The 56,716-nt window shown below is 68.0% G+C and carries 50 protein-coding genes (2 of these 50 running past the window's edge); 32 read left to right on the forward strand and 18 right to left on the reverse strand.

Features of this window, described 5'->3' with window-relative positions; translation table 11 throughout:
• From ACT54L_RS11225 to radC, 17 genes are all read left to right on the forward strand, one after another.
• A protein-coding gene (locus tag ACT54L_RS11225) for an IclR family transcriptional regulator (protein ID WP_476085653.1) crosses the window boundary here: on the forward strand, positions 1-534 show its 3' portion. 366 nt of this gene lie to the left of the window's left edge; 534 of the gene's 900 nt are visible here — the last part of the coding sequence; the start codon falls outside the window, past its left edge; the stop codon is at positions 532-534.
• Positions 535-999: 465 nt separating this feature from the next.
• Entirely contained in the window at positions 1,000-2,013 is a 1,014-nt protein-coding gene (locus tag ACT54L_RS11230) for a Bug family tripartite tricarboxylate transporter substrate binding protein (RefSeq protein WP_476085654.1), read from the forward strand.
• Positions 2,014-2,083: 70 nt separating this feature from the next.
• Positions 2,084-2,590, forward strand: coding sequence for a tripartite tricarboxylate transporter TctB family protein (locus ACT54L_RS11235; RefSeq protein ID WP_476085655.1), 507 nt, complete (start codon positions 2,084-2,086; stop codon positions 2,588-2,590).
• A 290-nt stretch (positions 2,591-2,880) separates the two neighbouring features.
• Positions 2,881-4,395 (forward strand): tripartite tricarboxylate transporter permease, encoded by a 1,515-nt coding sequence (locus ACT54L_RS11240; RefSeq protein WP_476085656.1) that lies wholly within the window; start codon positions 2,881-2,883, stop codon positions 4,393-4,395.
• 388 nt (positions 4,396-4,783) lie between these two features.
• Positions 4,784-5,419, forward strand: a complete 636-nt coding sequence (locus ACT54L_RS11245; RefSeq protein ID WP_476085780.1) for a GntR family transcriptional regulator — start codon at positions 4,784-4,786, stop codon at positions 5,417-5,419.
• Between the two features lie 147 nt (positions 5,420-5,566).
• Positions 5,567-7,300 (forward strand): oxalyl-CoA decarboxylase, encoded by a 1,734-nt coding sequence (gene oxc, locus ACT54L_RS11250; protein WP_476085657.1) that lies wholly within the window; start codon positions 5,567-5,569, stop codon positions 7,298-7,300.
• Between the two features lie 162 nt (positions 7,301-7,462).
• The gene (gene frc, locus ACT54L_RS11255) at positions 7,463-8,740 is read left to right on the forward strand and encodes a formyl-CoA transferase (protein ID WP_476085658.1); all 1,278 of its coding nucleotides are present in this window, start codon (positions 7,463-7,465) and stop codon (positions 8,738-8,740) included.
• A gap of 136 nt (positions 8,741-8,876) precedes the next feature.
• Positions 8,877-9,332: a PAS domain-containing protein gene (locus ACT54L_RS11260; protein ID WP_476085659.1), complete on the forward strand. Its 456-nt coding sequence runs from the start codon at positions 8,877-8,879 to the stop codon at positions 9,330-9,332.
• Between the two features lie 135 nt (positions 9,333-9,467).
• Positions 9,468-10,718 carry a formyl-CoA transferase gene (gene frc / locus ACT54L_RS11265; protein WP_209103987.1) on the forward strand — a complete coding sequence of 417 codons (1,251 nt, stop codon included), beginning with the start codon at positions 9,468-9,470 and terminating at the stop codon, positions 10,716-10,718.
• Between the two features lie 412 nt (positions 10,719-11,130).
• A complete protein-coding gene (sucC, locus tag ACT54L_RS11270) occupies positions 11,131-12,333 on the forward strand; it encodes an ADP-forming succinate--CoA ligase subunit beta (RefSeq protein ID WP_476085660.1) in 1,203 nt (400 codons plus the stop codon).
• Positions 12,333-13,217: a succinate--CoA ligase subunit alpha gene (sucD, locus tag ACT54L_RS11275; RefSeq protein WP_476085661.1), complete on the forward strand. Its 885-nt coding sequence runs from the start codon at positions 12,333-12,335 to the stop codon at positions 13,215-13,217. The genes sucC and sucD overlap by 1 nt, the downstream gene beginning before the upstream one ends.
• Before the next feature lie 80 nt (positions 13,218-13,297).
• A complete protein-coding gene (locus ACT54L_RS11280) occupies positions 13,298-13,507 on the forward strand; it encodes a YqaE/Pmp3 family membrane protein (protein WP_209102454.1) in 210 nt (69 codons plus the stop codon).
• Positions 13,508-13,543: 36 nt separating this feature from the next.
• Positions 13,544-14,317 (forward strand): fumarylacetoacetate hydrolase family protein, encoded by a 774-nt coding sequence (locus tag ACT54L_RS11285; protein WP_476085662.1) that lies wholly within the window; start codon positions 13,544-13,546, stop codon positions 14,315-14,317.
• A gap of 116 nt (positions 14,318-14,433) precedes the next feature.
• Entirely contained in the window at positions 14,434-14,916 is a 483-nt protein-coding gene (locus ACT54L_RS11290) for a PaaI family thioesterase (RefSeq protein ID WP_476085663.1), read from the forward strand.
• Positions 14,916-15,629: a DNA/RNA nuclease SfsA gene (sfsA, locus tag ACT54L_RS11295; protein WP_476085664.1), complete on the forward strand. Its 714-nt coding sequence runs from the start codon at positions 14,916-14,918 to the stop codon at positions 15,627-15,629. Before ACT54L_RS11290 ends, sfsA begins: the two co-directional genes overlap by 1 nt.
• Positions 15,630-15,768: 139 nt before the next feature.
• Positions 15,769-16,596: a type I methionyl aminopeptidase gene (gene map / locus ACT54L_RS11300; RefSeq protein ID WP_476085665.1), complete on the forward strand. Its 828-nt coding sequence runs from the start codon at positions 15,769-15,771 to the stop codon at positions 16,594-16,596.
• Positions 16,597-16,601: 5 nt separating this feature from the next.
• Complete coding sequence (gene radC / locus ACT54L_RS11305) at positions 16,602-17,321, forward strand: RadC family protein (RefSeq protein WP_209102445.1); 720 nt, start codon at positions 16,602-16,604, stop codon at positions 17,319-17,321.
• 8 nt (positions 17,322-17,329) lie between these two features.
• Here the strand turns inward: radC and ACT54L_RS11310 are convergent, their stop codons facing one another.
• A complete protein-coding gene (locus ACT54L_RS11310; RefSeq protein WP_476085666.1) occupies positions 17,330-17,680 on the reverse strand; it encodes an ethanolamine utilization protein in 351 nt (116 codons plus the stop codon).
• A 197-nt stretch (positions 17,681-17,877) separates the two neighbouring features.
• Between ACT54L_RS11310 and ACT54L_RS11315 the strand changes: the two genes are divergently transcribed.
• Positions 17,878-18,516, forward strand: a complete 639-nt coding sequence (locus ACT54L_RS11315; RefSeq protein ID WP_476085667.1) for a MarC family protein — start codon at positions 17,878-17,880, stop codon at positions 18,514-18,516.
• Between the two features lie 36 nt (positions 18,517-18,552).
• Complete coding sequence (locus ACT54L_RS11320; RefSeq protein WP_476085668.1) at positions 18,553-19,089, forward strand: hypothetical protein; 537 nt, start codon at positions 18,553-18,555, stop codon at positions 19,087-19,089.
• Between the two features lie 50 nt (positions 19,090-19,139).
• Here ACT54L_RS11320 and ACT54L_RS11325 read toward each other — a convergent pair whose 3' ends face one another.
• From ACT54L_RS11325 to ACT54L_RS11345, 5 genes are all read right to left on the reverse strand, one after another.
• Positions 19,140-20,540, reverse strand: a complete 1,401-nt coding sequence (locus ACT54L_RS11325) for an MATE family efflux transporter (RefSeq protein WP_476085669.1) — start codon at positions 20,538-20,540, stop codon at positions 19,140-19,142.
• Positions 20,541-20,552: 12 nt separating this feature from the next.
• Positions 20,553-21,734 (reverse strand): thiolase family protein, encoded by a 1,182-nt coding sequence (locus ACT54L_RS11330; protein WP_476085670.1) that lies wholly within the window; start codon positions 21,732-21,734, stop codon positions 20,553-20,555.
• A gap of 33 nt (positions 21,735-21,767) precedes the next feature.
• Positions 21,768-23,090 carry an MFS transporter gene (locus ACT54L_RS11335; protein WP_476085671.1) on the reverse strand — a complete coding sequence of 441 codons (1,323 nt, stop codon included), beginning with the start codon at positions 23,088-23,090 and terminating at the stop codon, positions 21,768-21,770.
• Positions 23,091-23,154: 64 nt separating this feature from the next.
• Positions 23,155-23,556 (reverse strand): MarR family winged helix-turn-helix transcriptional regulator, encoded by a 402-nt coding sequence (locus ACT54L_RS11340; protein ID WP_476085672.1) that lies wholly within the window; start codon positions 23,554-23,556, stop codon positions 23,155-23,157.
• Positions 23,557-23,610: 54 nt separating this feature from the next.
• Positions 23,611-24,495 (reverse strand): LysR family transcriptional regulator, encoded by an 885-nt coding sequence (locus tag ACT54L_RS11345; RefSeq protein WP_476085673.1) that lies wholly within the window; start codon positions 24,493-24,495, stop codon positions 23,611-23,613.
• Positions 24,496-25,018: 523 nt separating this feature from the next.
• On the opposite strand from ACT54L_RS11345, the gene ACT54L_RS11350 reads away from it, so the two are divergent.
• The 5 genes from ACT54L_RS11350 (at position 25,019) to ACT54L_RS11370 (ending at position 32,202) form a co-directional block, all read left to right on the forward strand.
• Entirely contained in the window at positions 25,019-26,383 is a 1,365-nt protein-coding gene (locus tag ACT54L_RS11350; RefSeq protein WP_476085674.1) for an MFS transporter, read from the forward strand.
• A gap of 90 nt (positions 26,384-26,473) precedes the next feature.
• A complete protein-coding gene (locus ACT54L_RS11355) occupies positions 26,474-27,646 on the forward strand; it encodes a muconate/chloromuconate family cycloisomerase (RefSeq protein WP_476085675.1) in 1,173 nt (390 codons plus the stop codon).
• 83 nt (positions 27,647-27,729) lie between these two features.
• Entirely contained in the window at positions 27,730-28,659 is a 930-nt protein-coding gene (locus ACT54L_RS11360) for a dioxygenase family protein (protein ID WP_476085676.1), read from the forward strand.
• Positions 28,660-28,736: 77 nt separating this feature from the next.
• Positions 28,737-29,537, forward strand: a complete 801-nt coding sequence (locus ACT54L_RS11365) for a 1,6-dihydroxycyclohexa-2,4-diene-1-carboxylate dehydrogenase (protein ID WP_476085677.1) — start codon at positions 28,737-28,739, stop codon at positions 29,535-29,537.
• Positions 29,538-29,694: 157 nt separating this feature from the next.
• The gene (locus ACT54L_RS11370) at positions 29,695-32,202 is read left to right on the forward strand and encodes a PAS domain-containing protein (RefSeq protein WP_476085678.1); all 2,508 of its coding nucleotides are present in this window, start codon (positions 29,695-29,697) and stop codon (positions 32,200-32,202) included.
• A 493-nt stretch (positions 32,203-32,695) separates the two neighbouring features.
• Here ACT54L_RS11370 and ACT54L_RS11375 read toward each other — a convergent pair whose 3' ends face one another.
• The 3 genes from ACT54L_RS11375 to ACT54L_RS11385 form a co-directional block, all read right to left on the reverse strand.
• On the reverse strand, positions 32,696-33,613 hold the full coding sequence (locus ACT54L_RS11375) for a TorF family putative porin (protein ID WP_476085679.1): 918 nt from the start codon (positions 33,611-33,613) through the stop codon (positions 32,696-32,698).
• Positions 33,614-33,847: 234 nt separating this feature from the next.
• Entirely contained in the window at positions 33,848-34,654 is an 807-nt protein-coding gene (locus ACT54L_RS11380) for a protease inhibitor Inh/omp19 family protein (protein ID WP_476085680.1), read from the reverse strand.
• Positions 34,655-34,757: 103 nt separating this feature from the next.
• The gene (locus tag ACT54L_RS11385; protein ID WP_476085681.1) at positions 34,758-35,723 is read right to left on the reverse strand and encodes a 2-hydroxyacid dehydrogenase; all 966 of its coding nucleotides are present in this window, start codon (positions 35,721-35,723) and stop codon (positions 34,758-34,760) included.
• A 300-nt stretch (positions 35,724-36,023) separates the two neighbouring features.
• Between ACT54L_RS11385 and ACT54L_RS11390 the strand changes: the two genes are divergently transcribed.
• From ACT54L_RS11390 to ACT54L_RS11410, 5 genes are all read left to right on the forward strand, one after another.
• Positions 36,024-37,103 carry an ABC transporter ATP-binding protein gene (locus tag ACT54L_RS11390; RefSeq protein ID WP_476085682.1) on the forward strand — a complete coding sequence of 360 codons (1,080 nt, stop codon included), beginning with the start codon at positions 36,024-36,026 and terminating at the stop codon, positions 37,101-37,103.
• An 81-nt stretch (positions 37,104-37,184) separates the two neighbouring features.
• On the forward strand, positions 37,185-38,498 hold the full coding sequence (locus ACT54L_RS11395; RefSeq protein ID WP_476085683.1) for an ABC transporter substrate-binding protein: 1,314 nt from the start codon (positions 37,185-37,187) through the stop codon (positions 38,496-38,498).
• A gap of 160 nt (positions 38,499-38,658) precedes the next feature.
• Entirely contained in the window at positions 38,659-39,606 is a 948-nt protein-coding gene (locus ACT54L_RS11400; protein WP_476085684.1) for a carbohydrate ABC transporter permease, read from the forward strand.
• Between the two features lie 64 nt (positions 39,607-39,670).
• Complete coding sequence (locus ACT54L_RS11405) at positions 39,671-40,552, forward strand: carbohydrate ABC transporter permease (RefSeq protein WP_476085685.1); 882 nt, start codon at positions 39,671-39,673, stop codon at positions 40,550-40,552.
• A gap of 116 nt (positions 40,553-40,668) precedes the next feature.
• Positions 40,669-41,172, forward strand: a complete 504-nt coding sequence (locus ACT54L_RS11410; RefSeq protein ID WP_476085686.1) for a TIGR00645 family protein — start codon at positions 40,669-40,671, stop codon at positions 41,170-41,172.
• Positions 41,173-41,244: 72 nt separating this feature from the next.
• Here ACT54L_RS11410 and rimM read toward each other — a convergent pair whose 3' ends face one another.
• The 5 genes from rimM to ACT54L_RS11435 all read right to left on the reverse strand — a co-directional run bounded on the left by rimM (position 41,245) and on the right by ACT54L_RS11435 (position 45,674).
• The gene (gene rimM, locus ACT54L_RS11415; protein WP_476085687.1) at positions 41,245-41,805 is read right to left on the reverse strand and encodes a ribosome maturation factor RimM; all 561 of its coding nucleotides are present in this window, start codon (positions 41,803-41,805) and stop codon (positions 41,245-41,247) included.
• A gap of 250 nt (positions 41,806-42,055) precedes the next feature.
• Positions 42,056-42,421 carry a 30S ribosomal protein S16 gene (gene rpsP, locus ACT54L_RS11420; RefSeq protein ID WP_476085688.1) on the reverse strand — a complete coding sequence of 122 codons (366 nt, stop codon included), beginning with the start codon at positions 42,419-42,421 and terminating at the stop codon, positions 42,056-42,058.
• A 142-nt stretch (positions 42,422-42,563) separates the two neighbouring features.
• Positions 42,564-44,105 carry a signal recognition particle protein gene (gene ffh, locus ACT54L_RS11425; protein ID WP_476085689.1) on the reverse strand — a complete coding sequence of 514 codons (1,542 nt, stop codon included), beginning with the start codon at positions 44,103-44,105 and terminating at the stop codon, positions 42,564-42,566.
• A 235-nt stretch (positions 44,106-44,340) separates the two neighbouring features.
• Positions 44,341-45,117 carry an anti-sigma factor gene (locus ACT54L_RS11430; RefSeq protein ID WP_476085690.1) on the reverse strand — a complete coding sequence of 259 codons (777 nt, stop codon included), beginning with the start codon at positions 45,115-45,117 and terminating at the stop codon, positions 44,341-44,343.
• A complete protein-coding gene (locus tag ACT54L_RS11435; protein WP_476085691.1) occupies positions 45,114-45,674 on the reverse strand; it encodes a sigma-70 family RNA polymerase sigma factor in 561 nt (186 codons plus the stop codon). Before ACT54L_RS11435 ends, ACT54L_RS11430 begins: the two co-directional genes overlap by 4 nt.
• Positions 45,675-45,835: 161 nt before the next feature.
• Between ACT54L_RS11435 and ACT54L_RS11440 the strand changes: the two genes are divergently transcribed.
• Entirely contained in the window at positions 45,836-46,642 is an 807-nt protein-coding gene (locus ACT54L_RS11440) for a DUF4394 domain-containing protein (protein ID WP_476085692.1), read from the forward strand.
• A gap of 12 nt (positions 46,643-46,654) precedes the next feature.
• Here ACT54L_RS11440 and ACT54L_RS11445 read toward each other — a convergent pair whose 3' ends face one another.
• From ACT54L_RS11445 to ACT54L_RS11460, 4 genes are all read right to left on the reverse strand, one after another.
• Positions 46,655-47,632 carry a hypothetical protein gene (locus ACT54L_RS11445; protein WP_476085693.1) on the reverse strand — a complete coding sequence of 326 codons (978 nt, stop codon included), beginning with the start codon at positions 47,630-47,632 and terminating at the stop codon, positions 46,655-46,657.
• Between the two features lie 312 nt (positions 47,633-47,944).
• Positions 47,945-49,426, reverse strand: a complete 1,482-nt coding sequence (locus ACT54L_RS11450) for an NAD-dependent succinate-semialdehyde dehydrogenase (RefSeq protein ID WP_476085694.1) — start codon at positions 49,424-49,426, stop codon at positions 47,945-47,947.
• Between the two features lie 140 nt (positions 49,427-49,566).
• Positions 49,567-49,788, reverse strand: a complete 222-nt coding sequence (locus ACT54L_RS11455) for a hypothetical protein (RefSeq protein ID WP_476085695.1) — start codon at positions 49,786-49,788, stop codon at positions 49,567-49,569.
• A gap of 425 nt (positions 49,789-50,213) precedes the next feature.
• A complete protein-coding gene (locus ACT54L_RS11460; RefSeq protein ID WP_476085696.1) occupies positions 50,214-53,525 on the reverse strand; it encodes an Rne/Rng family ribonuclease in 3,312 nt (1,103 codons plus the stop codon).
• Positions 53,526-54,519: 994 nt separating this feature from the next.
• On the opposite strand from ACT54L_RS11460, the gene ACT54L_RS11465 reads away from it, so the two are divergent.
• Both ACT54L_RS11465 and ACT54L_RS11470 read left to right on the forward strand, forming a co-directional pair.
• On the forward strand, positions 54,520-56,037 hold the full coding sequence (locus ACT54L_RS11465; protein WP_476085697.1) for an N-acetylmuramoyl-L-alanine amidase: 1,518 nt from the start codon (positions 54,520-54,522) through the stop codon (positions 56,035-56,037).
• Positions 56,038-56,418: 381 nt separating this feature from the next.
• Positions 56,419-56,716: the 5' end (the start) of a penicillin-binding protein 1A gene (locus ACT54L_RS11470; protein ID WP_476085698.1), read on the forward strand. Its footprint extends 2,153 nt past the window's final position; only the first 298 of its 2,451 coding nucleotides appear in the window; the start codon lies at positions 56,419-56,421; the stop codon falls past the right edge of the window.

Consider the following 56,716-nt stretch of genomic DNA (forward strand, 5'->3'; position numbering starts at 1 on the left):
CCCGTCGTGCGGCGGCTGCTGCACGAGACCGAGGAGACGGTGAATCTGTCCATGTTCGACGGCAGCGAACTGGTGGTGGTCGCCCAGGCGGAAGGCCACGCGCCGGTGCGTGCCTTCTTCCGCCTCGGCGCCCGCTTGCCGCTGCACGCTTCCGCCGCCGGAAAGTGCATCCTGGCTGTGGCGAGCCCCGCCTTTCGTGGCGCGTGCCTCGCCCAGATTCGCTACGAGGCCTTCACCGTGCGCACCCATCGGTCCGAGCGGGAATTGATGGACGATGTGGAGGGCGTCGTGCCCCGGGGCTTTGCCCTCGACGATGAGGAACACACGCTCGGCATGCGCGCGGTGGCGGCGGCCATCTTCAATGAATGGAACGAGCCCATCGGCGCGGTCTCCATTTCCGCACCGGCGGTGCGCATGAGCGATGATCGCGTGCTGCGCCTGGGGCGGCGCGTGGAGGCGGCGGCGCAGGAGATGACGCGGCTTTATTCCGGCGGCACCGAAGCCCGGCCTCAGCGCGTCCAGACCGACGATTGAGGGCAGCCGGCCGCGGGTGCAGTGCAAGGAGCGGGGCCGCTCGAAAGGGGGGGCGTTTCATGCGCTGCGTCGACGTCTTCGCCGCCTTCCCCTGTGCGCCGCATCTTCCCCTGGGGCAGTATGTGACGGAAAAGGCAGGTGTTTTCTCTCGGGTGTTCACTTGGGGGCGCAGGCTGTCGGGCCGTTCCGGGTGCCGGGATCTGACGTAGCGGTCGATTTCGCGACCGCGAATACTCGCTGTGCACCTGCTCAATGCTTGTTCTGAAATAATGTATTTCAGATTATTGATGCGAGTATTCGGGATTTGGAATTATGCATAGACAATTTCCGTTGCGGGAAGCTGACATACAGAATACTCTTTTGACGTCGCCCTCAGCCAGGGGTGGCTAAATAGCAGTTACGTCAAGACGTTACGTCAGAGCGATCCGCACACAAAAATGGCGGACGATCCGGGAGGAAAGACGAATGCGTTTGGCTCTTGCAAAAACGGTGAAGCGCCTTGCTGTGGCCTGTACGGCCCTGGCCGCGCTCTCGCCTTTGTCAGCCTTTGCCTGGGAGCCCACCAAGACGGTGGAATTCATCGTGCCTGCGGGCACGGGCGGCGGCGCCGACCAGATGGCGCGCATGATCCAGGGCATCATTCAGAAGAACAATCTGATGAAGCAGTCCCTGGTGGTCATCAACAAGTCCGGCGGTGCCGGGGCCGAGGGCTTCCTGGATGTGAAGGGAAGCGCGGGCAATCCCAACAAGATCATCATATCCCTGTCGAACATCTTTACCACGCCGCTGGCCACCGGCGTTCCCTTCAAGTGGGAAGATCTGACCCCCGTGGCCATGCTGGCGCTCGATGAGTTCATCCTGTGGGTGAATGCCAAGGCGCCCTATAATGATGTCGCCGGTTATCTTGCGGCGCTCAAAGCCGCTTCTGCCGGCTCCGAATTCAAGATGGGCGGCACCGGGTCCAAGCAGGAGGACCAGATCATCACCGCCGCCATCGAGCAGAAGACCGGCGCCAAGTTCATCTATGTGCCCTACAAGGGCGGCGGCGACGTCGCGGCGCAACTGGTGGGCGGGCACATCACCTCGTCCGTCAACAATCCCATCGAGGCCGTCTCCCAGTGGCGGGCGGGCGAAGTCAAGCCGCTTTGCGTCTTTGATTATCAGCGCCTCGCCTACAAGGAGCCGGTGGCGGACGGAAAGTCCTGGGGGGACATCCCCACGTGCAAGGAAGCGGGCCTCGACATCGAATACTTGATGTTGCGCGGCATCTTCATGCCGCCGCGCGTCACCAAGGACCAGGTCGAATATTATGTGGACCTGTTCAAGAAGGTGCGCGAAACCCCCGAGTGGAAGGATTTCATGCAGAAGGGTGCGTTCAACACCACCATGCTGACGGGTGACGAATACAAGGCCTGGCTCGGCAAGGCCGCCCAGACCCACCTGACGCTGATGGAAAACGCAGGCTTCGTCGCGAAGTGACAGGTCGCGTGGAGGGCCTTGCCCTCCGCGCCTCCGTCCCGCGCCGCTCTCCCGCTCGGAGGATTGAGGCATGAGTTCCGATACTGAAAAAAGCGAACACACGGTCACCACGCGCACCATGGATGTGGTGGTGGCGATCCTCTTCATGGGCGTGGCCGCCCTGGTGATGGTCGACAGCTGGCGGGTGGGCGCGCGCTGGGCGTCCGATGGCCCGCAGGCGGGGTATTTCCCCTTCTATGTGGGGCTCATCATGTTCGTGGCGAGCCTCGGCACGCTGGTCCAGAACCTCGTCACCAAGACGCCGAACCTGACCAATTTCGTCGATCGCGAGCAATTGGGGTCGGTGCTGAAGGTCCTGGTGCCCACCACGGTCTATGTGGTGCTGATCGAGTTCATCGGCATCTATGTGGCGTCGATGATCTTCATCGCCTTCTTCATGGCCTGGCTCGGCAAGTATAAGTGGCAGGTGATCCTGCCGGTGGCGGTGGGTGTTCCGCTCGTCCTGTTCGTCATGTTCGAGATCTGGTTCCTGGTGCCGCTGCCCAAGGGGCCCATCGAGACCGCGCTCGGCTATTGAGCGATCCCGGCCCGCCCGCGCGGGGCCGGTGCCCGGGCCACATGGCGGCCCCATCTCTGTCCGCCGCCGGCCGTGTGCCGTCGGCCCACCTTCTGCTCGCCGTCCAGGGTCCGCGAGGACCCCGCGCTCCGAGCCGCCGGCCCGTCGCCGGCCCCACGTCACTTGATGTTCGCACATGGGAAAACGCCCGCGCGCCGCCGGCTCAGCCGCGGACCGCCGCCGGCGCGGCCCCTTTCACCATCACCCGTTCACCCCGCGCCACAGACGCCGGGGAGCTGGGGAGGACATACGTGGAAGCGCTCTCATCCCTCATCGGAGGTTTCTCCGTTCTCGCCGACCCCATGAACATCATCTACATGTTCGTGGGCATCGCGCTCGGCGTGCTCATCGGCGTGCTGCCGGGCCTGGGCGGCGCCAATGGCGTGGCCATTCTGCTGCCGCTCACCTTCTCCATGTCGCCGGTTTCGGCGATCATCATGCTCTCCTCCATCTATTGGGGAGCGCTGTTCGGCGGCGCCATCACCTCGGTGCTGTTCAACATTCCCGGTGAGCCGTGGTCGGTGGCCACCACCTTCGATGGCCATCCCATGGCGCAGAGGGGCAAGGCCGGCGAGGCGCTCACCGGCGCCTTCACGGGCTCCTTCATCGGCGCCTTCTTCGCCGTGCTGCTCATCACCTTCCTGGCGCCGGTCATCGCCAAGTTTGCGCTGCAGTTCGGGCCTGCTGAGTTCTTCGCGGTCTATCTGCTGACCTTCTGCTCCTTCGTGGGCATGGGGCGCGAATCGCCCTTCAAGGTGCTGGCGGCCATGACGCTGGGCTTCGCGCTCGCCGCCGTGGGTATCGACACCGTGACCGGTCAGCTGCGCATGACCTTCGGCTCGGTGGAGCTCCTGCGGGGCTTCGACTTCCTGGTGGCGGTCATCGGCCTGTTTGGCGTGGGCGAGATCCTTTTGACCATGGAGGAGGGCCTCGCCTTCAAGGGCAAGAGCGCCAAGATCAATCCAAAGGTGGTGTTCCAGACCTGGGCCAAGCTGCCGGCCATGTGGGTGGGCGCGCTGCGCTCGGCCATTGTGGGCTGCTGGATGGGTATCACCCCCGGCGGCGCCACCCCGGCCTCCTTCATGAGCTATGGCCTTGCCAAGAAATTCTCCAAGAACGGCAAGAATTTCGGCAAGGGTGAGCTGGAGGGCGTGGTGATGCCGGAAGTGGCGGCCCATGCGGCCGGCACCTCGGCCCTCCTGCCCATGCTCACCCTCGGCATCCCCGGCTCGCCCACGGCGGCGGTGCTGCTGGGCGGCCTGCTGATCTGGGGCCTCCAGCCTGGTCCCCTCCTGTTCGTGGAGCAGAAGGACTTCGTGTGGGGCCTCATCGCCTCCATCTATCTCGGCAATATTGCCGGCCTCCTGGTGGTGCTCACCACGGTGCCGCTGTTTGCCGCGATCCTGCGCATCCCCTTCTCGGTGATCGCGCCCATCATCCTCGTGATCTGCGCGGTGGGCGCCTACACGGTCCACAATGCCGGGCTCGACATTGCCGTCATGCTGATCTTCGGCGTCATCGGCTATGTCTTCAAGAAGCTGAACTATCCGCTGGCGCCGCTGGTCCTGGCCCTGGTGCTGGGCGACATGGCGGAGAGTTCCTTCCGCCAGGCCATGCTGGTCTCCCAGGGCAATCTGGGGATCTTCTGGTCCAACCCGCTGGTGGGCTCCATCGTCACGCTGGCCCTGGTGATGCTGTTCTGGCCGCTCATCTCCAAGGTGCGCGAGCGCCTCGGCAGCGGTCCCAAGCCCGCCGCGGCCGAATGAAAAAGTCGGGAGGGTCCGCCGCGGTGCGGCAATCCTCCCGCACCCACCCGCCGGCGGCGAGCCGCACCAAAAAGCCCGTCCACAAAGCTTGGGCGCCGCTGCGTCGGATGGGATGCAAGACCGCAGGAGGGGGCGCGGACGCTGCGCCCCCCGGGGTTGCCGGGTGCGCAGGGCCCTGGAAAATCGCCGCAAATCCGCTGCAGCGCAGCATTTGTGCCCCCGGAGAGGGGATTGTGTCCCTCCGAAAAATACCGTACACAGTATTTCACCGACGGCATGCGCCCGACAGAAGGCGTCCGCCACAGGGAAGGGAACACCGGCCGTGCATCAGGTCGCCGACACACCGAAGCTGAATGTGGAACCGCTCGGGGCCAGTTCGAGCTTGCGCATGCTGGCTTACGACGCCCTGAAGCGCGCCATCACGGAGATGGACATTTACGGTTCGACCGCCGAGTTCCGGCTCGACGAGCGCCAGCTCTCGGAGGACCTGGGGGTCAGCCGCACGCCGATCCGCGAGGCCATGACGGTGCTGGAACAGGAGGGCTTCGTGCGCTCCGTGCCCCGGCGCGGCATCTTCGTGGTGCGCAAGACCAAGCGGGAGATCATCGAGATGATCACCGTGTGGGCGGCGCTGGAGGGCATGGCGGCGCGCCTGGCTGCGGAGCGCGCCGACGCGGCGGACCTGAAGGGCTTGCGGGAGCTGTTCGACGCGTTCGAGCGCGAGCCGCTCAGCGCCCACATGCATGAGTATTCGCAGGCCAATATCGCTTTTCACCAGGCCATCATCCGCATGGGCGGGTGCCACCTGATCGCCGACATGACCGAGAACCTGTTCCTGCACATGCGCGCCATCCGCGCCGTGTCCATCCGGCAGGAGAACCGGTCCGAGACCTCCATGCGCGAGCATATGGCCATCATCGATGCGCTGGAGGCCCACGACCCGGACCGCGCCGAGCGCCTGGTGCGCGAGCACACGCTGGGTCTGGGCGACCATGTGGAACGGCACGGCGTGTTTCCCGAATAGGTGGGGATCGCGCCAGGAATGACTCGGGCCTTCCACCCGTCGCTGACGGGGAGGGGCGCGGCAGCAAAGTCATCGCTCCGGCCCTCCGGGCCAGGGCGTGAGGTAAATCAAAGGCTTAAAGTCAAAAGTTTTCCGGGAGGAAGCGGGATGTCCGCAGTCGCACAGATCATCGAAGCCAACGCCCCCGAGCAGGAGCTCACGGACGGGTTCCACCTCGTCATCGATGCGCTGAAGCTCAACGGCATCGAGACCATTTACAACGTGCCGGGCATTCCGATCACGGATCTTGGCCGTATGGCGCAGGCCGAGGGCATTCGCGTGGTCTCCTTCCGCCACGAGCAGAATGCGGGCAATGCCGCTGCCATCGCCGGCTTCCTCACCAAGAAGCCGGGCATCTGCCTGACCGTGTCGGCGCCGGGCTTCCTCAACGGCCTGACCGCGCTCGCCAACGCCACCACCAATTGCTTCCCCATGATCCTCATTTCGGGCTCGTCCGAGCGCGAGATCGTCGACCTCCAGCAGGGCGACTATGAGGAGATGGACCAGCTCGCCATCGCCAAGCCGCTCTGCAAGGCCGCCTTCCGCGTGCTGCATGCGGCCGATATCGGCATCGGCGTCGCCCGCGCCATCCGCGCCGCCTGCTCGGGCCGTCCCGGCGGCGTCTATCTGGACCTGCCCGCCAAGCTCTTCTCCCAGGTGATGGACGCCGAGGCCGGCGCCAAGTCGCTGGTGAAGGTGATCGACCCGGCGCCCGCCCAGATCCCCGGCCCCGATGCGGTGGCCCGCGCGCTTGAGGTTTTGAAGGGCGCCAAGCGTCCCCTCATCATCCTCGGCAAGGGCGCGGCCTATGCCCAGGCGGACGAGGCGATCAAGGCGCTGGTGGAGACCTCCGGCATTCCCTTCCTGCCCATGAGCATGGCCAAGGGCCTCCTGCCGGACACCCATCCCCAGTCCGCCGGCGCGGCCCGCTCCACCGCGCTGAAGGACAGCGACGTGGTGCTGCTCATCGGCGCCCGGCTCAACTGGCTGCTCTCTCACGGCAAGGGCAAGACCTGGGGCGATGCGCCCAAGAAGTTCATCCAGGTGGACATCGAGCCCAAGGAAATGGACTCCAATGTGGAGATCGCCGCCCCGCTGGTGGGCGACATCGGCTCCGTGGTGTCCGCGCTCCTTGACGGCATGGGCGCGAACTGGCCGGCGCCCCCCGCCGACTGGGTGAAGACCATCGTCACCAAGCGCGACGAGAACATCGCCAAGATGGCGCCGCGCCTGATGAAGAATTCCGCGCCCATGGACTTCCATGGCGCGCTCGGCGCCCTGCGCACCGTCATCAAGGAGCGTCCCGACGCCATCCTGGTGAACGAGGGCGCCAACACCCTCGACCTCGCCCGCGGCATCATCGACATGTACCAGCCGCGCAAGCGCCTGGACGTGGGCACCTGGGGCGTCATGGGCATCGGCATGGGCTTTGCCATCGCCGCGGCGGTGGAGACTGGCAAGCCGGTGCTGGCGGTGGAAGGCGACAGCGCCTTCGGCTTCTCCGGCATGGAGGTGGAGACCATCTGCCGCTACAACCTGCCGGTCTGCATCGTCATCTTCAACAATAACGGCATCTATCGTGGCACGGACACCGACCCCACCGGCCGCGACCCGGGCACCACGGTGTTCGTGAAGGACAGCCGCTACGACAAGATGATGGAAGCCTTCGGCGGCGTGGGCGTGAACGTGACCACCCCGGACGAGCTCAAGCGCGCCGTGGACGCGGCCATGGACAGCGGCAAGCCCACCCTCATCAATGCGGTGATCGACCCGCAGGCCGGAACCGAGAGCGGCCGCATCGGCAATCTGAACCCGCAGAGCGTGGTGAAGAAAAAGAAGTGACGGCGCAAAGCCCTGCGGGCGGGGCGCTGTCCCGTCCGCCTCTCATCTGACAGTTGCCGGGCGCGGCGCGCGGGAGATCCCGCCGCCGCAAGCCGCGGGGGCAACGGACAAAAAGAACAAGCGTCGCTTCAAGCGCGCGTCCAGAGGAACAACGAGGCTCTCATGGGCAAGGCTCTAGACGGCGTTCGCATCCTGGATTTCACCCACGTCCAGTCGGGTCCCACCTGCACGCAGCTGCTGGCCTGGTTCGGCGCGGATGTCATCAAGGTGGAGCGCCCCGGCGAAGGCGACGTGACGCGCACCCAACTGCGGGATGTCCCCAATGCGGACAGCCTGTACTTCACCATGCTCAATTCCAACAAGCGCTCCATCACGCTGGACACCAAGAACCCCGCCGGCAAGGCCGTGCTGGAGGATCTGGTGAAGGTGTGCGACGTGCTGGTGGAGAATTTCGCCCCCGGCGCCCTCGACCGCATGGGATTTACCTGGGAGCGCCTGCAGGAGCTCAATCCGCGCCTCATCCTCGCCTCGGTGAAGGGCTTTGGCGCCGGTCCCTTCGAGCATTGCAAGGTCTATGAGAATGTCGCCCAGTGCGCCGGCGGCGCGGCGTCCACCACCGGCTTCCGCGATGGCCTGCCGCTGGTGACGGGCGCCCAGATCGGCGACAGCGGCACCGGCCTGCACCTGGCGCTGGGCATCGTCACCGCGTTGTTCCAGCGCGAGCATACGGGCCGTGGCCAGAAGGTGCTGGCCGCCATGCAGGACAGCGTCCTGAACCTGTGCCGGGTGAAGATGCGCGACCAGCAGCGTCTCGCGCGCGGCCCGCTCTCCGAATACAGCCAGTTCGGCGAGGGCGTGCCCTTCGGCGACACCGTGCCCCGCGCCGGCAATGATTCCGGCGGCGGCCAGCCCGGCCGCATTCTGCGCTGCAAGGGCTGGGAGAATGATCCCAACGCCTACATCTATTTCATCACCCAGGCTCCGGTCTGGGGGAAGATCTGCGACGTGATCGGCGAGCCCACCTGGAAGACCGATCCCAATTATGCGACCGCCCCCGCCCGGCTGCCGCACCTCAACGAGATCTTCACCCGCATCGAGGCGTGGACCATGGCCCACACCAAGTATGAGGCCATGGAGATCCTCAACCGCTACGACATTCCCTGCGGCCCGATACTGTCCATGAAGGAGATCGCCGAGGACCGCTCACTCTATGCCACCGGTACGCTGGTGGAAGTGGAGCACCCCGAGCGCGGCACTTACGTGACCGTCGGCAATCCCATCAAGCTCTCGGATAATGACGTGCCGGTGGAGCGCTCGCCGCTGCTTGGCGAGCACACCGAGGAAATCCTGGCCGACGTGCTCGGCTTCGACGCTGCCCGCATCGAGGAGGTGCGGCGCGCCGGGGCGGTGGGGGCCCCGCTGCCCATTGCGGCGGAATGAGGTTCGGCGTCGCCGGTGGATCATCTGCCGGGGCGCCCTGAAGATCATCGGCCATGTTGCGCTCCGCGGGCATGGCCGGAAGCGACGTGAAGTCTTCGCGTCACCGTGGCTAACCTTGCTAAGCTAGAGCGAGCCCATGTCTGATGAAATGTCCGCATCGCCTTCCCCGGCGATCGACTTCGAGGAACTGGCGGCCCGCGCCGGAGACGCCATCGTCGTCTCCGATGGAACCGGCGCCATCACCTTCTGGAACGGGGCGGCCGAGCGCATGTTCGGCTTCACCCCCCAGGAGGCGCTGGGCCAGTCCCTCGACATCATCATTCCCGAGCGCCAGCGCCAGCGGCACTGGGACGGCTACCACGTGACCATGCGCACCGGTGTGACGCGCTACGGCACCGAGCTTCTGCGCGTGCCGGCGCTCCACAAGGACGGTCACGCTTTGTCCATTTCCTTCACCGTGGCCCTGCTCACGTCCGGCGGGTCGACGCCCACCGGCATCGTGGCTGTCATCCGCGACGAGACCGCCCGGTGGAAGGAGGAGAAGGCCCTGCGCAAGCGGGTGGCCGAACTGGAGGCCCAGGCCGTGACCTGAGCCGGCAGAAGAACAGCCAGGCGCACTGGCGATACCGGCGGCGGGCACCTCCGTGCCGCCGGGCCTCGGGAATTCTGATGCAGGGCGACAGGCCCGGCGTCAGGGGAAGTCTAACGCTCAAAAGGGAAGTGGAACATGACCAAGCCGTTGGAAGGGATCAAGATCATCGACTTCACCCACGTGCAGGCCGGCCCCGCTTGCACCCAGCTCCTCGCCTGGTTCGGCGCGGATGTCATCAAGGTGGAGCGCCCCGGCTCGGGCGACGTGACGCGCAACCAGCTCCGCGACATTTCCAATGCGGACGCGCTCTATTTCACCATGCTCAACTCCAACAAGCGCTCGCTGACCCTGGACACCAAGACCAAGGCCGGCAAGGAAGTGCTGGAGAAGCTCATCAAGGAGAGCGACGTCCTCGTCGAGAACTTCGCCCCCGGCGCGCTCGACCGCATGGGCTTTACCTGGGAGCGCATCAACGAGCTCAATCCCGGCATGATCGTCGCCTCGGTGAAGGGCTTCTCCGACGGTCATCATTATGAAGACCTGAAGGTGTACGAGAACGTCGCCCAGTGCGCGGGCGGCGCCGCCTCCACCACCGGCTTCTGGGACGGCCCCCCCACCGTATCGGCGGCTGCGCTCGGTGACAGCAACACCGGCATGCACCTCGCCATCGGCATCCTCACCGCGCTGCATTCGCGCAACAAGACCGGCAAGGGCCAGAAGGTGGCGGTGTCCATGCAGGACGCGGTCATCAACCTTTGCCGCGTCAAGCTGCGCGACCAGCAGCGCCTCGACCGCGTGGGCTACCTGGAGGAATATCCCCAGTACCCGCACGGCACCTTCTCGGACGTGGTTCCGCGCGGCGGCAATGCCGGCGGCGGCGGCCAGCCCGGCTGGGTGCTGAAGTGCAAGGGCTGGGAGACCGATCCCAACGCCTACATCTACTTCACCGTGCAGGAGCAGGCCTGGGGCAAGGTGGCGGAGGCCATCGGCAAGCCCGAGTGGATCAATGATCCCGCCTATGCCACCGCCCGCGCCCGCCAGGACAAGATCTTCGACATCTTCGCCACCATCGAAGGCTGGCTCGCCGACAAGACCAAGTTCGAGGCGGTGGACATCCTGCGCAAGTTCGACATCCCCTGCGCGCCGGTGCTGACCATGAAGGAGATCGCCGAGGATCCGTCCCTGCGCGCCTCCGGCACCATCGTGGAAGTGGATCACAAGCAGCGCGGCAAGTATCTGACCGTGGGCAGCCCGATCAAGTTCTCGGACATGTCGGTGGAGATCACCGGCTCTCCGCTGCTGGGCGAGCACACCGACGAAGTGCTCTCCGAGCTCGGCTATTCCGCCGACCAGATCAAGGAGATGCATTCCGAGCGCGTGGTCTGATCCGCGCGGTCTGAAGGTTTCCGCCGGGGTCTCCCGGCCCGTCATGCGGGGCGCATTCGCGCTCCGCATGGTCCCCTCCGCCGCTCTTGTCGGCATATCGGGTGTATCCGCAAGGCCATCGGCGCGTCCCTGGCCGTACCGCCCGCAATGGGCGGGCGCGTTCTTACGGCACCCCACTTTGTGTTCACCGAGGCTGAGGCAAAGCCCCCTCGGTTTGATGTCTTGCCGCTCTTGCGGCTTGGAGGCTCCGGGACCTCCCCTTTCAACCCGGATCGAATTGTCGGCTCCCGCGTCACGCCGGAAGCGGTCACGCCCGGCGCGCGTTTGCGTCCGGGCACCGGCCCACGAGCGCGCGGCACGACGAGAACAGGCCTCGCGCTCCAACGCCCCAATGAAGTGCGGGAGAGCGCCCATGAACATTCACGAATATCAGGCCAAGGCCCTGCTGCGGGACTATGGCGTTCCGGTCTCGCGCGGCCTGCCGGCCTTCACCGCCGAGGAGGCGGAAGCCGCCGCCCGTTCCATCAATGCGCCGGTGACCGTGGTGAAGGCCCAGATCCATGCGGGCGGGCGCGGCAAGGGCCGCTTCAAGGAACTGCCCGTGGGCGCCAAGGGTGGCGTGCGGGTGGTGACCACGCCCGAGGAGGTGCGCACGGCCGCCGCCGAGATGTTGGGCAACACCCTCGTCACCCAGCAGACCGGCCCCTATGGCAAGCAGGTGAACCGCCTCTATGTGGAGGAGGGCGCGCCCATCGCCTCGGAATTTTACCTCTCCCTGCTGGTGGACCGGGAGACGTCCCGCGTGGCCTTCGTGGTGTCCACCGAGGGCGGCATGGACATCGAGGAGGTCGCGCACAATACCCCTGAGAAGATCGTCACCTTCTCCGTTGACCCGGCAAGCGGCATCCAGCCCTTGCACGGCCGCAAGGTGGCCCGGGCGCTGGGCCTGACCGGCGACCTGGCCAAGCAGGCCGGGGAACTGGCGCGCAGCCTCTTCACCGCCTTCGTGGAAACCGACATGGCGCTGTTGGAGATCAACCCGCTGGTGGTGACCAAGGGCGGCAAGCTGAAGGTGCTGGACGCGAAGATCGGATTTGATTCCAACGCCTTGTTCCGCCATCCGGAGATCGCCCGGCTGCGCGACGAGACGGAAGAAGACGCCAAGGAGATCGAGGCGTCCAAGTATGACCTCGCCTACATCGCCCTCGACGGCACCATCGGCTGCATGGTGAACGGCGCGGGCCTGGCCATGGCGACGCTGGACATCATCAAGCTCTATGGCGAGAGCCCGGCCAACTTCCTGGACGTGGGCGGCGGCGCCAGCGAAGAGAAGGTGACGGCGGCGTTCAAGATCATCACGTCCGACCCGTCGGTGAAGGGCATCCTGGTCAACATCTTCGGCGGCATCATGAAGTGCGACGTGATCGCGCGCGGCGTGCTGGCGGCGGTGAAGGCGGTGGGGCTGAAGGTGCCCCTGGTGGTGCGCCTGGAAGGCACCAATGTGGAGCAGGGCAAGCAGATCATCCGCGAGAGCGGCCTGAACGTGATCCCCGCCGATGACCTGGACGATGCGGCGCAGAAGATCGTCGCGGCCGTGAAGAAGGAAGCTGCGTGATGTCTGTTCTGATCGACGCCAATACCAAGGTCATCACCCAGGGCTTCACCGGCAAGAACGGGACCTTCCATTCCGAGCAGGCCATTGCCTATGGCACCAAGGTCGTGGGCGGCACCTCCCCCGGCAAGGGCGGCACCACTCATCTGGGCCTGCCGGTGTTCGACACGGTGGCGGAGGCCCGCGAGGCCACCGGCGCTGACGCCAGCGTCATCTATGTGCCCCCGCCCGGCGCGGCGGACGCCATCCTTGAGGCCATCGACGCGGAAATCCCGCTGATCGTGTGCATCACCGAGGGCATCCCGGTGCTGGACATGGTGAAGGTGAAGCGGGCGCTTTCCGGCTCCAAGTCGCGCCTCATCGGGCCCAACTGCCCGGGCGTTGTGACCGCCGGCCAGTCCAAGATCGGCATCATGCCGGCCAATATCTTCAGGACCGGCTCGGTGGGCATCGTCTCGCGGTCGGGCACGCTGACCTATGAGGCGGTGTTCCAGACCTCGCAGGAGGGCCTGGGCCAGACCTCGGCGGTGGGCATTGGCGGCGACCCGGTGAAGGGCACCGAGTTCATCGACGTGCTGGAGATGTTCCTGGCGGATGACGCCACCACCTCCATCGTCATGATCGGCGAGATCGGCGGCTCGGCGGAAGAAGATGCCGCCCAGTTCCTGAAGGACGAGGCCAAGCGCGGGCGCAAGAAGCCGATGGTGGGCTTCATCGCCGGCCGCACCGCCCCTCCCGGCCGCCGCATGGGCCATGCGGGCGCCATCATCTCCGGCGGCAAGGGCGGCGCCGAGGACAAGATCGCGGCCATGGAAGAAGCGGGCATCCGCGTCTCTCCCTCGCCGGCGCGCCTCGGCAAGACCCTCGTCGAGGTGCTGAAGGGCTGATCGGCCCCGCCTCTTCCCTCCGACCCGGGCACGCCCCATCTGAAAGGGGCGCCCGCCTGTGGGCGCGGAGGGAGACTTTGATGATCTACGCGGTGGCGGTCCTGCTGCCCTTTCTGGCGCTGATGCTCCGGGGGCGCGTGCTCCAGGGCATTCTGTGCCTTGTTTTGCAGGTCACGCTGATCGGCTGGCTGCCGGCCGCCATCTGGGCGGTGGTGGTGGTCAATAACGACAATGAGGAGCGGCGCCACAGGGAGCTCCTCGCCAGCATCAATTCATCGACGCGCCGCTGACGCCCCTTCCTGGCGCGCGGCGCCAGGGAGGATCACATGGCAAAATGGGTGCGTTTCACGGCGAATGGCGCGACAGGGTTCGGCCGGCTCGAGGGCGAGACGGTCACGGTGCATGAGGGCGACATGTTCGTCGGTCCGGTGGCGACCGGCGAGACCCTCGCTCTGTCGGATGTGTCCCTTGAGGCACCGTGCCAGCCCTCCAAGATCATCGCCCTGTGGAACAACTTCCACGCGCTGGCGGCCAAGCTGAACGTGGCCGAGCCGGCCGAGCCGCTCTATCTGCTGAAGGCCCCCTCCACGGTGGCCGCCCCCGGCGCCACCGTGCATCGCCCGCCGGCCTATGGGGGCAAGACGGTCTATGAAGGGGAGCTGGGCATCGTCATCGGCCGCACCGCCTCCAACATCACCGAGGAAGAGGCCGCCGCCCACATCTTCGGCTACACCATCGTCAACGACATCACCGCCGCCGACATCCTCCAGAAGGACCCCACCTTCCCCCAATGGGCGCGGGCCAAGGGGTTCGATGCCTATGGGCCGTTCGGCCCATGGATCGAGACCGAGCTTGATCCCACGGCGACCAGCGTGCGCACGGTGCTGAACGGGGCGGAGCGGCAGAATTATCCGCTCTCCGACATGATCTTCCCGCCCGCCCGGCTGGTGGCGATGATCTCCCGCGACATGACGCTTCTGCCCGGCGATCTCATTGCCTGCGGCACCTCGTTGGGGGTGGGCACCATGAAGGAGCCGTCCAACGACATCGAGGTGAGCATCGAAGGCATCGGCACGCTGAAGAACGTGTTCGTGCAGTGAAGATGGCGCGGTGAACGGCGGCCGGCGTGAGCTCGCCTCATGCTGGCCTGAACACAAGGCGGGGTGGCCTCCCCGGGCGGGGGCGTTATGGTGGCGCGTTGCAACGGAAGACACGCATGACCTTGCCCGCCGCCCCTTCGGCCGCCCCGGCCTTCACGCCTCCCGACGCCGATTTCGAGACCCGCGTCCGCGAGAGCTTCGCCCGCCAGCCTTTTATGGCCAGCATGGGCGCGCATATGGATGAGGTGGCGCCCGGCCGTGTCAGCGTGGTGCTGCCTTATGCGGAAGGCGTGACGCAGCAGCATGGCTTCTTCCATGGCGGCGCGGTGGGCGCGCTGGCGGACACCGCCGGCGGCTATGCGGCCTTCACGCTGTTTCCGGCTGAGTCCACCGTGCTGACGGTGGAATATAAGATCAACATCATGGCCCCCGGCCGGGGCGAGCGCCTGGTGGCCGTGGGAGAAGTGGTGCGCTCCGGCCGCACGCTCACCATCGTCAAGGTGGAGGTCTATGCGGAGAAGGAGGGCGCGCGCACCCATTGCGCCACCGCCACCCAGACCCTGATCTGCCTGCTCGGCCGCGCCGACACCCGCGCCTGATGCGCTTCCCCCTTCCTTTGGTGCCGGCGACCCTCGTGCGCCGCTACAAGCGTTTCCTCGCCGACGTGGAACTGGCGGATGGCACGCTCACCACCGCCCATGTGGCCAATTCCGGCGCCATGATCGGGCTGGCGATGCCGGGCTCCCGGGTCTGGCTGGCGCCGGCCACCGGGCCGGGGCGCAAGCTTGCCTTTGGCTGGGAATTGGTGGAGGCGGATTTCGGCGCCGGCATCGAGCTGGTGGGCGTCAACACCATGCATCCCAATCGCTTGGTGGCGGAAGCGATCCAGGCGGGGAAGGTGCCCGAGCTTGCCGGCTATGCCCGGCTGCGGCGCGAGGTCAAATATGGCCGCAACAGCCGCATCGACCTGCTGCTGGAGGATGACGACCGCCCGCCCTGCTTCGTGGAAGTGAAGAATGTGCACCTCATGCGCACCCCCGGCGCGGCGGAATTTCCCGATTGCGTCACCGCACGCGGCGCCAAGCACCTGGTGGAGCTGGCCGCCATGGCGGGGGAGGGCGCGCGGGCGGTGATGGTCTATCTCAGCCAGATCGGCTCGGCCCGCTCCATCGCCCTCGCGCGGGACCTTGATCCGGCCTATGGCGCGGCCTTTGATCTGGCCCGGACGGCGGGCGTGGAGGCCATCGGCCTTGTCTGCGCACTGGACCGGGAGGGCATCGAGGTGGCCGCAGGCGTGCCCATGCTGGGATAAGGCGGGGCACACAGCCGCCTGCCGCGCGCTTCGCGCAAGGCTGGCAAGGGCATGCTATGACTTGCTTTGCGCGTGGCTTGGCCTAAATCTGGGTGAGAAAGCCGGGGCGGTGCGCCGCCCCGCCGGCAGGACGAGTTTCATGAGCTATGTGGAAGCGGACCAGGCGCCGCTCAGGAAGACCGGACATATCAAGCTCTACGGGCCCGAAGGGTTCGAGGGCATGCGCCGCGCCGGGCAATTGACCGCGAAGGTGCTTGACGAAGTGGCCGAGATGGTGCGCCCGGGCGTGTCCACCGAGGCCATCGACAAGCTGGTCTTCGACTTCGCCATGGATCACGGCGCCTATCCGGCGACGCTGATGTATCGCGGCTACCGCTATTCGGTCTGCACCTCCATCAATCACGTGGTCTGCCACGGCATGCCCAATGCCCGGCCGCTGCGCGAGGGCGACATCGTCAATGTGGACGTGACGCTGGTGCTGGATGGCTGGTACGGCGATTCCAGCCGCATGTATGCGGTGGGCCAGATCCCCCGCCGGGCCGAGCGGCTGCTGGATGTCACCTACGAATCCATGATGATCGGCATCCAGGCCATCAAGCCGGGCGCCCATGTGGGGGACATCGGCGCCGCCATCCAGGAGTTCGTCGAGCCCCAGCACATGAGCGTGGTGCGCGATTTCTGCGGCCATGGCGTCGGCCGTGTCTTCCATGATGAGCCCAACATCGTCCATGTGGGCCGCCGGGGCGAAGGGCCGGAGCTGAAGCCCGGCATGATCTTCACCGTGGAGCCCATGATTAATCTGGGCCGCCCGCACGTGAAGGTGCTCTCCGACGGCTGGACGGCCGTCACCCGCGACCGCTCGCTCTCCGCCCAGTTCGAGCATGCGGTGGGCGTGACCGAGACCGGGGTGGAGATCTTCACCTTGAGTCCCAAGGGCTACCACAAGCCGCCTTATACCGTGGGCTGAGCGGCATGTCCGAAGATCCCGAGGAGGGACTTGCGGAGGCCGGCCTTGCGTCGGCGCCGCATTTCCATGGCCATCGGGATCGCCTGCGCGCCCGCTTCCGCGAGGCGGGAGCGGCGGCGCTGGCGGATTACGAATTGCTGGAACTGGTCTTGTTCCGCGCCGTGCCGCGGCGGGACGTGAAGCCGCTGGCCAAGGCGCTGGTGGAGCGGTTCGGCTCCTTTGCCGAAGTGGTGGCCGCCCCAGCCGCGCGCCTTGCCGAGACGCCGGGCGTCACCCCCGCCATCGTCACCGAATTCAAGATCATCGAGGCCGCCGCCCATCGGCTGGCGCGGGGGCAGGTGAAGCGCCGGCCGGTCCTGTCCTCCTGGACGGCGGTGATCGATTATTGCCGCGCCGCCATGGCCTTTGCGGACCGTGAGCAGGTGCGCGTCCTGTTCCTGGACAAGCGCAACCAGCTGATCGCCGACGAGGTGCTCCAGACCGGCACGGTGGACCATGCGCCGGTCTATCCCCGCGAGGTGGTGAAGCGGGCGCTGGAATTGTCGGCCACCGCCATCATCCTGTGCCACAACCACCCGTCCGGCGACCCCACCCCCTCGCGCGCCGACATCGACATGACCCGCAAGATCATCGATGTGGCCAAGCCCCTGGGCATCGAGGTGCACGACCACATCATCGTCGGCAAGGACGGCCACGCCTCCCTCAAGGGCCTGCGGCTGATGTGAGCGCACCCTCAGGCGTGAGCCGGCCGCCAATGGGGGAAGGTCACATAGGCTGTCAGGGCTCCCTCCGCATGGGAGAGGATCGTCACCACCTCGCCCTTGGGCATGTAGATGATTTCCCCTGGCCCCGCCGTCACGGTGCCGGCGGCGGTGGTGACGGAAATCTCGCCCTCCAGCACGATCATGACATCGTCGACCGCCATGGTCTCGGTCAGGCTCTGGCCTGCATCGTAGCGGCCATAACCGATGGTGATGGGGCCGCCATGGCGCTCATCCACCAGATTGCCGACGAAAATCTCCGCATCCTGGCCGGGCGATTTCTCAAGGGCGACGTCCGACAGGGCGAACTTGCGCACTTTCATCCTCTCCTCCGCGTGGCATTGGGCGGGGCACGTCCGCCCTTCGCGGTGAGGACGGATGACATTGCGGAAAGTTCCCGCCCGCGACCTCCGCCGCTGGCCGGCGCGGTGCCGCCTTGCGGCTGCCGTTTCGGAAAACATTAGGAAAATCAGTGCGGATCGGGCACATGCTGGTACCGGGCATTTCAGGGAGGGCCGGCATGATCGATCTCGCACTGTCCGCGAAGCTGTTTGCGGCGCTGTTCGCCATCATGAGCCCCCTGAGCATCGTGCCCATCTTCCTGGCGCTCACGGCAGACCTCACCCCGGCCGCGCGGCGCAGCACGCTGATCGCCATGCTGGCCACCGTCATCATCGGTTCGGTGGTGTGCGCGCTGGCGGGCCATGTGCTCCTGAACCTGTTCGGCATCGACGTGGATCATTTCCGCCTGGCCGGCGGGCTGATCGTGCTGATGATCGCCTTGTCCATGCTGAGCGGCGACGACCACACCTCCCACTCGGGCACGGATGCGGAGCAGGCGCAATTCAAGTCCACGTCCAATCCGGGCGTCTATCCGCTCGGCCTGCCCATCGCCATCGGGCCGGGCACCATGGCGACCATCATCGTCTATGCGCAGACGGCGAGCGCGCCGCGCGAGGCCATGGGCTTCTATCTGGGCCTGGTGGGCTATCTCGTCTTCTTCGCTGTCTGCATGGCGTTGGCGCCGCTGATCGGCAGCCGCCTGTCGCCCACGGCGCTGTCTATTTCCAAGCGCTTGATGGGTATCATTCTCGCCGCCATCGCCATGGAGATGGTGGGTGGTGCGCTCGGCGCCATGTTCCCCGGCTGGCTGCATTGACCGCGGGACATTCGCGCTTTTGGGGGAGGGTTCCAGATGTCGGACACGCACAGCACCACCCGTTCGGGCCCGCAGGGCGTGCGCGCCTGGCTGCGGGAGGCGCCCTATCTTATCATGCTGCTGCTGACGGTGGGGGGCGTCGCCTATTCGGCGCTCGCCCGCAGTCCGCTGCAGCATTATTGGGAGCTGGTGACGCTCTTCAATTGCGCGGCCTGCATCTATGAGGGCTGGGGCCGCGAGGGCCAGCAGCGCTGGCGGGTGGTCTGGACCCAACTCCTGCACTGGGGCGCCTTCCTGGTCGCCATGACGCTGCTCTTCCTGCCGAGCGTGCAGGCGGTGGCCAATGTGAATTCCACCGGCCTTGCCATCCTGCTGCTGCTGGCGCTCGGCACCTTCGTGGCGGGCGTGCACACCGCCTCCTGGCGGGTGGGGCTCAATGGCGTGGTGCTGGCCTTGTGCGTGCCGGTGGTGGCCTGGCTCGACCAGTCCGCCCTCGTCGTGACGCTGGCCGCCCTGGCAGTCTTGCTGGCCGCCGCATTGTTTGCCGGCTTCTGGCTGCGCAAGCGCATGTGAGGCCAGCGCAACCCCTCGCCCCTGGCGGACTGAGCGGGCAAAGGGGCCCGTCAGCCCGAGGGCGCCTTGAGCCACAGGCCCGAGCGCACCGCCCCCAGCAGGAACATTCCATAGGCCAGCAGCGAGACCGCGAGCGCCGCGAACAGCGCCTGGAGCGATCCGGTCACCGCCAGCGCGATCCATCCGCCGCCAAGCGCAATCACCAGCCGCAGGAAGCCGCCGAGGGTGGGCCAGAACAGCCGTCCCGCCCCCTGCGCGGCGAAATAAAGCGAAAGGCCGATGCCGAAGAAGCCGTAGAAGGGCCCGACGCTGCGCAGATAGGCGCTACCCACGGCGATCATGTCCGGCTCGGCGCTGAAGAGCGCCAGCCAGGCTTCGGGAAACAGCGCGGCGGTGAGCCCGATGGCCTCGGTCACCACGAAGGCGAGGGCGGCCCCGGTGAGGGCGATGCGCAAGGCCCGCTCGCCCCGGCCCGCGCCCATATTGGTGCCCACCAGCGCCACCACCGGCGCGCCGAGGCCGAAGATGAGCGGAATGAGCAGATATTCCAGGCGCACCCCAGTGCCGAAGCCCGCCACCGCTTCCACCCCCGCATGGGCGGCCACCAAAGCGGTGGCGCCGGCGATCACGATGTTGGTCTGGATCGACTGCAACGCGGAGAGCAGGCCGACGCGGGTGATGGAGACGATCGGCGCCCATTGCAGGCGGACCCAGCGAAACCGCGCCGCATTGCGGCCCGACAGGATGTACCAGGCCAAGGCGAGGGTGCCGCCCGCATAATAGGCCACCAAGGCAAGGCCCCCGCCGGCAATGCCGAAGCCCGGAACCGGGCCGAACCCGTAGATCAGGAGTGGCGAGAGGGGGATGAGCAGGGCGACCCCGATGCAGGTGATGAGGGCCGGCACCAGCATGTTGCCGGTGCCCCGCACCACGCTGGCGAGGCCGTTCATGGTCCAGGCCAGCGCATTGCCCGCAAACACCACGTTGGAATAGGTGAGCGCCGCATCCAGCTCACCGCCCGATCCGCCCAGTAGGGCATAGATGGGCCGCCCTGCGGCCAGGAAGAGCGCGGAGAAAGCAAGCCCGAACAGCAGGTTGATGGCGATGGCGTGGAGCACGAGCCCGTCCGCCACATCCCGCTGCCCCGCTCCCAGCGCGCGGGCGACTGCGGACGAGATGCCGCCGCCCAGCGCTCCGGCCGAAATGGTCGTCATCAGCATCACCGCCGGGAACACCAGGGCCATGCCGGCCAGGGCATCGGTGCCGAGCTTGGCCACCCACCAGGTCTCGATCAGGCCGGAGGAGGCCTGGGCCAGCATGATCAGGATATTGGGCCAGGCGAGCCGCAGCAGCAGCGGCCCCACCGGCGCCTCCAGCAGGCGCCGGGTGCGATGGTCGTCCGGCAGGGCCCTTGCCGGGCCGGCAACTTGCGGCTGAAGCCGGTCCATCATGGGGGTGTCCTCTCAGATCGCCTCAAGCGCAAGCGCAATGCCCTGGCCGCCGCCGATGCACAGCGTGACCATCCCCTTGCTGAGGCCGTCCCGCTTCATGGCATGGAGCAGCCGGGTCACCAGGATGGCCCCCGTGGCGCCGATGGGATGGCCGTGCGCCACCGCGCCGCCTTCCACATTGACGATGTCCTGCGGCAGGCCGAGTTCCTGCGCCACCGCCAGCGGCACGGCGGCGAAGGCCTCGTTGATTTCGATGCGCTCCAGGTCCGAGAGGTCCCAGCCGGCCCGCGCCAAGGCGCGCCGGACCGCCGGGACCGGGCCGAGGCCGAACAGGCCCGGCTCCACCGCCGCCACCCCATAGCCGGCGAGGCGGGCGAGGGGCGCAAGGCCCTTGGCCTCCGCAGCGGCGCGGGAGGCCACGATCATGGCCGCGGCGCCGCTGTTGAGGCCGGGCGCATTGCCGGCGGTGATGGTGCCTTCCGGCCGGAAAGCGGGGCGCAGCTTGGCGAGGGTCTCAACCGTGGTGTCGGGCCGGGGCGCCTCGTCCACGGCGAAGAGCTCCACGCCCTTGCGTCCCTTCACCTCCACCGGGACGATCTCGTCCGCGAAATGCCGGGCCGCCTGTCCCTGCGCGAAGTGCTGCTGCGAGCGGGCGGCGAAGGCGTCCTGCGCGGCGCGGCTGATCTGGAGCTTCGCCACCAGGTCCTCCGTGTGCCAGCCGGAATGTTCGCCCGAAAAGGCGTCCTGAAGGCCATCGGTGAGCATGCTGTCGAGGATCTCGGCCGGCCCCATGCGATAGCCCCAGCGGCCGCCATCCAGCAGATAGGGCGCCCGGTCCATATTCTCCATGCCGCCAGCCACCGCCAGCTCCGCCGCGCCAGCCGCGATCTCCTGCGCGGCGCTGACGATGGCCTGGGCGCCCGAGCCGCAGACCCGGTTCACCGTGAGGGCGGGCACCGCGACGGGCAGGCCGCCCTTCAGGGCCGCCTGGCGGGCCGGGTTCATCTTGTTGCCCGCCTGGATCACATTGCCCATGACCACGCTGTCCACGGCGGTCGGGTCGAGGCCGGCGCGGCGCAAGGTCTCGCGCACCACGATGGCGCCGAGCTGGGGGGCGGGGATGGTCTTCAGCGCGCCATTATAGGCGCCGATGGCGGTGCGCACGGGATGGGCGATGACGATGTCGGTGGCCATGGGGGCCTCCTCGGTTGGATATGGGACGGGGAGTCAGGGCTTTGCCGGCACCGGCTGTCTGCCGGAGCGCTCGCGCACCACCAGGATGGCGAGGGCGGCGAAGAGGCAGAGGATGCCGGCCACGAAGAAGGCGGGCAGGTAGGTCTGGTAGAAGGTGCGGCTGAAGCCGGCGCCATAGGCGGCCACGCCGGCGCCGATCTGGTGCCCGGCGAAAATCCAGCCGAACACGAGATTGGAGCGCTCGCCGAACCGGTCGGCGGCGATCTTCACCGTGGGCGGGACGGTCGCCACCCAGTCGAGGCCATAGAAGACCGCGAAGAGCGACAGTCCGTAGAAGGTGAAGTCGCTGAACGGCAGATAGAGCAGCGAAAGCCCGCGCAGGCCGTAATACCAGAACAGCAGGAGCCGGCTGTCATAGCGGTCGGAGAGCCAGCCTGACCCCACCGTGCCAATGAAATCGAACAGGCCCACCATCGCCAGCATGCCGGCGGCGGTGACGGCGGGCAGGCCATAATCCCCGCACAGGGAAACGAAGTGGGTCTGCACCAGGCCGTTGGTGCTGGCCCCGCAGATGAAGAAGGTGCCGAACAGTACCCAGAAGGTGGCGGTGCGGGCGGCATCCCGCAAAGCCAGGAGCGGCGAGGCCAGCATGGCGGTGAAGCCTGAAGGCGCGGTGGGCGCGGGCACGGCCGCCGTCGCCCCATAGGGCAGGAGCCCCAGATCGGCCGGCCGGTCGCGCATGAGTGCCAGGACGGCAAGCGCCGCCAGGAAAATCAGGCCGAGCACCAAGGCGAGCGCGCCGCGCCAGCCGATGGTTTCGGTGAGCCGCGCCAGCAGGGGCAGGAATACCAATTGGCCGGTGGCGGAGCTGGCGGTGAGCAGGCCCATGACCAGGCCGCGCCGGGCGGAGAACCAGCGGGTGGCGACGGTCGCCCCCAGCACCATGGCGGTGAGCCCGGTGCCGAAGCCCACCACCACGCCCCACAGCAGCACCAGATGCCAGATGCGGCTCATGAAGAGCGAACCGGCAATGCCCGCCCCGATGAGGGTGAGCGCCACCACCGCCACCCGGCGCAGACCGAACCGGTTCATGAAGGCCGCCGCGAAGGGCCCCATGAGCCCGAACAGGACCAGGCGGATGGCGAGGCTGGACGAAATATCGGCGGTGGCCCAGCCGAATTCCTGTTGCAGCGGGCCGATGAACACGCCCGGCGCGCCCACCGCGCCCGCCGTCACCAGCATGGTGAGAAACGTCACGCCCGCCACCACCCAGGCATAATGGATGCCGCGGGCGGCCAGCAGGCCGGAAAGCCCGGACGGGCCGGGCGGGGGCGAGAGGGAGGGGGAGAGCATCATGGCAGCTCCAAATTGAGGGTATATGCCCGCAAATAGGCGCGAGGGGAGAGGCGAGAGCGGGCGATCACAACGCGCCCAGGATGTCGTTGAGTGCTGCGATCTTGTCGGGGCCGAGCCGGTCCTCAACCTCGCGCTGGCAGGTTTCCCAGGCGGGCACCGCCGCTGCGAACAGCGCCTGCCCGCGTTCGGTGAGGGCGACCACCGTCTCCCGCTGGTCCTCGTCGCTCCGCAGGGTCTTCATCAGCCCCATGCCCTCCAGCACGCGGACATTGCGGCCCATGGTGGAGCGGTCGAGATCCGCGACGCGGGCCAGCTCGGTGAGGCTGAGCGACCCCTTCATGGTCACGATCCGCAGCAGGGCGAACTGGGCGACGTTGATGCCGAGGGGCGCAAGCACCTCGTCATAGGCAGCGCTGGCGCGCCGCGCCGCCTTGCGCAGCAGGTTGCAGTAGCAGGGTGTGACCATGATGCGTGTATATACCCGCTTCCTCCGTCCGTCCAGCCCCGCGGCCGGCGACGCTCACGCCTTGTCCTTGAGCCGCTGCATCAGCTTGAGCAATTGCCGCAGCAAGGGGGAGCCGTCATTGCGGCGATAGCTGACGATGATGGGGCTGGAGAAGCGCTCGTTCAGGTCCAGCAGGCGCACATCGTCGCGTCCCAGGCGCCGGATGGAGGCGGGGACGATGCAGATGCCCATGCCGGAGGCCACCAGGCCCAGCGCCGTCTGCACGTCCCGCGCCTCCATGCCGATCTGGGGCGAGAGGCCCGCCTCCCGGTAGAAGGAGAGCACCTGGTCGGCATAGCTCGGGCGCGGCGAATGGGGATAGAGGATGAGCGGCTCGGCCTGGAGGTCCGCGAGGCGTGGCCGCGCGCCCGCCAGCGCGAGAGGATGGCCGGCGGCCACCGCCACGCAGAGCATCTCCTCCCGCAGCACTTCGCGCACCAGCGCCTCGTCCTCGAAGCGCAGCCGGCCGAAGCCCACATCGATGCGCCCGTCCTTCAGCGCCGCCATCTGCTCCAGCGTGGTCATCTCCAGCAGCTGGACATTCACCTGCGGCGCGTGGATGCGGAATTCGCGGATCAATTCGGGCAGGGCATCATAAAGGGTGGAGGCCACGAAGCCGATATTGAACTGAAAGACCATGCGCATGCCGATGCGCCGGGTGGTGGTCTTGATCTCCTCCATGCGCTGGAGGATCTGCGCGCCTTGCTCGAACAGATGGCGCCCCGCCTCGGTGAGCTTCAGCGGCCGCCCCCGATCGAGGAGCCGCACCCCCAATTCCTCCTCCAATTGCTGGATCTGCCGGCTGAGCGGCGGCTGGGCCATGTGGAGGCGCTCGGCCGCGCGGCTGAACGAGCCCTCGCTGGCGACGGTGGTGAAGTAGCGCAGGTGCCGCAGATCCATGGGACTGTCCGTCGCGGATACTCAGGAGGTATGGCGTGGGTGGCGATGAGGGGCGTATGCATCGCCTGGGTTGAAAATCCAAGGTGTGGACGGCGAGATTGCTCCCGCACGACGTGTCCATCCCGATCCTATTATACCCCATGGGTATGAAGATAGACCGAAATGATGTTGGGCCGCGCGCCCGGCGCCGGCTAGGGTCAGCCCCAAGAAGAAGAGCGTGCTCGGATAGTCGCGGGTGCCCTTAAGGGGCGCGTGGCGGTGCGCCATGGGAGGAAACATGACGGCCTTTCAATTGCTTGGCGCATTCCCTGTGCGCGCCGGACGATCGCGCAGCCTTACGGCGCGCCTCGGCGCAGCCTCGCCCGCGCGCCTTCCGCTTCCTTAGAGCCGGAGGATCGGGCGCCACCGCGTCCCTCTTCAGATCTTCATTCCAGACGCGGCCCGGGCTGCGCCGCGCACGCTCCGCAGCCGTGCGCATCTCTTTCGCCTCATCAGCCGACCATCAGAACAAGCGAGGAAACCCATGCCGACACCGATCACGGCCCCGGGAGGGGCGACGCGGGACATCAAGGACATCATCGATGCGGGGTCCATGACCGGCCGCCGCTGGGCGGTGGTGGGGCTGTGCTTCATCATCGCGCTGCTGGATGGCTTCGATACCCAGTCCATCGCCTTCATCGGCCCGGCCATCGCGCAGGAATTCGGCATGAAGCCGGCGGAAATGACCTGGGTCATCACCGCCTCCATCATCGGCATGACGGTAGGCGCCATCGGGCTCGGCAGCTTCGGCGACAAGTTCGGGCGTCGCAAGGCGATCCTGATCGCCGTCTTCCTGTTCGGCCTGTTCTCCCTCATGGGCGCCTATGCCACCTCGCCGACGCAGATCATCGTGCTGCGCTTCCTGATCGGCCTGGGCATGGGCGGCGCCACCCCCTCGCTGCTGGCGCTCGCCGGCGAATACAGCACCGGCTCCAAGCGCGGCATGATGATTACCGGCGTGCTGCTGGGCCTGCCCGCCGGCGCCATGCTGGGCGGCCTCATCGCGGCCAGCTGGCTGCCGGTGCTCGGCTGGCGCGGCATCTTCCTGCTGGGCGGCGCCATTCCACTCGCGCTGATGATCGTCATCTATTTCCTGTTGCCCGAATCCCCCGCCTACCTCGTCTCCCGCAAGGAGAATGACGGCCAGGCCCAGGCCCGCAAGCTGCTGGAGCAGATGACCGGCCAGCGCATCCCCGCCGACATCCGCCTCGTCAGCCCCGCCAAGGTGCAGCGCGGCGGCTCCATCGCCGGCCTGTTCGAGGGACGCTACCGGGCCGTGACCATCGCCATCTCCGCCATCTATCTCTTCAACTGGATCGCCTGGTTCCTGCTGCTCCAGTGGCTGCCCACCGCCCTCACCGGGCTGGGCCTGGAAAAGGCGCAGGCCGCCTATGGCACGGTGACTGTCAACGCCGCCTTCATCGCCATGGCCCTGCCGCTGTCCTCCTTCCTGCCCAAGGTGGATGCCCGCAAGCTCCTGGTGTTCATGTTCCTGGTGGGCATCGGCACGGCGATCGGGCTGGGCATGGCGGGCGACCGCTGGCCGGTGGTGTTCACCCTGATTGCGCTGGCGGGCTTCGGCATCGGCGGCCAGCAGCTGGTGTTGAACTATCTGATCGCCAATGCCTATCCCACCCAGCTGCGCGCCACCGCCACGGGCTGGGGCATCGGCATCGGCCGCTCGGGGGCCATCGTGGGCTCGGCCATTGGCGGCCAGTTGCTCTCGGGGGCCGGTCCCTCCGGCTACTTCATGGCGCTCGCCATCCCGCTGGCCCTCGCTGCGCTGGCCACCCTCACCGTGCGCACCTCCTCCGAGCCGCAGGGCGATCCGGTTCCCGCCGCGCACTGACCAAAAGGGGCGGTTCGTCCGCCCCGTCCCTCCCGGCGGCGCGGCTGCGCGCCGCCCCTTTCTTTCTCCGAAGATGCAGGAGCGCACCCCGTGGCCGAGGCCGTGAAAGTCCAGCGGATCGAGACCTTCATCGTCGACCTGCCGACGATCCGCCCCCACCAGCTGGCCATGGCCACCATGCGCCAGCAGGTACTGATGATCGTGCGCCTCCACATGTCCGATGGCACGGTGGGCATTGGCGAGGGCACCACCATTGGCGGGCTCGCTTATGGCGCCGAGAGCCCCGAGGGCATGAAGCTCGCCATCGACACCTATATGGCGCCCATCCTGCTGGCCAGCGACGCCAACCGGGTCGCCCGCACCATGGCGGCCATCGGCACGTCGGTGCAGGGCAACCATTTCGCCAAGTGCGCGGTGGAGACGGCGCTTCTCGATGCGCTCGGCCAGCGCGTGGGGCTGCCCATCTCCGAGCTGCTGGGCGGGCGCCAGCATGACCGCCTGCCGGTGGCCTGGACGCTGGCGAGCGGTGATACCGAGCGCGACATCACCGAGGCCGAGGAGATGCTGGCGCGGCGCCGCCACAACATCTTCAAGCTGAAGATCGGCAAGGGCGATCCGCGCGCCAATGTGGCCCATGTGGCCGCCATCAAGCGGGCGCTCGGCACGCGGGCGTCCGTGCGGGTGGACATCAACCAGGCCTGGTCGGAGGCCACCGCCTCCGCCATGCTGCCCTTGCTGGCGGAAGCCGGCGTCGACCTCATCGAGCAGCCGGTGGCGCTGCGCAACGTGGCGGGCCTTGCCCGTCTCGCGCGGGAGACGTCGGTGGCCATCATGGCCGACGAGGCGCTCAATGGCCCGGACACCGCCTTCGTGCTCGCCGCCCAGGCCGCCGCCGATGTGTTCGCGCTCAAGATCGAGCAGTCCGGCGGCCTGTTCGCCGCCGCCAAGGTGGCCGCCATTGCGGAAGCTGCCGGCATCGGCCTTTATGGCGGCACCATGCTGGAGGCGGGGGTCGGCACCGCCGCCTCGGCCCACCTCTTTTCCACCCTCGGCCGCCTGGAATGGGGCACCGAACTGTTCGGGCCGCTGCTGCTGACCGAGGAAATCCTGGAAACCCCGCTGGATTATTCCGATTTCGGCCTCGCCGTGCCCACCGGCCCCGGCCTCGGCGTGACCTTGAGCGAGCGCCAGCTGGCCCGCTTCCGCCGCGACCGGGCGGAGCGTTCGCTGCATGTGGTGAGCGCCGCCGGACAGGCGGGCTGAGCCGCGCCTCTCCCCATTTCCACGCCGCCGGCCTCCCATCGCCGGATGGCCTTGACCCAATCAGACCAAGACAGGAAACGCCAATGCCTGCGAACCTCATTTCCGATGCCGACAAGAAGCTGCTCGCCGCCCGCGCGGCCGGCACCGACACGGACAAGGGCAATGCCCGCGTCAAGGAAGTCACCGAGAAGCTGCTCTATCGGCTCATGCAGGTGATCGACGAGTGCGATGTCTCCATGGACGAGTTCTGGGCCGCCGTCGCCTTCATCGGCAAGGCGGCCAAGAATGACGAACTGGGCCTGCTGGTGCCCGGCGTCGCGCTGGAACATTTCCTCGATCTGCGCCTCGACGAAGCCGAGCGGCTCGCGGGCCTTTCGGGCGGCACCATGCGCACCATCGAGGGGCCGCTCTACGTGGCCGGCGCGCCGCTCTCCAAGGGCGAGGCGCGGATGGATGACGGCACCGATCCCGGCGAGATCTTCATCATCGAGGGCCAGGTGACCGACGAGGCCGGCACCCCCATTCCCGGCGCCATCGTCGACATCTGGCACGCCAATTCCAAGGGCGGCTATTCCTTCATCGACGGCGAGCAGGCGCCCTATAATCTGCGCCGGCGCATCGAGACCGACGCGGAAGGCCGCTACCGCGCCCGCACCATCGTGCCCAACGGCTATGGCTGCCCACCGGAAAGCGCCACCCGCCAGCTGATGACGGCGGTGGGCCGCCATGCGGAGCGCCCCGCCCATGTGCATTATTTCATCTCGGCGCCGGGCTATCGCCAGCTGACCACGCAGTTCAACTTCACCGGCGACGAATATCTTTATACCGACTTTGCCTTCGGCACCCGCGAGGAACTGGTGGTGACGCTGGAGCGCGTGACCGATGCGGAAGCGATCCACAATGCCGGCTTCAACCAGCCCTTCGCCCGCACCACGTTCGACATCGTGCTGACCAAGGAGCGGGCCGATGCGCCGAAGACGGTGGTCGACCGCGCCCATGTTCCCGCCCACTGAGGGCACGCCTGAACGCCTGAACCGGCGCGCCCCGTTTGGGCGCGCCGCACGGACCTGACGAGGAGCCGAGCCGTTCCATGGACCAGAAGACTTCCCGCGCCCGCTTCGCCGGCAAGAGCATGGTGGTGACCGGCGCGGCCCAGGGCGTCGGCAAGCAGGTGGCGCTCGATGCCGCCGCCGAGGGCGCGCGCCTCGTCATCGTCGACCGCTCGCCCCTCATCCATGAGGTGGCGCGGGAGATCGAGGCATGGCCCGGCACCGCCCCCGTGGTGGCGCTGGAAGAGGATTTGGAGACCTATGCCGGCAATGAGCGCGTCATGGCCCGCGCCGTGGCCGCCCATGGGGCGCTCGACGTGCTGGTGACCAATGTGGGCGGCGCCATCTGGATGCGGCCCTTCCACACCTTCAGCGAGGCGCAGATCCAGGCGGAGATCAGCCGTTCGCTCTTTCCCACCCTGTGGGGCTGCCGCACCGCCTTGCCCTATCTCCTGGAGCAGGGGCGCGGCGCCATCGTGAATGTCTCGTCCATCGCCACCAAGGGCATCAACCGCATCCCCTATTCGGCGTCCAAGGGCGGGGTGAACGCGCTGACCGCCTCGCTCGCCTTCGAATTGGCCGGCACCGGCATTCGGGTGAATGCAGTGGCGCCGGGCGGGGTGGCCGCACCGCCGCGCCGCATTCCCCGCGGCACCGACCTGCCCACGGAACAGGACAAGGCCTGGATTCAGGAGGTGGTGGACCAGACGGTGCGCTCCACCCATCTGGGGCGCTATGGGGAGCTTGCCGAAATCTCCGCCGCCATCCTGTTCCTGGCGTCCGACGAGGCCTCCTATATCACCGGCACTGTGCTGCCCGTGGGCGGGGGGGACCAGGGATAGCCCCGCGACCGGGACCTTGCTTCATGTTACCTTGACCTCGGCGCTCCGCCGCCCCGCACCCCGCGAAAGCGCGCCTGCGCCGTGAACCAAAGCGTGGCGGATGCGTTGAGCGATGCGGCGCAAACTTGGGCGCCGCGTGCGATCAGGGGGAGGCAAGGTGGCGGAGCCGCGTCCAGATCTCGCGGAAGTGTTTCCCGGATCGAGCGAAATGGCCGCTCGCATGCGGGCGCACGATTGGTCGGCCACGCCGCTGGGCGACCCCCGCCACTGGCCGGACGGGCTGAAGATCCCCTTGCGCATGCTTTTGACCTCCCGCTTCGAGATGTGGCTCGGCTGGGGGGAGGACCTGACCTTCTTCTATAATGACAGCTACATCCCGACCCTCGGCCTGAAGCACCCCACCATGCTCGGGCGGCCGTTTCGCGAGGTTTGGGCCGAGGTCTATGCCGACGTGGCCGACCAGGTGGCCCGCGTGCGCGCGGGCGAGGCCACCTGGAACGACGCGCTGCTCCTGCTCTTGGAGCGCAGTGGTTTTCCCGAGGAGACCTATCACAGCTTCTCCTACAGCCCGCTGTTCGGCGCGACCGGCGCGGTGGACGGGCTGTTGTGCGTGGTGAGCGAGGTGACGGAGCGCGTCATCACCGAGCGCCGGCTTGGCTCTTTGCGCATGCTGGGCATGGAATTGGTGGGCGCCCTCACCGACGCGGCGGTATGCGCCGCGGCCCGCACCGTGCTTGGCGCCAATCCGCGCGATTTCCCCTTTGCCCTGATTTTCCTGCGGGGGGAGGAGGGATGGCAGGGCCTCGCCTGCTCTGAGGCCGCCCAACCGCTCCTGGATCATCCCTGGCCGCTGGAGGCGGGTCCCAAGGCCCCTGGCGCCCCCTGGCGCATCATCGACCTGCCGCCGGGGCTGGACTGCCCCATGGGGGCCTGGAACATCCGTCCATCTCGCGCTCTGGTGGTCAGCATTGCCGGCGCCTCGGAGCAGGGGCCGGCGGGCTATCTCGTGCTCGGGCTCAATCCCTATCTGCGCAGCGATACGGATGTGACGGACCTCGGTCGGCTCCTGGCCGGGCAGATCAGCGGGGCGCTGGCCAATGTGGCGGCGCTGGCGGCGGAGCGGCGGCGGGCGGACCGCATCTGGTCCCATTCCCGCGATCTCCTGGTGACCGTCACGCCCGAAGGCATTTTCCGCTCCGTGAGCCCGTCCTGGACCCGCATCCTCGGCCATGCGCCCGAAAGCGTGGTGGGGCGGAGCTTTTCCGAATTCATGCTGCCGGAGGACGTGGCCGGTTCCGCCGCGGCGCTGCGACGGGCGGCGGGTGGGGAGGACCTCACCGCCTTCGAGAACCGCTTCCGCACGGCGGACGGGCGGATGCGCTGGATCTCCTGGCATACGGCGCGGGAGAATGGCGTCGTCTATGGCTATGGCCGCGACATTACCGAGCAGAAGGCCAATGCGGAGGCGCTGCTGAACGCCGAGGAAGCGCTCCGCCATGCCCAGAAGATGGAGGCGGTGGGCCAGCTGACCGGCGGCATCGCCCATGACTTCAACAATCTGCTCACCGGCATCACCGGCTCCCTGGACATGATTCGTCGGCGGCGGGAGCGGGACCGGGACGCGGACATATCCCCCTACCTGTCCATCATCTCCGGCTCCGCCGACCGGGCGGCCTCGCTGACGCAGCGCCTTCTGGCCTTTTCCCGCCGGCAGGCGCTGGACCCACGGCCCGTGGACGTGATGGCCCTGATCCGGGGCATGGAAGGCCTCATCGCCAAGTCCATCGGCGAACTCATCACCCTGGAGCTAGCGGCGCCCGAAGAGCTGTGGCCCGCCACCTGCGACCCCAACCAGCTGGAAAGCGCCATCCTCAACCTGGCCATCAACGCCCGCGATGCCATGCCCCAGGGCGGGCGGCTGACCATCGCGGCCCACAATATGACGGTGGAGGCGGCCCGGTGCCGGCGCTACCGGCTGGCGAGCCCGGGTGACTATGTGTGCATCGCGGTGTCCGACACCGGCCATGGCATGTCCGCCGACGTGATGGCCAAGGCCTTCGACCCCTTCTTCACCACCAAGCCGCTGGGCAAGGGAACCGGGCTCGGCCTGTCCATGATCTATGGCTTTGCCCAGCAATCGGGGGGCGCCGCCTCCATCGAGAGCGCGCCGGGGGCGGGCACGAAAATGCTCTTGTGCCTGCCGCGCAGTCCGCTTCCCGCGCGGCCGGACGCGGCGCGCGGACCGCAGCCGGCCCGCCTGGGCGGTCATTCCGCCCGCATCCTGGTGGTGGAGGACGAGCCGGCGGTGCGGGCGCTGGTGGTGGAGGCCCTATCGGAGGTGGGATACGGGGTCGAAGAGGCGGCTGACGGCCCCTCGGCCCTGGCCATTCTCAAGTCGGGGACGCCCTTCGATCTCCTGGTGACCGATGTGGGCCTGCCCGGCCTCAACGGGCGGCAAGTGGCGGACGAGGGGCGAGCCCTGCGGCCGGAGCTGAAGGTGCTCTTCGTCACCGGCTATGCCCATGAGGTCAATCTGGGGCCGGTGGAGCGCCAGCCCGGCATGGAGCTGCTGACCAAGCCGTTCGAAATGGACGTGCTGCTCGCCCGGGTGGAAGCCTTGGTGGCCCAGTCCCCGCTGCGCCGCGCGAACCAGCGCAGCGCCTGAGGAGGTATTCGGGTGCGGCCTGCCCGCGCCCCTGACAGATCCCCGCCCCCCCATCGTCCCCGGCGCCCCCGTGCCCCGCGCCGGACGCCCAGGGCGTCCGCGTCTCGCCGGCCTTATGGCTCATGTGCCGCGCCGTGATCGCCGCCGGCTGAGCCAACGCGGCCCCTGGCAGAGGGGGTGACCGGCCCCTCCACCTCGCGAAGGCCTCCGCCGGAGGAACGAGAGGCAGGAGCAAGAGGCAGGAGCAAGAGGCAGGAGCAAGAGGGAGGCGAAAGACGCAGGCGCCCGGGGGCGACGCGTGAAGGAGCCGGCCTGCGAGTGCCGTGTGGAAGCCCGTCCCAGGCAGGGAGCCTTGGCCCCGAAAGGGATGTCCCCAAAACAAAAACCCCGCCGAAATCGGCGGGGTTTCCGGTCTGTTTGATCTGTTCCCCTCGATCGCCGTGCCGGGGCGCGGCGGAGGCGAGGTGCACCCCTGGCCGAGGCCAGGACGACATCACTTCAGGGCGTTGAAGGAGGTCGCGAAGGACAGGCTGGCGACGAACTTGTTGCCGCAAGCATTCTGGTTGCTGATCATGAAGGCGCAATCGTTGTTGCTGAGGTCCGTGCCGGAGTAGCGCAGATCCAGGGTCGCCGCCTTGTAGGTGAAGGCGATGCCCGCGTTCCACCAATTGTAGCCAGCAATGGTCTGATTGTAGGTGTAGCCGGTGAAGAGGTTGGTCACCGGATAGTTGTAGGCGCTGGTGGACAGCCACTGATGGCCGAACTCGCCAGAGGCGTACCAGCCGAAGTCGCCGCCGGGCCCGAAGGCGGGCAGCGGAACCTTGGCGGTCACGGACAGGGCGGTGCCGTCGGTGCTGGTGGCCGCGAAGTTGCTGGTCCAGTACAGGTTCAGGCCGAGGTTCAGCCAGGGCGCGACCTGATAGGAGGGCTTCGCGTAGATTTCCCAGTAATTGTACTTGGTCGAGTCCTTGTTCGCGACAGAGGGATCGATGTTGTTCGTGCCCGAGCCGCCCGGATAGGTGTAGTACACGCCGCCGACGTCGAGGGCGAAGTTGCCCCAGGTGTGACGCAGGCCGCCGGAGAAGTCGACTTCAAGCGAGCTGTTGGTGTTCTGATAGCCCAGGCCTTCCAGCGTGGTGGCAACCCAGTTCTGGTTGGACGCCCACACGTTGAAATACACCCAGTCGAACAGCTGGAGCTCGACATAGCCCTGGATGGCCGGGTTGTTGTTGGTCTGGCTGATGCCGCGGAACAGATAGTCGGACGTGCCGGTGACGCCGAAGGCCAGGTCCCACACGGGGGCGGGCGGCGGGGCCACCACGGCCTTCACGGGCGCCGTCGACAGGTCGGCTGCGAAAGCCGAGCCGACGATCATCGTGCTGGCAGCGGCAGCGAGAACGAGCTTTTTCATACACCTACCCCCAAGAAGAATTCTGATTTGGATTGAGACCAAATTTCTCCACATTGTCCAATGTGAAAAAAGGGGCACGGCTTGATGAAAAATTAGACAAACCCGCATGGATGCTGGATTTCAATGTTGCAAAAGCGCAACGCGCCGGGGAAACTCCGCGTAAGGCCACGGTTGAGGTCGCCGCCAAACGTTCGTCTTCCGTGTGGGAATTGCCGATCTTACCGCCCGACTGTGTCAGGGGCGCAACAGGAGAAGGGGGCGTCCGCGCTCGGGCACCTTGGCCCAGCTGCCGTCTTCCTGCCGCGCAAAGCGCACCGAGGCGGCCCCCGCGCCCGATTCCACCAGCACATTGCCCCCCTCGATGCGCCAGCCGGAGGGGGCGAACTGGGCAAGGCCGGGGTCGCAACCCGGCGCCACACGCACCACCCGGCTGCCGCCGGCGACGGGATCGGCGGTCAGTGTCCAGCGGCAGATGGGCTTGCCGGCGGTGCGGGCCAGGTCCCACTCGCCGGTCATTTCTTCCACCGAGACCTCAAGCCCGCTCTGCGCGGCGGGGGGCGCGAGGAAATACACGCCGTCGCCTTCCCGCAGGGCTTCATAGCTGCCCCCCGTGGCCTCGGTGAATTCCGCCGTCAGCCGGCCCTGGCCATCCAGCAGGCGCAGCGCGCCGGAGGCATCCGGCGTCCAGGCCGCCAACTGGGGCGCAAAGGCGATGGCGGCGCAGGCCCCCGCATCAAGGGCCAGGAGAAAGGCCGGCGCGGCGCCTGGCGCCGGATCGGCGCGCAGCGTCAGGGCGCAGGTGCGGCTGCCATCGGCGCTGGACAGCACAAAGGGCCCTGCAATTTTCTGGGCGGCAGTCTGGAGGGCGGGATCGATCCGCGCCGCCCGCCCCGGCCCCGGCTTCTGGGCGGCGGGACGCGTCTCGTTCTTGGGCGCGGTCTGGGCGTCCGCAGGCCCCGCGCCGAAACCCGCAGGCAGACCGGCCCACAGGCTCGCGGCGAGCAGGGCAAGACGGAGCGGTGCGGAGGCGGGGCGCTTCATGGGGGAAGGCTAGCCCAGGCCTTCGCAATGGGGAAGGCGCCGCGGCGCCTCTCCCCCTGCCGCGGCGCCACAGGTGGCGCCGCAGGTCTTCCAGGCGGGCGGGCTACGCCTTGGGCCAGGGGGTCTCCGCCACCGGGGTGAGCGGGCCCTTGCCGGCGAACCAGGAGAGAATGTTGTCCACCACCAGTTGGCCCATGGCGGTGCGGGTGTGGTGGGTGGAGGAGCCCACGTGCGGCAGCAACACCACATTGTCCATGGCGATCAGCTCGGCCGGCACGCGGGGCTCGTCCTCGAACACGTCCAGGCCGGCGGCGCGGATGGTGCCGGCCTTCAGGGCGGCGATCAGCGCCGTCTCGTCCACCACGGTGCCCCGCGCCACATTGATGAGGATGCCGTTGGCGCCCAGCGCCTCCAGCACTTGCGCATTGATGAGGTGCTTGGTGGAGGGCCCGCCGGGCAGGATGAGGATGAGGGTGTCCACGTCACCAGCCAGGGCCACCAGGTCGCCATAGTGGCGATAGGGCAGGTCGGGCTGGGCGGTGCGGGTGTGATAGGAGATCGGCAGGCCGAAGGCCTCGAGACGGCGGGCGATGGCCTTGCCGATGCGGCCCATGCCGACAATGCCCACGGTGCGGTCGCGCAAGGTGAGGCCCAGCGGATAGGCGCCCTTCAGCCACTTGCCTTCGCGCAGGAAGCGGTCGGCCTGGGGAATCTCGCGCACGGTGGCCAGCAGCAGGCCGAGCGTCAGGTCGGCCACTTCCTCGTTCAGCACCTCGGGCGTGTTGGTTACGACGACGCCCCGCTTGGCGGCGGCGGCGGCGTCCACCGTGTCATAGCCGACGCCGAAATTGGAGACGATCTCGAGCTTGGGCAGGCGGGCCATCATGGCCTCGTCCACCTTCAGGCGGCCGCGGGTGGCGATGGCGCGGATCTCGGTGCCATGGGCGGCGATGGCGCCCTCCACGTCGGCGCCGCCCACCAGGGTGAAATGCTCGGCCAGTTGCCGCTCCACCACGTGATCCATGACAGAGCCGGTGGTGAGAAGGAAGGGGCGGTCAGCTGAGGTCATGGCGCAGGCTCGGTCGTTGGGGGCGGTCCGCCGCCGGACAGCGGCAAGACCTGGATAAGCGCCCCGGCGGGCGGATTCAATGGTCCGTTCAATCGTTTTAAAAATCGCTTGATCCGGCCGTGGCGTCACACCATGATCGTTCGCGTACCGTCGAGGCCTGTCCGCAAACCAACGGACGTGCCTCTCACAAAGCGGACGAACGACCGTTTACTGCGGTCCAAAGAAAGGCCCGGCCCCGCCTCAAGGCGGAGAGACCGACGGCCGAAAGTTCGGGTTGGACGTCTCAGGGAGCTCATACGGATGGCGACCGTCGACATTCGCGGTGTGAAGAAAGCCTATGGTACGACGGCCGTGATCCACGGCGTCGATGTGGAAATTCGCGACGGTGAGTTCGTCGTCCTGGTGGGGCCGTCCGGCTGCGGCAAGTCCACCCTTCTGCGCATGATTGCGGGCCTGGAAAACATCACCGGCGGGGAAATCCTGATCGGCAATCGCGTGGTCAACGAGGTGCCGCCCAAGGAACGGGACATCGCCATGGTGTTCCAGAACTACGCGCTCTATCCGCACATGACGGTGGCGGACAACATGGGCTTCTCGCTGAAGCTGCGCAAAGCGCCGAAGTCGGAGATCGACGGGCGGGTGCAGCGGGCGGCGGGCATTCTGGGCCTCACCCATCTGCTGGATCGCTTTCCCCGCCAGCTGTCCGGCGGCCAGCGCCAGCGCGTGGCCATGGGCCGGGCCATCGTGCGCGACCCGCAGGTGTTCCTGTTCGACGAGCCGCTCTCCAATCTCGATGCCAAGCTGCGCGTGCAGATGCGCACCGAGATCAAGGAGCTGCACCAGCGCCTGAAGACCACCACGGTCTATGTCACCCACGACCAGATCGAGGCCATGACCATGGCGGACAAGATCGTGGTCATGCATGACGGCATCGTGGAGCAGATCGGCGCACCGCTCGATCTGTACGACCGGCCCGCCAACCAGTTCGTGGCCGGCTTCATCGGCTCGCCCGCCATGAATTTCATCAAGGGCACGGTGCGGGTGAACGGCAAGGCCAGCTTCGTCACCGACGGCGGCGCCACCTTGCCGCTGGAAGCGGTGCCCGCCGGCATCAACGGCAAGCGCGCGGTCTATGGCCTGCGGCCCGAGCATGTGCGCCTCGACCCGGCCGGGGTCCCCGTCCAGATCATCGTGGTGGAGCCCACGGGATCGGAAATCCTGGCCGTCGCCCGCATCGGCGATGAGGCCAAGGGACAGGAGATTTCCCTCCTGTTCCGTGAGCGCCTTGCCCTTGCGCCCGGCGAGACCATCCGCATCATGCCGCTGGAGGGCATGCCGCATCTGTTCGACGAGGCAAGCGGCTCGCGCCTCGCCAGCTGAACCGCGCCGAAAAGACCGCTCGCAACCGACGAAGCGGCCGGCGCTTGAAGTGACCCCAAGACGTCACCGGAGGAACGCCAAATGGATATTTCCCGTCGCAATCTTCTCATGAGCGGCGCCGGGCTTGCCGGCGCGGCCGCATTGGGCGGCATGGCCGGGCGGCCGGCTTTCGCGCAGGCCGCCATGCCCGAGTTCAAGCCGGAAGCCGGTGCCTCCCTGCGCGTGCTGCGCTGGTCGCCCTTCGTGAAGGGCGAGGAAGAGGCCTGGCTCGCCAACACCAAGAAGTTCACCGAGGCCACCGGCATTGAGGTGCGCATCGACAAGGAAAGCTGGGAGGACATCCGTCCCAAGGCGGCGGTGGCCGCCAATGTGGGCTCGGGCCCAGACATCGTCTGGGTGTGGTTCGACGACGCCCAGCAATATCCCGACAAGCTCCTGGACGTGACCCCGCTCGCCACCGCCCTCGGCAACAAATATGGCGGCTGGTACGACGCCCCCGCGCAATATGCCAAGAAGGACGGCAAGTTCATCGCCCTGCCGCTGGCCACCATCGGCAATGCGGTCGTTTATCGCGACAGCTGGATGAAGGAAGCCGGCTTCAGCGAGTTCCCGAAGGATACCAAGGGCCTCCTGGAGATGGGCAAGGCCTTGAAGGCCAAGGGCCATCCCATGGGCTTCACGCTCGGCCATGGCGTCGGCGACGGCAACAATTTCTGCCACTGGGTGCTGTGGAGCCACGGCGGCAAGATGGTGGATGACAACGGCAAGGTGGTCATCAACAGCCCGGAGACGGTCGCCGCCCTGAAATATGTGGCCGAGCTCTACAAGACCTTCATCCCCGGCACCGAGAGCTGGCTGGACGTGAACAACAACCGCGCCTTCCTGGCCGGCGAAATCTCCTGCACTGCCAACGGCGTGTCCATCTATTACGGCGCCAAGAACGACCCCAAGCTGGCCGACATGGCCGCCGACATGCGCTCCACCAACTTCCCCATCGGCCCGGTGGGCAAGGAAGTGGAACTGCACCAGACCACCTCGGCCTGCATCTTCAAATACTCCAAGTATCCGCAGGCGGCCCAGGCCTATCTGGCCTATATGTTCGACGCGCCGCAGATGAATGCCTGGATCACGGGCGCCAGCGCCTATTGCTGCCAGACGCTCAAGGCCTTCGCCTCCAACCCGGTGTGGACCGACAATCCGATCCACAAGCCCTATTCCCGGGCCTCCGAGACCTTGCGCCCGAACGGCTATTCCGGCCCGCTCGGCCCGCAATCGGCCGCCGCCATGGCGGACTGGATCGTGGTGGACATGGTGGCGGAAGCCGCCACCGGCCAGCGCACCCCCGAGGAAGCCGCCAAGCGCGCCGAACTGCGCGCCAACCGCATCTATCGCTGACGGCGGGACGGGCGCCCCATGCGGGTGCCCGTCTCCCATCCCCGCGCGCCGGCCCATCGGGCGCGCGCCGGGGCCAAGGGCCGGCTGAGCCGGTGCCGGGGCGCCAGGTGCGTCCCGGCCTTCATCCTTCCTTTCGGTTCAAGTCTTCAGAGGCGGTTTCATGGCAGACGTGGCGGCGCGGGCGGCCCCTCGGGCGTCCGGCAGATCCTGGTGGGCCGGTATCGGCCAGGGGCGGCATGTGCTCGGCCTCCTGTTCCTGCTGCCGGCGGCGGTGTTCCTGCTCCTGTTCCTCACCTATCCACTGGGGCTCGGCGTCTGGCTCGGCTTCACCGACACGCGCATCGGCCGGGCGGGCGTCTTCATCGGGCTGGAGAATTACCAGCTCATGTGGGAGGACAGCGTGTTCTGGCTGGCGGTGTTCAACACCGTCCTCTACACCACCGCCGCCTCGATCCTGAAGTTCGCCCTCGGCCTGTGGCTGGCCCTGCTCCTGAACCAGCATCTGCCGTTCAAGAGCTTCTTCCGCGCCATCGTGCTGCTGCCGTGGGTGGTGCCCACCGTGCTCTCCGCCATCGCCTTCTGGTGGATCTTCGACGCCCAGTTCTCGGTGATCTCCTGGGCCCTCATCAAGCTGGGTCTCATCGACCACAACATCAACTTCCTGGGTGATTCCACCAATGCGCGGGCGTCGGTGATCGCCGCCAATGTGTGGCGCGGCATTCCGTTCGTGGCCATCTCGCTGCTGGCGGGCCTCCAGACCATCCCGCAATCCCTGCACGAGGCGGCCACGCTCGACGGGGCGAGCGGCTGGCAGCGCTTCCGCTTCATCACCTTGCCCATGCTTTCGCCCATCATCGCGGTGGTGATGACCTTCTCGGTGCTGTTCACCTTCACCGACTTCCAGCTGATCTATGTGCTCACCCGCGGCGGGCCGCTCAACGCCACCCATCTGATGGCGACCCTGTCCTTCCAGCGGGCCATTCCCGGCGGCCAATTGGGCGAGGGCGCGGCCATCGCGGTGGCCATGATCCCCTTCCTGCTGGCGGCGATCCTGTTCAGCTATTTCGGGCTCCAGCGCCGCAAGTGGCAGCAGGGCGGGGGCGACTGATGCGCGCCGTCGTTCCCTGCCTGCTCCGCACCGCGATCCACCCCCCGCTTCGGGAGGCCCGGCCATGACCGACCAGTCCGTCACCGACAATTCGACCGGCATGAGCTATCTGGACAGCCTGCCCAAGCGCCTCATCACAGTGGTGCTGCCGCTGCTGGTGTTCGTCTTCGTGCTGCTGTTCCCGTTCTATTGGATGGCCATTACCGCCATCAAGCCGAACTACCAGCTCACCGACTACGCCCATTATTCCCCGCTCTGGGTGGTGGAGCCGACGCTGGAGCACATCAAGTATCTCCTGTTCGAGACCTCCTATCCGGGCTGGCTCTGGAACACGATGCTGATCTCGGTGTGCGCCACCTTCATCTCGCTGGTGGCCTCGGTGTTCGCCGCCTATGCCATCGAGCGCCTGCGCTTCCACGGCTCGCGCTGGGTGGGGCTCGGCATCTTCCTGGCCTATCTGGTGCCGCCCTCCATCCTCTTCATTCCGCTGGCACTGATGGTGTTCAAGCTCGGCATCTACGACACCAAGCTGGCGCTCATCCTCACCTATCCCACCTTCCTGGTGCCCTTCTCCACCTGGCTGCTCATGGGCTATTTCCGCTCCATCCCCTATGAGCTGGAGGAATGCGCCCTGGTGGACGGCGCTTCGCGCTGGCAGATCCTCATCAAGGTGCTGCTGCCGCTCTCCGTGCCCGGCCTGATCTCGGCGGGCATCTTCTCCTTCACCTTGTCGTGGAACGAGTTCATCTATGCCCTGACCTTCATCCAGTCGTCGGAGAATAAGACCGTTCCGGTGGGCGTGCTCACCGAGCTGGTGCGATCCGACGTCTATGAATGGGGGGCCTTGATGGCGGGCGCGCTCATCGGCTCGCTGCCGGTGGTGATCCTCTATTCCTTCTTCGTGGACTATTACGTCTCGTCCATGACCGGGGCGGTGAAGGAATAGGCGTTCGTCTCGCGGGCGGGGGACCCGACGGGGCCGGGCCGCAAGGTCACGGCCCCGTTGCCTTTTGCGCTGCGGCATGGCACCCCTCACGCACGGAAGACGGGGGCTTGGCGGACATGATCGAACGCGTGCTCGAACAGGTGCTGTTCCGCAGCCGCTGGCTGATGGCGCCTTTCTATGTGGGCCTGGTGGTGGCGCTGCTGGTGCTGCTGTTCAAGTTCGGCCACGAGCTTTTGCACTTCGTCACCCATGCGGTCAGCGCCTCCGAGAGCGACATCATCCTGGGCGTGCTGACCCTGGTGGACCTGACCTTCACCGGCAATCTGGTGTTGATCGTCATCTTCTCGGGCTACGAGAATTTCGTCTCCAAGATCGATCCGAACGGCCATCCCGACTGGCCGGAATGGATGACGCAGGTGGATTTCGCCGGCCTCAAGCAGAAATTGCTGGCCTCCATCGTGGCCATCTCGGCCATCGCGCTGCTGAAAGCCTTCATGAATCTGAAGCCGGACGCGGACCCGAGCTACCTGACCTGGCTGGTCATCATCCACGTGGTGTTCGTGGGCTCGAGCCTGGTGCTGGCCTTCTCCGACAAGATCAGCGGCGGCAAGGGTCACTGACAGACCGGGACACCAACGGGCGGAGCCACTGGCAGGCCGGTCGCGGGCGCTCCTCGGCGCCCGCCGGCGGGCTCAGGCCTCGTCCGGCTCCTCGTCCGGGGACTGGCCCTCGGCGCCGCCCTGCGGCTCGCCCTCGATCTCGGCGGGCAGGTCGATGACCACGCGCCCGGCCGCCACCTCCACCACCGGCACGGCGGCGCGGGTGAAGGGCACGAGGCGGGTCCTGCCGCCTTCGGCCGGAGCATATTCCAGGATGTCGCCGGCGCCGAAATCGAACAGGGCGGTGACGGTGCCGAGCACCGTGCCGTCGGGCGCCTCGGCGCGCAGGCCGATCAAATCGGCCTGGTAGAAGGTGTCCTCATCCTCCGCCGGCGGCAGGGCGGCGCGGGGCACGAAGAGATCCGTATTGGTGAGCTTCTCGGCCGCATTGCGATCGTCCACGCCCTTGAGGCGGGCGACGAAATGATCCTTGGCCGCGCGCATGCTGGCAATCGTGAAGCTGCGGATGCCGGTTTCATCGGTGAGGGGATAGTCGAACAGGGCCTCCGGGTCCTCGCCGAAGACGAACAGGCGCACTTCGCCCCGCACCCCGTGCGGCGCGCCGATGCGCGCAATGAGAACACGGTCGGTCATGGCTGGCCCTGCATGCTGAAACGGTGTCATCCCGCCACCGTCGCCGGGGCGGGGGGAAAAGCGCGCCGGCCGGGCCGCCGCGCTTCAGAGCCATTCCGGGCGAAGCGGGAGCCGCTTCGCGCAACGGACAGGCGGGGGCGCAAAGACCGCGAGCTTTCCCGCGTTTCGATGAAACGCGGAAAGGCCCCGGGGCAAAAGGGCGGTGCCCCCGCGGTCGCCAGGACCGGCGCCGGGAACCGCCCCTTGAACCTCACTCCGCGGAGGCGGCGGCAGCGGCGGCTTCGGCGGCCTTGGCACGCTCGGCGGCGCGCTCCTGGGCCTTCTTGCCGGGCTCGGCCTTCTGGGGGTTGTTGCGGGCTTCGCGCTTCAGGAGGCCCTGGGCGTCGAGGAAGCGGGCCACGCGGTCGGTGGGCTGGGCGCCCTTTTCGAGCCAGGCCTTGGCCTTCTCCACGTCGATGGTGACGCGCTCGCCGGCGTCCTTGCCGATGAGAGGATTGTAGGTGCCGATCTTCTCGATGAAGCGGCCGTCGCGGGGCGAACGGGCGTCAGCGACGACGATGCGGTAATAGGGGCGCTTCTTGGCGCCGCCGCGGGCGAGGCGGATCTTCAGGGACATGGGACTTTCCTTTCAAGACGTCATGTTTCAGACCGCGTCGTCCGGGCGAAGCCTTGGTCGGCGCGGGGTTGGGGTGGAGGCGCGGGCGAAGGTCCGCACACGGCCGGTCGATCCGGCCGCGACGGCGCGCTTTGCCGCGCTGTCACTTCTTCTTCGGACCTCCAAGACCTGGAAGGCCGCGCGGCAGGCCGGGAAGCCCGCCGGGGAAGTTGGGGGGCAGGCCCTTTCCAAGGCCCGGCATGGTGGGCGGCAGGCCGCCGCCGCCAGCGCCCGGCAGGCCGCCGGGCATCTTCTCGGCCATCTGCTGGAGCATTTCCGGCGAGGGGCCGCCGCCGCCGAGGCCGAACATGTTGGCCAGGCCCGCCATGGGGCCGCGCTTGCCGGCGGCGCCGCCCATGGCCTTCATCATGTCGGCCATCTGGCGGTGCATCTTCAAGAGGCGGTTGATTTCTTCCACCTTGGTGCCGGAGCCCGCAGCCACGCGCCGCTTGCGGGAGGCGTCCAGCACCTTGGGATTGCGCCGCTCCTGGCGGGTCATGGAATTGATGATGGCCACCTGCCGGCGGAACACCTTGTCGTCGATATTGGCCGAGGCGATCTGGTTCTTCACCTTGGCGATGCCGGGCAGCATGCCCATGAGCCCGGACATGCCGCCGAGCTTCTGCATCTGGCCGAGCTGGTCGCGCAGGTCTTCGAGATCGAATGCGCCCTTGCGCATCTTCTCGGCGACGGCCTTGGCCTTCTCGACGTCGATATTCTCGACCGCCTTCTCCACCAGGGCGACCACGTCGCCCATGCCGAGGATGCGGCCGGCCACGCGCTTGGGATCGAAATCCTCCAGCGCGTCCATCTTTTCGCCGGTGCCGATCAGCTTGATGGGCTTGCCGGTGACCGCGCGCATGGAGAGCGCGGCGCCGCCGCGCCCGTCGCCGTCGGCGCGGGTGAGGATGATGCCGGTGAGGCCCACGCGGGCGTCGAACGCCTTGGCGGTGTTCACCGCGTCCTGGCCGGTGAGGGCGTCGGCGACGAGGAGCACTTCGTGCGGCCCGGTGGCGGCCTTCACCTCGGCCACCTCCGCCATCAGCCCCTCGTCGAGGGTGACGCGGCCGGCGGTGTCGAGCATGACCACGTCATAATTTCCGAAGCGGCCCGCCTCCATGGCGCGGCGGGCGATCTGCACCGCCGACTGGCCGGCCACGATGGGCAGCGTCGCCACCCCCACCTGGGAGCCCAGCGTGGCCAATTGCTCCATGGCCGCCGGGCGGCGGGTGTCGAGCGAGGCCATCAGCACGCGGCGCTTGCCCTTCTCGGTCAGGCGCTTGGCGATCTTGGCGGTGGAGGTGGTCTTGCCCGAGCCCTGCAGGCCGACCATGAGGATCGGCACCGGGGCGGGGGCGTTGAGATCGATGGGATCGGCGTCCGAGCCCAGCATGGCGACGAGCTCGTCATGGACGATCTTCACCACCATCTGGCCGGGGGTCACGGACTTGACCACCTCGACGCCGATGGCGCGCTCGCGCACCTTGTCGGTGAAGCTCTTCACAACGTCGAGGGCGACGTCGGCCTCGATCAAGGCGCGGCGCACCTCGCGCATGGCTTCCCCGACGTCGGCCTCGGTGAGCGCGCCGCGCCGCTTGAGCTTGTCGAGTATGCCGCCGAGGCGGTCGGAAAGGCTGTCGAACATGGGTCCGTCCGGTGATCTCCGGCCGCAAGGCCGAAGGTGTTTCGCGAGGGTGCACCCAACGCCCATCGCGCCCGAGGGCGCATCGCGCTGTCGGGCGGGGGCCTCCGGGCTCTCGGCCCGGTCGGCTGGATCGGCGTGGCCGTCCTCTTGAAGGGCGCGTTCTTAACACCCGAAAGCCGGCGAGACAATGGCCGGCTTCCATCGGGGGCCTCAAGCCTCCTGCCGGCCCCGCCGCTCACAAGGCGAGGCTGGTGGTGCCCTTCATCAGGATCGGCCCCGTCGGGCGCCCGATGGGAGAGCCGCCTTGGGGCTCCAGGGTGATCTCGAACAACTGGTCCGGCCCCGTGCGCGACAGGTTCTTCAGATCGAGCCGGATGCGCCGCGCCGCGCCCGCAAGGCCGATGGAGACGGGACCGCGCGCCGGGTCCTGGAGGGTCCACACTTCCAGCACCCGGCCGTCCGGCACGGGAATCGGGCGCAGCGGAATGAGGTCGGCGGTGCCGTCCGCATAGGCATTCACCACCGCCGCCGGCTCGCCCTGCGGCCCCATGAGCACCGCCACAAACTGCGGCTGCGGCGCCCGGCCGAGCGGGCCGAAGGCAACGGCCACCACCAGGAAGAGACTTGCCGCCGCGCCCGCAAAGCCGGCGGCGCGCCAGAAGCCGAGGCTGTCCCACAGCCAGGCGGCAAGGCGGCCGGGCGCGCCGGAGGGCCGGGCGGGCGCCGCCGCGGCGCGCGCGGATGGAGCCGCGGGGGCGGATGTGAGGGCGGGTTCGGGCGCCGCCTCTTGGTCCAGCGTCGCGGCGATGCGGGCGAACAAGGCGGGGTCCGGGGCGTCCGTCGGCGCGGTGATGTCCAGCTCGGCAAAGCGCGCACGCCAGGTCTCCACCAAAGCGGCGAAGGCGGCATCCGCCTGCACCCGCGCGGCGGCGCGCGCGTCTTCGGGTGGGTCGAGGAGGCCAAGCACATATTCGGCGGCCAGCAGCTCGGTCTCGTCGGGGGGCGCGCTCATGCCAAGCACTCCCTGAGCGAGAGAAGGGCGCGGCGGATCCAGGACTTCATGGTGCCCAAAGGCACGCCGAAGCGCCCGGCCAGCTCGCCATGGGTCAGGCCATTCACATAGGCCAGGAGCAGCGCGCCGCGCCGGGGCGCGTCCAGCCGCTCCAGGCAGGCGCGCAGACGGCCGGATTCCGAAAGGCGCAGCATGGCGGCCTCCGGGCTGTCCTCCGGGGCTTCGAGGCCCAGCGGCTCCATGTCGTCCATCAACTCGGTGCGGGTCTCTCCGCGCAGGATGTTGAGGGCGCGATGGCGCAGGATGGCATAGATCCAGGTGCGCCCGCCGCCTCGCGCCGGATCGAACGAGGCCGCCTGCCGCCAGATCAGCACGAAGCTGTCATGCACCGCTTCTTCGGCCAGCGCATCGCGGCGCAGGATGCGGCGGGCGACCCCCATCATGCGGCCGGCCTCGGCGGCATAGAGGGCCTGAAGGGCTGCCCGCTCGCCCCGGGCACAGGCCAGGAGCGCGGCGTCGCAATCAAGGCCCGGATCCGTCCGCGCGGCGGCTGTCATCGCGTCGCTCTCTCCTGTTCTGGGAGAGTACATGCCGGAGCGGCTCTTGGATGCGTCGGCGGCCGGGAAAATTTTTCTGAAGGTCCCTGCATCCGGGGCGGGAGGTGGCGTGTAGCCCTTGCGACCGGCGGATGGGCCGGCCCAAAACCGGGAGACATCACATGCTCAAGCGCACCCTTCTCGCGACGCTCCTTGCCTCCACCGGCGCCCTCCTTGCCACCGGCGCGCAGGCGCAAAGCGTCGCCGCTCTGGTGGGGGACAGCACCATCGTTATGATCGATCCCGCCGCCAAGAGTGCCGGCAAGAGCTGGCAAGTGTCGGGCATCACCGGAAAGGTGCTGGGCATCGACGTACGGCCCTCCGATGGCCTGCTCTATGCGGTGATCGACGACGGCTCCATCGTCACCCTCGACACCGCCACCGGCAAGGCCACGGCCAAGGCCAAGCTGGAAAGCACGCTGCCCGCCGGCGTGACCGCCACCGTGGACTTCAACCCCGTGGCCGATCGCCTGCGCCTCATGGGTGCGGACGGCACCAATCTGCGGGTCAATGTGGATGATGGGAAGGTGATCCGCGACGGCAACCTGAACTTCTCCGGCTCCGACGCCATGAAGGAGATGAAGCCCACCGTGGTGGCCGGGGCCTATACCAATGCGGTGAAGGGGGCGAAGGAGACCGCCTTGTTCGACATCGATGCCACCGGCACCCTTCTGAAGCAGGCGCCGCCCAATGACGGCGTTCTCACCACCGTCGGCAAGCTCGGCGTGGCAGGCAATGGTGCGGCTGGAAAGGGCATGGCCTTCGACATCGTGTCCGACGGTGCCGGCGGCAACGCCGCCTGGCTGATCGCCGGCGACACGCTCTACACCGTGGACCTGAGCTCCGGCGCGGCGACCGCCCAGGGCAAGATCAGCGGCCTCAAAGGGCCGGTGCGCGACATGGCCGTCCTGCCCGCCAAGGCCATGTGAGGCGCCCCTCGCTCAGGGTGTCGCCCCGAACGGCCCGAACACCATGTCGGGCGAGCTGGTGTTGTGGCGGGACGGCGTGAGCCGCCCGGCCCACAGCCCCAGGGCCGGGCCGCCGGGAAAGTCCATGATGGCCCCTTCCTTCCAGCCTGGCGCCCCCGGCGGGCGCCAGGCCACCGCCGCCGCGTCATTGTTGAAGGCGGTCACATACATGGAGCGCAGGGCGGCGAACGGCCGGTCGGTGGGCGTGCCCTCCAGGGTCACGTCCAGGACCAGGCGCTCCGCATCCAGCGTCGTCATGCGCAGCTGGGCCGAGCCGCCGGCCGCGAAGGACAAGGTGAAGGTGCCGAGCTCGGGCTCGAAGACCACTTCCTTCAGCCGCACCAGCGGGCGGCCCTGCACCTCCACCGGGCCGAACAGCACCGAGGAGCCATAGGCTGCCTCGCGCAGGGGGAAGGGCGGCAGGGGCCGGGCGCGCCAATAGCCGTCTGGCGGATAGAAGACCAGCACCTCATAGCGTCCCGCCCCCTGCGGCACGAAGAGCTGCACCATGTGCAGGCCGGAGAAGACATGGGCGCCGACGCGCACCGGCACGTCGGCGGGGCGCCAGAAGGAGGGGAAGGTAAAGCCCACCAGCCGGTAGCGGTCGGAATTGAACAGCACTTCCCGCCGTGGGCGGGCGGGCACCACCGGGTCCGCCGTCATGTCGCAGGCGGTCCAGTCCGGGGCGGTGCGGTCGCGCTGCAAGGTGCCGATATAGGCGGGATGGACCGCCTCCACCCGGAAGCGGCGCACCGTGGGCGAACTGAAGGTCAGCGCCACATTGTCCTTTTCCGCGCAGGCCTCGGGCACGCTGTCATTGCGCACATCCACCGCCAGCGGGGCGACGGGCTCGGCCGCCGGGCGGGGGGCTGGCTGGGCCAGGGCGGCCGGGGCCGCGAGCAGGGGAGCAAGCGCGAGCAGGGCAAACGGAAGCAAGGCGCGGACGAGCATGACGTCTCCTGTTTCCCTTTCATCTTGCCCGGGCCGGCAGGGGTCTGTCTGCGGCGCGCGATGCCTGAAGTGCCATCTTGTGTCAGCCTCGCGCAAGCTTCGCGGCCTATGGTGATCCCACTTCGGTCACCGGCTCCGATCTCCCCACCCTCGGATCGGTCGAAGCACAGCGCGGCGCCTCTTCCGCCCCCCACCCAGAGGCGCCGCGCTTTCTTTTCCCGCACGATCCTTCCCCCGCACGAATGCAGGCCCCGCACGAATGCAAGAGCCCGCCGGAGCGGGCTCAGCCTTGGTCATGCCTGGGGCAGGGGCTCACAGCCCGCCGATGCACACATATTTGATGTTGAGATAGTCGTCGCAGCCATACTTGGAGCCCTCGCGGCCGACGCCGCTCTCCTTGACGCCGCCGAACGGGGCCACCTCGGTGGTGATGACGCCGGCATTGGCGCCCACCTGGCCATATTCCAGCGCCTCGGAGACGCGGAAGGTGCGGCCCACGTCGCGGGTGAAGAAATAGCAGGCCAGGCCATATTCGGTGGAATTGGCGAGGCGCACCGCCTCTTCCTCGGTCTCGAACTTGAAGACCGGGGCCATGGGCCCGAAAATCTCCTCGCGGGCGAACGCCATGTCAGCGGTGGCATCGGCGATCACGGTGGGCTCGAAGAAGGTGCCGCCCAGATCTGAGCGCTTGCCGCCGGTGACCACGCGGCCACCCTTGTCGAGCGCGTCCTTCAGCAGGCGCTCCACCTTGGCCACCGCCTTTTCCTCGATGAGGGGACCCTGCACCACGCCGGCATCGAGGCCGTTGCCCACCTTCAGCGCCTTGGAGGCGGCGGCGAGCTTCTCCACGAAGGCGTCATAGATGCCGGCCTGGGCATAGAAGCGGTTGGTGCACACGCAGGTCTGGCCGGCATTGCGATACTTGGAGGCAATGGCCTGCTCCACCGCCAGGTCCAGGTCCGCATCGTCGAACACCAGGAAGGGCGCATTGCCGCCCAGCTCCATGGAGATCTTCTTCATGGTGTCGGCGGACTGCTTCATGAGCAGCTTGCCCACGGGGGTGGAGCCGGTGAAGGTCACCTTCTTCACCAGCGGGTTGGAAGTCATCTCGGCGCCGATGGCCTTGGCATCGCCCAGCACGATGTTGATGACGCCAGCCGGAATGCCCGCCTGCTCGGCCAGCACGCCCCAGGCGAGGCCCGAATAGGGGGTGAGTTCCGAGGGCTTGCACACCACGGTGCAGCCGGCCGCCAGCGCCGCGCCGATCTTGCGCGAGAGCATGGAGGAGGGGAAGTTCCAGGGGGTGATGGCGGCCACCACGCCCACCGGCTCCTTGGTCACCAGGATGCGGCGGCCGGGCCAGGGGGAGGGGATGACATCACCATAGAGGCGACGGGCTTCCTCGGCGAACCACCGCACATAGGCGGCGGAGGCGCCGATCTCGCCCTTGGCCTCAGCGAGCGGCTTGCCCTGCTCGGTGGTCAGCAGACGGGCCAGCTCCTCGGTATTGGCGGTGATGAGGTCGGCCAGCTTGTGCAGCGCCGTGGCGCGCTCGGCGGCGGTCTTGGCGCGCCAGGCGGGGAAGGCGGCGGCGGCCGCCTCGATGGCGCGGCGGGTCTCGGCGCCGCCGGCATCGGGCACGGTGCCGAGCAGCTCGCCGGTGGCCGGGTTCATCACCGCAATGGTGCCGCCACCGTCGGCATCCACCCATTTCCCGCCGATCAGCATCTTCTCGCGCATGAGCGCAAATTCCGGCGCATCGCCGGGAATGGGGGCGGAGGCGGTGAGGGCCATGGCGGACGTCCTTCAGGATGGTCGGCGCTGAGCGCGGGAATGCCGCGCCGTCGGAGGCAAGCTGGGCTCGCCTGGGACGGCCGGCGAAGGAGGCGGGAGCCGGCGGGCGCCGGGCGCGGCGGAAGCGCGCGGGCGGCACCCTACCTTATGCAGGTGATGGAGTGAAAGGGGACGATCTGCGGCTTGTGATTGTCGCCAGCGGCAACCTGGCAGCGCAGATAATCGCGCCCGATGCTCACCGGCGCGAAGCCCGTGATGGTCCCGCCGCCCACCACCTGGATGACGATGGCTTGCCCGTCCTTGTCCGCGACGATGTCCAGGATGGCCTGGTGGAAGTCATCATCCTTGAACTGGCACTTCATGGTCAGCCTCCTCTGCTTCCAGAGCGGCGCCGGCGGCATGGCTCGTGGCGAGCCGGTCTGGCCGGTGCTGCCGCTTCAGTCCAAAGCTACAGAGGGCGATGGCCGATCACATTGATCCAGTCGATCGGATCGCGCCCCGGCGTGTCCTTCCCCGCGGGCTTTGCCCGCGTATGTTTTTCTTTGGGGCTTTGCCCGCTTGTGTTTTTCTTTGGGGCTTTGCCCGCGTGTCTTTTTCTCCGGGACTTGGCCCGCGTCACCTTATGCGGCGGGTGCTGTGCCGCCGATTGGTCGTGTCAGCATAACGCCGCTTGCGGGCTGTGCGTCATGTGCCGGGCGCAGGGCTCTTAGGAAAGCCGTGCGCAAACGAAAACGGCGCCGCCTCGGGGGAGGCGGCGCCGCATGTGAGGGTCTCGGTCGGGACCGGCTTATTCGCCGAACAGCTTGCGCTGCCACCAGCCCGACCGGCGCTTGCCATTGTCCTTGCCGGCGTCGGGGGCGGCGCCCTCGGAGTCCTGCGGGGCAGTGGGGGGCTCGGGGGCCGCGACGGGTTCGGAGACGGCGGGCGCGGCCTCGGCCGCCGGGGCGATCGCCTCCGAGGCTTCGGTCACGCCGGCCAGATCCGCGTTGGAGATGGGCATGGACGCATCGGCGCCGGTGGCATCGATGCTGGGCTCGCCGGCGCGGACCGGTGCCTCGGCGGTGTCTTCCACCGGGGGGCTGGGCTCGGCGGCCTGCACCACGGGGGCCGCCTCGGCCGGGGCCGCGGCGGCGACCACCGGAGCCTTTTCGCGGACCGTGGACCGCCGGCGGGCCGGCTTTGCCTCGACGACGGGCTCGTCCTTCACGACGGGAGGCACGGGAGCCTCGACCACCGCTTCGGCGGCGGGAGCCGCCGGTGCGGGGGCGTCCGGCTTGTGGGCGTCCTCAACCGGAGCGTCCTGTGCGGGCGCCTCCCAGGCCACTGCCGGGGCGGCCGCGACCGCGTGGTCAGGGGCCGGCTGGTCATGGCCCTCGCCGACCGGCGCCTCGAAGGCGGGCGTGCCGGACGGAGCCGCTTCCTCGTGCGTCTCGGAAATGGCACCCGAGGGAGAGGTCACGGGTGCCGCGGCATCCGCCACCGCCTCGCTGTCCTCGTCGCCGTTCTCGGCGCCTTCGCCTTCGCCACGCTCGGAGGGCGCGCCCTCCTCGCCTTCGCGGCGATTGCGGCGGCCACCGCGACGGCCGCGCCGACGGCGGCGGCGCTCATTCTGGCTTTCGGACCGATCCTCGTCGTCACCCTCCTCGCCTTCGGCCTCGCCGTCGGCTTCGGTGGATGCGCCGTCGTCGTCACTTTCGCTGGCCTCGCCTTCGGGGCGCGGCTCGCGGGCTTCCACGTCCCGCTCGCCACCCCGGCGGCGGCGGCGGCGACGGCGGCGACGGCCGCCATCCTCGCCCCGCTCGGCGCTGTCGTCGCTGTCGTCGGAAGACTCGGTCGCCTCGGCGATCTCGGCTTCCTCCAGCGCCTCGTCCTCTTCCTCATATTCCTCCTCGGGGAGGATGGAATCGGGGTGGACCACCCGGCCGGGCCGGGGCGCGGCGGGCGCGGGGGCGGCCAGGTCGCCCTTCTCGATCAGGAACGGCTGGTGGCCGGTAACGCTCTCGTCGGCGCTGATGATGAGCGTCACCGAGAAGCGGTCTTCCAGCTCGCGCAGATGGGCGCGCTTCTGGTTCAGCACATAAAGGGCCACTTCGCCGCGGGTGCGGGCGATGAGGTTATGGGTGGTGGAGCGCAGCAGCTGCTCTTCCAAGGCGCGCAGCAATTGCAGCGCCACGGAGGCGGCGGAGCGCACATGGCCGGTGCCGCCGCAGACGGGGCACACCTCGATGGAGCTTTCCAGCACGCCGGTGCGGATGCGCTGGCGGGACATCTCCATGAGGCCGAAATGGGAGATGCGGCCGACCTGGATGCGGGCGCGGTCGTTCTTCAGGCAGTCCTTGAGCTTGCGCTCCACCGCCCGATTGTTCCGCTTCTCCTCCATGTCGATGAAGTCGATCACGATGAGGCCGGCGAGGTCGCGCAGGCGCAGCTGGCGGGCGATCTCCTCGGAGGCCTCCAGATTGGTCTTGAGCGCGGTGTCCTCGATATGGTGCTCGCGCGTCGCCCGGCCGGAGTTCACGTCGATGGAGACGAGCGCCTCGGTGGGGTTGATGACGATGTAGCCGCCGCTCTTGAGCTGGACCACCGGCGAGAACATGGCGTCCAGCTGGTGCTCCACGCCATGCTTGGCGAAGATGGGCTGGGGCTCGCGATAGGGAATGACGTTCTTGGCATGGCTCGGCATGAGCATGCGCATGAAGTCGCGGGCTTCCTTGAAGCCCTCCTCGCCGGCGACGTGGATGTCGTCGATGTCCTTGTTGTAGAGGTCGCGGATGGCGCGCTTGATGAGCGAGCCTTCCTCATAGACGAGGCTCGGGGCGCTGGAGCTCAAGGTCAGCTCGCGCACCGTCTCCCACAGGCGCAGGAGATATTCAAAGTCGCGCTTGATCTCCACCTTGGTGCGGTTGGCGCCGGCGGTGCGCAGGATGACGCCCATCCCCTCGGGCACCTCCAGGTCCTGCACCACTTCCTTCAGGCGCTTGCGGTCCACCGCATTGGTGATCTTGCGCGAGATGCCGCCGCCCCGGGCGGTGTTGGGCATCAGCACCGAGTAGCGGCCGGCCAGCGACAGATAGGTGGTGAGCGCCGCGCCCTTGTTGCCGCGCTCCTCCTTGACCACTTGGACGAGCATCACCTGCCGGCGGCGGATGACCTCCTGGATCTTATAGGTGCGGCCACGGCGCTGGGGGGTGCGCTCGGGCACTTCCTCCATGGCGTCGTCGCCGGAGCCGAGCTGCTCGACGACTTCTTCCTCGTCCTCGATCTGCTCGATGTCGCTGTCGTCGTCCTCGTCGTCGGAGGACGCTTCGGTCCGGGTCGCCTCGGCAAAGGCGTTGAGGACGGGAGACGACTCACGCTCGCCCTCGGGGGCTTCGGCGGCCTGCTCGGCGTCGTGGTGGGCAGCCTGCTCCTGGGGGGCGGGCAGGGCCTCGGGGGCGGACACGCTGTCGTCCTGCGCCGCGAAGGGGACGGGGGCGGCAGGCGTCTCTTCGGCGGCCGCTTCGACGGCCACCGGGGCGACCTCGATCACGGCGTCGGTGCTGGCGGTATTTTCGTCCGCGATGGCGCCATCGGCCTCGGCGGCCTCGGAGCCGTCGGATGGCTGCGCGTCCAGGGCCTCGGCCACCGGGGCGTCATGATCCTCGTCATGGTCGCCGCCGGAGATCTGGCCGTCCTCGATGGTTTCCACCACCTCGGCGTCGTCGATCTCCTCCACATTGCCGGAGACGGCCTCGTCCTCGACGGCGCGGCGGGGGCGATTGCGCTCGCGGCGGCGCTCACGGCGCTCATCTTCCTCGTCGGCGAGGCGAGCAGCGCGCTCCTCTTCCTCGATCAGGGCGAGGCGATCGGCGACGGGGATCTGGTAATAATCGGGATGGATCTCGCTGAAGGCGAGGAAGCCGTGGCGGTTGCCGCCATATTCCACGAACGCCGCCTGAAGGGAGGGTTCGACGCGGGTCACCTTGGCAAGGTAGATGTTGCCCCGCAACTGCTTGCGGGACGCGGACTCATAGTCGAATTCCTCGACCCTGTTGCCGCGCACGACCACCACCCGGGTTTCCTCCGGGTGGGTGGCATCGATGAGCATCTTGTTGGCCATGTAAATCTCTCTGGACGGCGCTGCGGCCATGGGCGGACCCAAGGCTCGGCAACGGCCGGCGCGGCAAGGCCTGCGGACCGTCGTTGCGCCGTGAATGAAGGCGGAAGGAAAGTGAGGGGCGGCGGCAGTCAGGCCTCAGCGCGACGCGATCGGCGTCGGGGCACACGGGAGCACGCATTGCGCGGCGTTCGTGCGGTTGAGCGTCCATGCCCTGGGTGACCAGTCCCTCAAGCGAAGCGTTCGGATCGGACTGCTGTCCGACCCCGGCATACGGCCGCTCGGTCCCCCTTCGATGCGGGGTGTCCGGCCTATCGTCGAATGGCGACGCTCCGCCCACGCACGCGTTTCGCGCGCTCGCCGGCCGGTCTCTGGCCTGGCGGGGGCCTGGCGGGGGAGAACGCACGACGGGTGACGCCGCCAGACCGGCGTGCCGGAGAGCGGTATCGGCGGGTGCCGCGCATCCGGGGCCGAACAGCCTGCTCCGGAACGCGAACCATATGCGGGTTCCTTCTTAAACGCCCGGCTCGCATCTTGGCAAGGTTCATGCCTGTTTGGGCGGCAACATTCTCCCGTGCCGCAAGCTTGCGCCAAGGGGCGTCCTCTCCCGCGCGGGCGGCCGCGGCCCCCTGTGCGGAGCCCGGTGCCGGGCGCCGTGAACCCTCGATTAACGGCGGGCGCCTATCCCTTGGGTATGATAACGTTTGCCGACCGGCATCAAGTTCGGGACAAGGGTGGGCCCATGGTGGCGCACACGCGGCTGGACGCGCAGGTTCCCGGCGCGCAAGGTTCGGGCGCGCAAGTTTCGGGCGCGCAAGTGTGGCGCGCGCAGGTCCGGGACGCACATCGCCCGCGCGTGGAGGTCTCCGGCGCGGCGGGTGACGGCTTTGCCTGCGCTTCCCGCGGCCCGCGCGCCGTGCGCCCCTGGCTGGAGCGCCTCCGGCAGGGGCCGGGGAGCCTGCATCTCCGGCAGCGGAGCGCAAATGCCGCAGCCCCAGTGGTCGCTGCCCTTCTCGCCGCCCTTCTCCTGTCTCCGCTGCCCGCCGCGGCCGGCGACACACCCGCGCCCGCTGTGCCCGCCTCAGAGACGAGCGCTCCCACCCCATCGGCGGCATCCGCCGAGGCGGGGCCGTCGGACGACAGGGACCTCATCACCGGCTCCGTGACCGGCACCCCCACGCCCCCGGTGGCCTCGCCCCAAATGCCCGCGTCCCCAATCGCCGCGCCTCAGTCCGAGGCACCGAAGGTCGATCCCACCGTCCTGGCGGTTCAGGTGAAGGCGCCCGCCGGCACCGATGCGGCCCCACCGCCGGCGCCGGACACTGCCGCCCCGTCCACACCGGAGGCCGCGAACGCCGCCTCCGCCTTGGATGCGCGCCTCGCCGGCGACGGACAGCGCACCCGCCTGATCCTCGATCTCAGCAAGCCGGCGGAGTTCCGCGCCTTCACGCTGGCCAATCCCTATCGGGTCATTCTCGACCTGACGGACGTGACCTTCACCCTGTCCGAGGCGCGGGTGCAGACCCGGCGCGGCCTCGTCTCCGCCTTCCGCTACGGCGTCCTGGCGCCGGGCAAGGCGCGCATGGTGCTGGACGTGACCGAGCCGGTGATGATCGACAAGGCCTTCGTCCTGCCCCCGGCGGAAGGCCAGCCGGCGCGGCTCGTGCTCGATCTGGTGCGCACGGACGCCGCCACCTTCAACACGTCCGTCGCCACCGCCGCCGAGGCCCGCGGCGCCCCCTCCGCCGCCATCACCCCCGGTCCGGTGGCCGAGGGCGACGTGCGCCCCGTCATCGTGCTCGATCCCGGCCATGGCGGCATCGATTCGGGCACGTCGGGCGCCTCCAGCTACAATGAGAAGAACATCGTGCTGGACGTGGCGTTGGCGCTGCGCGCCGAATTGGAGCGCACGGGCCGCTATCGGGTGGTGATGACCCGCAGCACCGACGTGTTCGTGCCCCTGGGCGAGCGGGTGCAGATCGCCCGCGCCAACCGGGCGGCGCTGTTCATCTCCATCCATGCGGACGCGCTCGCCCGCGACGACGGCAATGCCCGGGGCGCCAGCGTCTACACCTTGTCGGAGACCGCCTCCGATGCGGATGCCGCCCATCTGGCGGAAAAGGAGAACAAGGCGGACCTGATCGCCGGCGTCGACCTTTCCGAGGAAAGCGACGAGGTGGCGGGCATCCTGTTCGACCTCGCCCAGCGGGAGACGCGCAATTTCTCCGCCACCTTCGCCCGCAACATGATCGGCGTCCTGAAGACGATCGGGCGGGTGCACAAGACGCCGCTGAAGTCCGCCGGCTTCCGGGTGCTGAAGGCCCATGACGTGCCGTCCGTGCTGGTGGAGCTCGGCTACATGTCCTCGCGGGAAGATCTGAAGCTGCTTACGTCCGACGCCTGGCGGGAAAAGATGGCCCAGGCCATGGCGGGCGCCATCGACGACTTCTTCGCCCCCCGTTTCGCCGGCGTCGGCCCCACCGGCTCCATCGCCCGCCCGCCCGCCGGAAAGTGATCGCGGCGCGCGCCGGGGGAACCGGCGCGCGGGCTTGCTGTCCCTGCGTCAGGCGTGAGATGACGCAGGGGGCGCCGCCAATTGGTCGCGAAGCAGCCACTTTTGCCCAACATAGCGGAAGAGAGCACACCCGCATCCTGGCATCCGGGCGGCGGCAGGGGAGAGCGGGCGCAAAAGCCCGCGAACGTCAACGAACCCTTGCGTCGCCGCCGGAGTTGAGGCTTGTGGGCGGCTGGCCTTTCCCGGGGCGGTCCGGGGAAGGGCAAAGGCGAGGTCGGACGCAGGACGCGCTCTGCCCGCACGTGATGGTGGATGGCGAGGCTGAAAGGCCGGTCGGGCGCGCCCGCCGGCTCAGGCTCCAGGGGCGGAAGGAGCCCGCGGATGCGGCTGCTGTTGAGGTTCTTCGGCTTTCTCTTTGCGCTCGGCACGCTCGTGCTGCTGGGAGGCGCCGCCGCGGCCACGTACCTGGTGTGGAAATATTCGCAGGACCTGCCGGACTATACCCAGCTCCAGAATTACGAGCCCCCCGTCATGACCCGCGTGCATGCGGACGACGGCGCGCTGGTGGCCGAATGGGCGCGCCAACGCCGGCTCTATATCCCCATCCAGTCCGTGCCCAAGCTGGTGGTCGAGGCCTTCCTGTCGGCCGAGGACAAGAATTTCTACGAGCATGGCGGCA

It is taken from the genome of Aquabacter sp. DMC10, from assembly GCF_056314145.1.

Excerpts from the sequence above, each read along its gene's own strand:
- ACT54L_RS11440 (WP_476085692.1), top strand. The coding sequence starts at position 45,836 with ATGCTCAAGCGCACCCTTCTCGCGACGCTCCTTGCCTCCACCGGCGCC.
- sucD (WP_476085661.1), top strand. The coding sequence starts at position 12,333 with ATGTCTGTTCTGATCGACGCCAATACCAAGGTCATCACCCAGGGCTTC.
- frc (WP_209103987.1), top strand. The coding sequence starts at position 9,468 with ATGACCAAGCCGTTGGAAGGGATCAAGATCATCGACTTCACCCACGTG.
- ACT54L_RS11390 (WP_476085682.1), top strand. The coding sequence starts at position 36,024 with ATGGCGACCGTCGACATTCGCGGTGTGAAGAAAGCCTATGGTACGACG.
- ACT54L_RS11345 (WP_476085673.1), bottom strand. The coding sequence starts at position 24,495 with ATGGATCTGCGGCACCTGCGCTACTTCACCACCGTCGCCAGCGAGGGC.
- ACT54L_RS11340 (WP_476085672.1), bottom strand. The coding sequence starts at position 23,556 with ATGGTCACACCCTGCTACTGCAACCTGCTGCGCAAGGCGGCGCGGCGC.
- sfsA (WP_476085664.1), top strand. The coding sequence starts at position 14,916 with ATGCGCTTCCCCCTTCCTTTGGTGCCGGCGACCCTCGTGCGCCGCTAC.
- map (WP_476085665.1), top strand. The coding sequence starts at position 15,769 with ATGAGCTATGTGGAAGCGGACCAGGCGCCGCTCAGGAAGACCGGACAT.
- rimM (WP_476085687.1), bottom strand. The coding sequence starts at position 41,805 with ATGACCGACCGTGTTCTCATTGCGCGCATCGGCGCGCCGCACGGGGTG.
- ACT54L_RS11405 (WP_476085685.1), top strand. The coding sequence starts at position 39,671 with ATGACCGACCAGTCCGTCACCGACAATTCGACCGGCATGAGCTATCTG.
- ACT54L_RS11400 (WP_476085684.1), top strand. The coding sequence starts at position 38,659 with ATGGCAGACGTGGCGGCGCGGGCGGCCCCTCGGGCGTCCGGCAGATCC.
- ACT54L_RS11360 (WP_476085676.1), top strand. The coding sequence starts at position 27,730 with ATGCCTGCGAACCTCATTTCCGATGCCGACAAGAAGCTGCTCGCCGCC.
- ACT54L_RS11380 (WP_476085680.1), bottom strand. The coding sequence starts at position 34,654 with ATGAAGCGCCCCGCCTCCGCACCGCTCCGTCTTGCCCTGCTCGCCGCG.
- ACT54L_RS11330 (WP_476085670.1), bottom strand. The coding sequence starts at position 21,734 with ATGGCCACCGACATCGTCATCGCCCATCCCGTGCGCACCGCCATCGGC.
- ACT54L_RS11320 (WP_476085668.1), top strand. The coding sequence starts at position 18,553 with ATGTCGGACACGCACAGCACCACCCGTTCGGGCCCGCAGGGCGTGCGC.
- ACT54L_RS11350 (WP_476085674.1), top strand. The coding sequence starts at position 25,019 with ATGCCGACACCGATCACGGCCCCGGGAGGGGCGACGCGGGACATCAAG.
- ACT54L_RS11460 (WP_476085696.1), bottom strand. The coding sequence starts at position 53,525 with ATGGCCAACAAGATGCTCATCGATGCCACCCACCCGGAGGAAACCCGG.
- ACT54L_RS11445 (WP_476085693.1), bottom strand. The coding sequence starts at position 47,632 with ATGCTCGTCCGCGCCTTGCTTCCGTTTGCCCTGCTCGCGCTTGCTCCC.
- ACT54L_RS11235 (WP_476085655.1), top strand. The coding sequence starts at position 2,084 with ATGAGTTCCGATACTGAAAAAAGCGAACACACGGTCACCACGCGCACC.
- ffh (WP_476085689.1), bottom strand. The coding sequence starts at position 44,105 with ATGTTCGACAGCCTTTCCGACCGCCTCGGCGGCATACTCGACAAGCTC.
- ACT54L_RS11395 (WP_476085683.1), top strand. The coding sequence starts at position 37,185 with ATGGATATTTCCCGTCGCAATCTTCTCATGAGCGGCGCCGGGCTTGCC.
- ACT54L_RS11335 (WP_476085671.1), bottom strand. The coding sequence starts at position 23,090 with ATGATGCTCTCCCCCTCCCTCTCGCCCCCGCCCGGCCCGTCCGGGCTT.
- ACT54L_RS11260 (WP_476085659.1), top strand. The coding sequence starts at position 8,877 with ATGTCTGATGAAATGTCCGCATCGCCTTCCCCGGCGATCGACTTCGAG.
- ACT54L_RS11315 (WP_476085667.1), top strand. The coding sequence starts at position 17,878 with ATGATCGATCTCGCACTGTCCGCGAAGCTGTTTGCGGCGCTGTTCGCC.
- ACT54L_RS11385 (WP_476085681.1), bottom strand. The coding sequence starts at position 35,723 with ATGACCTCAGCTGACCGCCCCTTCCTTCTCACCACCGGCTCTGTCATG.
- sucC (WP_476085660.1), top strand. The coding sequence starts at position 11,131 with ATGAACATTCACGAATATCAGGCCAAGGCCCTGCTGCGGGACTATGGC.
- ACT54L_RS11325 (WP_476085669.1), bottom strand. The coding sequence starts at position 20,540 with ATGATGGACCGGCTTCAGCCGCAAGTTGCCGGCCCGGCAAGGGCCCTG.
- ACT54L_RS11435 (WP_476085691.1), bottom strand. The coding sequence starts at position 45,674 with ATGACAGCCGCCGCGCGGACGGATCCGGGCCTTGATTGCGACGCCGCG.
- ACT54L_RS11430 (WP_476085690.1), bottom strand. The coding sequence starts at position 45,117 with ATGAGCGCGCCCCCCGACGAGACCGAGCTGCTGGCCGCCGAATATGTG.
- ACT54L_RS11280 (WP_209102454.1), top strand. The coding sequence starts at position 13,298 with ATGATCTACGCGGTGGCGGTCCTGCTGCCCTTTCTGGCGCTGATGCTC.
- ACT54L_RS11455 (WP_476085695.1), bottom strand. The coding sequence starts at position 49,788 with ATGAAGTGCCAGTTCAAGGATGATGACTTCCACCAGGCCATCCTGGAC.
- radC (WP_209102445.1), top strand. The coding sequence starts at position 16,602 with ATGTCCGAAGATCCCGAGGAGGGACTTGCGGAGGCCGGCCTTGCGTCG.
- ACT54L_RS11285 (WP_476085662.1), top strand. The coding sequence starts at position 13,544 with ATGGCAAAATGGGTGCGTTTCACGGCGAATGGCGCGACAGGGTTCGGC.
- rpsP (WP_476085688.1), bottom strand. The coding sequence starts at position 42,421 with ATGTCCCTGAAGATCCGCCTCGCCCGCGGCGGCGCCAAGAAGCGCCCC.
- ACT54L_RS11365 (WP_476085677.1), top strand. The coding sequence starts at position 28,737 with ATGGACCAGAAGACTTCCCGCGCCCGCTTCGCCGGCAAGAGCATGGTG.
- ACT54L_RS11410 (WP_476085686.1), top strand. The coding sequence starts at position 40,669 with ATGATCGAACGCGTGCTCGAACAGGTGCTGTTCCGCAGCCGCTGGCTG.
- ACT54L_RS11245 (WP_476085780.1), top strand. The coding sequence starts at position 4,784 with ATGCTGGCTTACGACGCCCTGAAGCGCGCCATCACGGAGATGGACATT.
- ACT54L_RS11230 (WP_476085654.1), top strand. The coding sequence starts at position 1,000 with ATGCGTTTGGCTCTTGCAAAAACGGTGAAGCGCCTTGCTGTGGCCTGT.
- oxc (WP_476085657.1), top strand. The coding sequence starts at position 5,567 with ATGTCCGCAGTCGCACAGATCATCGAAGCCAACGCCCCCGAGCAGGAG.
- ACT54L_RS11290 (WP_476085663.1), top strand. The coding sequence starts at position 14,434 with ATGACCTTGCCCGCCGCCCCTTCGGCCGCCCCGGCCTTCACGCCTCCC.
- ACT54L_RS11450 (WP_476085694.1), bottom strand. The coding sequence starts at position 49,426 with ATGGCCCTCACCGCCTCCGCCCCCATTCCCGGCGATGCGCCGGAATTT.
- ACT54L_RS11375 (WP_476085679.1), bottom strand. The coding sequence starts at position 33,613 with ATGAAAAAGCTCGTTCTCGCTGCCGCTGCCAGCACGATGATCGTCGGC.
- ACT54L_RS11310 (WP_476085666.1), bottom strand. The coding sequence starts at position 17,680 with ATGAAAGTGCGCAAGTTCGCCCTGTCGGACGTCGCCCTTGAGAAATCG.
- frc (WP_476085658.1), top strand. The coding sequence starts at position 7,463 with ATGGGCAAGGCTCTAGACGGCGTTCGCATCCTGGATTTCACCCACGTC.